We start from the raw sequence: 45,183 nt of genomic DNA on the forward strand, positions 1-45,183 counted from the left end.
GACGCCGGCCAACCCGCGATCCGGGCCACCCCTCCAGACGCCGGCCAACCCGCGATCCGGGCCACCCCTCCAGACGCCGGTGGATCTCCGGCCTGAGCCGACACCGCGGACGTCGGTGGACCGCCGACCCGCGACGACACTCCAGCTGCCGACGGCCCCCCGACCCGCGACGCCACTCCGGACGTCGGTGGCCCCCCGGCCTGCGCCGGCACCCCGAGCGCCCTGCTCGGCGCCCACCGGCCCCAGGCCCGCTGTGACACTCCGGACGTCAGTGGCCCCCGGGCTCGCGCCGACACCCCGGACGGCGGCCTTTGCCCGGCCCCGCTCGGCACCCCTCCGTCGCCGTCTCACCGGCCCACCGCCTCCTCCGCCGAGGCGACGGCCTCCTCGCGTACGGCGAAGGACAGACCCCGCAGCACCGGCGGCTCCGCCACGACGACCACCCGCACGTACTCGGCGTCCCGGCTGACGGTCACCTTCGCGCCCGGCGGCGCCGCCTCGCGGGTCAGCTTCACGACCGCCCCGGGCGGGTCCTGCCGGGCCGCGGCGCGCGCGCCCGTCCGCGCCGCGTCCACGCACTGGATCTGCGCTGCCACGACCAGCAGCCCCCACACCAGTGCCATCGCGAACATCACCAGAACGGGCAGCACCACGGCCGACTCCGCCGTCACGAACCCCCGGTCCGCGCCCCGCTCACATCCGCGCATTGAGGGCTTCCTTCACGATGCTCTGCAGCTCCGCGCTGACCGGGCCGCTCGTGACGACCTTGTAGAGCACGACCGCGAACGCCACCGCCGCGACGATTCCCATCGCGTACTCGGACGTCACCATCCCCGCGTCCCTCCGCGCCGCACGCATCCCGCACACCAGGGCACGCAGCCGCGCCCGTACCACCTGATACATCTCAACCCCCGTGGGATAGTCCGAACTCCTGTTGCTGACTGCTCATCGCTCACTGCCTCCGGTCGTTCACCGCGTCACCCACCACCCCCTCCGAGCACCCCGCCCGCGAGCCCGATCACCACGGGCAGCACGCCGACCGCGATGAACGCGGGCAGGAAGCACAGTCCGACCGGCGCACTGACCATCACGCCGGCCCGCCGGGCCCGGGCCGTCGCTGCTCGGCCCCAGTCGGCCCGGGCCTCCGCGGCGAGCCGCGCGACCGGTGCCGCGGCGGGCAGTCCGGACACATCGGCGCGTTCCAGCAGCCGGGCCAGGCCTCCGGCGCCCGGGACGGCACCCAACGTCCGCCAGGCCGAGCCCGGTTCGCCGCCCAGTCGCACCTCCGCCGAACCACGGGCGAGTGCATCGCCGGCAGGGCCGCCCAGGGCCTCACCCACCGCCTGCGCGGCGATCACCGGGCCGGCGCCCGCCGCGATGCAGGCCGCCAGCAGGTCGGCGGCCAAGGGCAGTTGACGCGCGGCCTCGGCGAGGTCGGGCGCACCAGGGTCCGCGCCGGACGTCTGCTCTCCGAGCCGCCATCGCCACAGCCCCAGCGCGCCCACCAGTCCTACCGCGGCCCCGGTGAGGCCCCCGGCAAGCACCCATCCGGCGCACGCCACGGCCACAGGGGCCAGCCACGTCCGCGCGACCCCCCGCCATGCCCGCCGTGGGACGGGGACAGCCGGCTCCCGGGCCCCTGGCAGCCCGGCCAGCCGCCGGCGCATCCTCCGGCGGCGTCGCGCCTCCATCACCCACCGCGCCGACCACGCGCAGGCCAGCACGATCCCCATGGCCGCCCCCAGCCTGTGGACAACTTCCGCGCTGCTCATGCCGCCGCCTCCGCGCCCCGCACGATCCGCTGCACCCACCACAGCCCCAGGCCCTCCAACACTCCGCCGGCCGCCAGGCAGCCCAGCCCCGCCCCGGTGTGCAGCAGGACGTGCAAGGGATCGGCCCCGAGGGCGGTGCCGATGAGCAGCCCCAGGGCCGGCAGCCCGGCGAGCATCACCGCCGTGGCCCGGGCGCCCGCCAACTGGGCCCGCAGATCGGCCCGCTGATCCCGCTCCGCGCGCAGAGCGGCGGCCAGCCGGTCGAGTCCGGCGGCGAGCCCGGCGCCCTGGTCCACGGCGACCCGCCAGCACGCCGCCAGTCCCCGCAGACCCTCGGCACCCGGCTGCCCGGCCGCCGTAGCGAGCGCATCCGGCACGTCACCGCCGAACCGCGCCGCCGCCAGCACCGTCGCCTGCGCGCCCGCGAGCCCGCCGCAGTCCCGCGCGGCCCGCAACAGCGCCTCACCCGGCTGACGTCCGGCCCGCACCTCCCCGGCGAGCGTTCCGCACAACGCGACCACCGCGTCGGCTCTGCGCTCCCGGTCCCGCCGCGCCCGGCCGGCCAGCCGGACCCGCCGCAGCAACGGCACCCCGGCCGCGCCCAGGACGGCCGGCAGCACCGACGCCCCGAGCATCGCCAGGACCAGCCCGGCCACCAGTGACCACCACTCGGGCCGCAGCCGCCCGCAGACGTGCCGCAGTTCACCGGCCGGCCGCCGCCACCCGGGCGGCCCACCCCCCGGGCCTTCGCCGCTCGTGAGCAGCAGTCGTGCCCGTCGCGCCGCGTCCTGACGCTCACCCAGCAGCCAGACCGCCACCCCCGCGCACGCCACAGTCGCACCCATCGACATCTCAGGCACCCCCGTCATGACCCACCCCCTCCGCCCGGGCCTCACCCGAGCCGCTCCCACTCGCCCCGCCCCGAAGCAGCCCCCGCAGCCGCTCCCACCCCCGCTCACGCACGAACGCATCCGCTCCCCACCGCAGCGCCGGCACCGTCCGCACCAGGCCCGACGGGTCCCGCTCCAGCACGTGCACCTCGGCGATCCGCCGCCGCCCGGCACGGTCGCGCACCAGGTGCAGCACCACGGAGAGGGCGGCCGCCAACTGGCTGTGCAGCGCGGCCCGGTCGAGCCCGGCGGCCGTGCCAAGCGCCTCCAGCCGGGCCGGTACATCGGCGGCGGCATTGGCGTGCACGGTTCCGCAACCGCCCTCGTGTCCGGTGTTCAACGCGGCCAGCAGATGCACCACTTCGGGCCCGCGCACCTCGCCCACGACCAGCCGGTCCGGCCGCATCCGCAAGGCCTGGCGCACCAGGTCCTCCAGGGTCACGAGGCCCGCGCCCTCCTGGTTCGCGGGTCTGGTCTCCAGCCGCACGACGTGCGGATGGTCGGGCCGCAGTTCCGCCGAGTCCTCGGCGAGGACGATCCGCTCGTCCGGTCCCACCAGCCCCAGCAGGGCACTGAGCAGCGTGGTCTTGCCGGTGCCCGTGCCTCCGCTGACGAGGAAGGACAGCCGGGCGTCGAGCAGGGCGCGCAGCATGCGGTCCCCGCCCGGCGGCACCGTGCCCGCCGCGACCAGCTCGGCGAGCGTGAAGGCACGCGGCCGTACGACCCGCAGCGACAGGCAGGCGCAGCCCACCGCGACCGGCGGCAGCACCGCGTGCAGCCGGGTGCCGTCAGGCAGCCGGGCGTCGGCCCAGGGCCGGGCGTCGTCCAGGCGGCGCCCGGCCACCGCTGCGAGACGCTGGGCGAGCCGTCGTACGGCCGCCGGGTCAGCGAAACGCACCGGCGTCAGCTCCAGTCCTCCGCCCCGGTCCACCCAGACCCGGTCGGGGGCCGACACGAGCACGTCCGTCACCGACGGATCGGCGAGGAGCGGCTCCAGCGGCCCGCTGCCGACCAGCTCGGACCGCAGTTGCGCTGCGGCTCCCAGGACTTCGGCGTCCCCGAGGACCCGCCCCTGCTCCCGCAGAGCCTGCGCCACACGCGCGGGGGTCGGATCGGCCCCGCTCTCGGCCAGCCACCGCCGCACCCCGTCGAGCAGCGCCGCGCCTTCGACTCCGGCCAGGGTGCTCATGCCGTACCCGCCTCGACGAGCGCCCGCTCCCAGAACTCCTTGCAGAAGCGGGCGAGCGGTCCGCGGGGAGCAGCGCCCGGTGGTGCCATGGCGTCGTCCGGGCGCGACAGACCCGGCTCGGCCGGTACCTCGCCGACCAGGGGCAGTCCGAGCAGCCGGGCCACCTCACGGTCGTCGAGCCCCGGTGGGTAGGGCCCGCGGACGGCCACCCGCAGGTCCCGCAGGACCATGCCGACCGCGGAGGCCACCCGGCCCGCCGCCGCGACGGCCCGCAGCTCGGCGGGCACCACCAGCACGCCGACGTCCAGCTGGGTGAGGACCTCGGCGACGCCGTCGTCGATGCGGCGCGGCAGGTCGACCACGACCGCGCCGCCGCGGCGCCGGGCCGCCGCGAGCACCGCCCGCACCGCCTGCGGCGGGACCGCGATCCGGTCGCCGCGGTCCCAGCTGAGCACGCGCAGCGCATGCAGTTCGGGCAGTGACTCCTCCAGAGCGCCCCCTCCGACCCGGCCGCGAGAGGAGGCGAACGCGGGCCAGCGCAGCCCTTCGGCCGTCTCGCCGCCGAGGAGTACATCGAGTCCGCCACCCAGCGGATCGGCGTCCACGAGGAGGGTGCGCAGCCCCTCCCGCGCGGACGTGACGGCGAGGGCACACGCGAGCGTGGACGCTCCGGCCCCGCCCCGGCCGCCGATGACGCCCACGGTGAGGGCCGGCCGGCCGACGCCCTCGGCCACGTCGGCGATCCGGTCGACCAGCCACTGCTCGCCGTCGGGCAGCATCAGAACGTGCTCGGCGCCGATCTCGACGGCCCGGCGCCACACCCCGGAGTCGTCCTGGTCCCGGCCGACGAGCACCACACCCCTTCTGCGTACGGCTCCGCGCACCCGCCGCGCCGCGTCGTCGCCGACCAGGACGAGTGGTGCGGCCTCCCAGGTGCCCCTGCGCTCCGGCACCCCGTGGTGCACCTCGGGCGTGGCGCCCGCCGCCGCGCACAGGCGCAGCAGGTCGTCGAGGAGTTCGGTGTCCTCGGTGACGATGAGCGGTCCGCCCTGCCGCCCTCCGGCGCCCGGCGGCGGGTCGTGTGTGACGATTCCGGCCACGGTTTCCATCCCCCTTCGCTGCATGGCTCGCGCGGCCCCTGCGGTCCCGCGATTCCCAAACGTGGGAAGAACCGGCAAGCGGCCTCCCTGTGAACGGCCGACAGAAACCGGCCAAACGCCCCCGGGCACTCGGAACCGGCCATGAACTCGCCGCGAGCGGGGCGCGCTGGAATCACGGTGCAGCGATCCCGGAAATCGTGTGGATCTTGGTGGATAACTGTGGAGGACCGGGGGGTTGTGAATATCGCCGTCACCCATACCGGTGAGCCGCTCCGGCTCTCGGCGCGGCTCCCACAGAGCAGCATGACGGCTACCCTGAGTAATGAGTCATGGGCATGCCAAACTGCCTCGGAAGTCGCACCGGCGCGTCATTCAGGCTGCGAGAAGAGGGAGAAAACCCATCCGGACATGCGACGACCCCCGCCGGGGGGGAGAGCGGGGGTCGTCCCCACGGCCGACTCGGGGGGGGAGGAGTCGGGCCGGGTTAGCACGGTCGCGAACGATCCGTGACTTCCATGGTGTACCCGAGAGCCTTCTCAGGCAAACCCACGCGCCCCACCTTACGCCGAATGGGCTGCCCCTATGCTCTGGGGCGTGGAAAACCACTCGATGCCCCGCACAGCCGCCTTCTTTGACCTGGACAAGACGGTCATTGCGAAGTCGAGCACGCTCACGTTCAGCAAGTCGTTCTACCAAGGCGGTCTGATCAACCGCAGGGCCGTCTTGCGTACCGCATATGCCCAGTTCGTCTTCCTGGCCGGCGGCGCCGACCACGACCAGATGGAGCGCATGCGCGCATATCTGTCCGCCCTGTGCCGCGGCTGGAACGTGGAACAGGTCAAGGAGATCGTCGCCGAGACGCTGCACGACCTGATCGACCCGATCATCTACGACGAGGCCGCCTCCCTCATCGAGGAGCACCACACCGCCGGCCGCGACGTCGTGATCGTCTCCACGTCCGGCGCGGAGGTGGTCGAGCCGATCGGCGAGCTGCTGGGGGCGGACCGCGTGGTCGCCACCCGCATGGTCGTGGGCGAGGACGGCTGCTTCACCGGTGAGGTGGAGTACTACGCGTACGGCCCCACCAAGGCCGAGGCCGTGAGGGAACTGGCCGAGTCCGAGGGCTACGACCTCAGCCGCTGCTACGCCTACAGCGACTCGGCGACCGATGTGCCGATGCTGGAGTCCGTCGGCAACCCGCATGCAGTGAACCCGGACAGGGCACTGCGCCGCGAGGCCCTCGCGCGCGGGTGGCCGATCCTGGACTTCCACCGGCCGGTCCGGCTCAAGCAGCGCATCCCCGCGTTCTCCGTGCCACCACGCCCGGCGCTCGTCGCGGTCGCCGCCATAGGCGCCGCTGCGGCCACCGCGGGACTCGTCTGGTACGCGAACAGGCGCCGGACGACGGTGGCTTGACCTGCGGCGACGGGCCGCCCCGCGTGAACCCGAAAGTAAAGAAGTGCAGCCTGGACTTCCGCTTGCTCCGGGGCAGGAGTACAAAGGACTCAACGGCCCGCGAGACCAAGGACATCCGAGAGGATCACCTTTTAACGCATTTGGCCCCACGGACCGAGCATGAACACCGGGCACCCACGCGACGTCGACCCGTCGAATACGGGCCAGCCGCACCAGGTCACGGGCAAAGCTCCCGGCCTGATGGGCACATATCGAGGACGCTTGGTAACCCGATGCTCATGCCAGCGGCGGTACGAGAAATCGTGCCGCCGCATCATTTTTCCGGCCGGGTGATGTCACGCCGCTCCGCGCTGCAGCGCCTCGCACACGGCCATCGACTCGCGGGCTCCCAGTTCGACCGCCCTGCCGCAGTGGGCGATCCAGGCGGCGACACCGTCCGGGGTACCGGAGACGTATCCGCCGAGCGCTTCCAGGTATGCGTCGCGTCCCAGCTCGGCGTGGCCGACCTCGGCCGCACAGACCGACTTCGGGTCCAGGCCACTGCCGACCAGGACGATGCGTTCGGCCGTGCGGGCGACCAGGCCGTTGTGGGAGGTGAAGGGGCGCAGCGCCAGAAGTTCGCCGTGCACGACGGCGGCCGTCACCAGCGCCGGCGCGGTTCCGCCCGCGATGATCAGGCCGGCCAGTCCGTCCAGCCTGCCGTGCGCCTCGGAGGCACTCGGCAGCGGCAGTCCCACGAGCGGTTCGTCGACCTGTTCGCCCTCCTTGCGGCGCCGCCCCACCTGGTCGCCCTGGTCCGCGGCCGCCACCAGGTGCAGCCGGGCCAGCACCCGCAGGGGCGACTGCCGCCAGATCGACAGCAGCTGGCCCGCCTCCGCGGTGAGCCGCAGGGCGGCGCCCACGGCGCGGGCCTCGTCGTCGCCGCTGAAGTCCGTACGACGGCGCACCTCCTCCAGGGCCCAGTCGGCGCCGGACAGCGCGGCCGAGGCGCGGGCGCCGCGCAGGGCCGCCTCCGAGGTGATCGCGTTGCTGCGCCGCCGCATGACCCGGTGCCCGTAGACCCGGTCCACGGCCTTGCGTACGGACTCCACGGAATCGGCCACTCCGGGCAGCGCCCCCAGGGCCGCGAGGGGGTCGGCGGTCGCGCCTGCTGTACTCATGAGTACGACCCTACGCATCCCTGGGCCCGGACCCACGGCGGAGTGGCCTTCTTCACGCGCGCGTGCGCCTGACGGCGTCACTCCCGAGAGCTACCCCTTGGCCGCCGGAGGCCCCGGGACGCCCTTGGGAGCAGGGGCGGGCCGGCCCGACAGGAAGGACGCCCAGCCCTCCTTGGGCGCCTGGCCGACCTGCAGGGTGCGCAGCTTCTCCAGCGTCTTCGGATCCTGCGCGTCCAGCCAGTCCACGAGCTGCCGGAACGAGACGCAGCGCACCTCCTCCTTCGTGCACACCGACTCGATGACCTCCTCGACGGCCCGCATGTAGGTGCCGCCGTTCCAGGACTCGAAGTGATTGCCGATGATCAGGGGCGCGCGGTTGCCGTGGTAGGCCCGTGAGAAGCCCTTGAGCAGGCCGTCGCGCATCTGGTCGCCCCAGAAGTCGTGCATGGCGGGGTTGCCCTGGGTCTTGGTGCCCGACTGGTTGACCATGAAGTTGTAGTCCATGGTGAGCTGCTCGAAGGAGTGGCCGGGGAACGGCACGAGCTGCATGGACACGTCCCACAGACCCTGCTTCTTCTTCGGCCAGACCTGGTCGTTCACGCCGCTGGTGTCATAGCGGAAGCCCAGGTCGCGGGCCGCCCTCATGAAGTTGCGCTGGCCTTCGAGACAGGGTGTGCGGGCGCCGATGAGTTCCTTGTCGTAGTCGAAGGGCAGCGGGGACGCGTCCTTCAGGCCGGTGTTGGTCTTCCAGGTCTTCACGAACTGCTTGGCCTGGGAGATCTCGTCCTTCCAGTCCTCGACCGACCACTCGCCCACCCCGCCGCCGCTGCCGCAGAAGTGGCCGTTGAAGTGGGTGCCGATCTCATTGCCCTCCAGCCACGCCAGGCGCAGCTGCTTCGCGGTGGCGGCGATGCCACGGCGGTCGTTGAAGCCGATGTCGGAGCGCCCCGGGGAGTGCTGCGGCGGCCGGTACCGGTCGCGCTTGTCCTCGGGCAGCATGTACACGCCGCTCAGGAAGTACGTCATGGTCGCGTTGTTGTCCCTGGCGACCTTACGGAAGTGGGAGAACAGCTTCTGGCTGTCCTCGCCCGCGCCGTCCCAGGAGAAGACGACGAACTGCGGGGGCTTCTGGCCGGGTCGCAGGCGTTCGGGCCGGGGCAGGTGCGGCTGGGCGCCGGTGTAGGCGGTGGAGCCGTCCCCGATCAGCCGGACCGCGCTTTTGGGCGCCTGCGCCGGCGTCGCCTTCTGCGGGTCGGGGGTCTTCTGCCGGGGTGTGCCGGTCGCGCAACCGGCGAGCGATGCGGCGCAGACCGCGGCGATCACGGAACTCGCGGCGATCCTGTGGGTGGCGGCCATGTTCCGCCCACCTTCTTCCTTCTCTCGGGTGCGGACAGCGCCGCCAAATTCGCACGAGATCGAGAAGGAATTAGTACGACAAGCCGATCACATAGCCACTTCACTCTTCAGAGTGATCTATTCGCCCATTTGCCCGTTAAGTCTATGCTCGCCCTTTACTCTGCATTACGATCCGTTTACCGAGCGTTGATTCATCCCGCCGATTTACGCCGTGACCGCCGCGACCGAACCCCGCCCCGAGCGGGACCCCACAGTTACGCGACCGCGCAGCCCCGGAGGAGACGGGAAACCATGTCAGCCTGCGTCCCCACACGCGCCACCGACCCGAACCGAACCGAACGCACCCATCCGCCCCACAGTCCGCCGCCGCCCGGGCCCCGCCGATTCCGGATCGCGGGTGCCGACGTGTCGGCCTCGATCGCGGTCTTCCTGATCGCCCTGCCCCTGTCCCTGGGCATCGCCCTCGCCACCGGCGCCCCCCTCCAGGCCGGCCTCGTCGCCGCGGCCGTGGGCGGGCTGGTCGCCGGGCGGCTCGGCGGCTCCCCGCTCCAGGTGAGCGGACCAGCCGCCGGACTCACCGTCGTCACCGCCGACCTCATCCAGCGCTACGGCTGGCGGACGACCTGCGCCATCACCGTCCTCGCCGGCCTCGCCCAACTGGGCCTGGGCTGCCTGCGCGTGGCCCGGGGCGCTCTCGCCGTCAGCCCCGCCATCGTGCACGGCATGCTCGCCGGGATCGGCGTCACCATCGCCGTCGCCCAGCTGCACATCGTGCTCGGCGGCACACCGCAGAGCTCCGTCCCGGACAACCTCCGCGCACTGCCCGCGCAGCTGGCGGACATGCGGCTCGCGTCGGTGTCCGTGAGCGTGCTGACCCTGGCGTTGCTGCTGCTCTGGCCGAGGCTGCCCGGCCGGACCGGACGCCTCCTGCGCAAGGTGCCGGCCGCGCTTGTCGCCGTCGCCGGAGCCACCGCGGCCGCCGCCCTCGCCGGGCTCCGCCTGCCCAAGGTCGACCTGCCGTCCTGGAGCAACCACGCCCTGGCCGGCCTGCCCGAGGGCCCCGTGCTCGGTCTGGTCGCCGCCGTGCTCACCACCACGCTGGTGTGCAGCGTGCAGTCACTGCTCGGTGCGGTCGCCGTCGACAAGCTGGTGGCCGCCCGCCCGGGCGGCCTGTCCGCACGGGTCGGGCGCTCCCGCCTCGACCGCGAACTGCTCGGGCAGGGCGCCGCCAACATCGTCTCCGGCTCGCTCGGCGGACTGCCCATCGCCGGTGTGGCCGTGCGGAGTTCGGCGAATGTGCACGCGGGTGCCGTCAGCCGGAACTCCACGATGCTGCACGGCGTTCTCGTAGTGATCGCCGCGCTGCTGATGGTCCCGATCCTGGAGCTCATCCCGCTCGCCTCGCTCGCCGCCCTGGTGATGGCCGTCGGCATCCAGATGGTCTCCCTGAACCACATCCGCACGGTGACCCGCCACCGGGAAGTCTGGGTCTACGCCGTCACCACCCTCGGCGTGGTCTCCCTCGGCGTCCTGGAGGGCGTGGCGCTGGGCATCGCCATGGCCGTCGGCGTCGCCCTGCACCGCCTCACCCGCACCCGCATCACACACGAGGAGAAGGAAGGAGTCCACCACGTACACGTCAGAGGGCAGTTGACGTTCCTCGCCGTGCCACGGCTCAGCCGGACCCTGCATCTCGTGCCCCACGGTTCCGACACCGTCGTCGAGCTGGACGGGTCGTTCATGGACCACGCGGCCTACGAGACGTTGCAGGACTGGCAGAAGACGCACACCGCGCAGGGCGGCTCGGTCGAGATCACCGGCCGGCATCCCGGCACCCGCATCTCCGAGCCCCAGTCCGGCAGCGACTGCCGTTGCCGCCCCTGGACGCCCTGGCGCAACCACCAGTGCGACGGTCCCCACTCCACACCCCCCGCCGAGAAGAACCCGGACGGGTCGGACCGCTCCGAGCCGGATCCGACGGGCCCCGGTGGAGCCAGCGGGCACGAACTGGCGCGAGGCATCAGCGCGTTCCAGCGGAACACCGCGCCCCTGGTGCGCAGCGAGCTGGCCCGGCTGGCGCGTGAGGGGCAGCGGCCCTCGCAGCTCTTCCTGACCTGCGCCGACTCCCGGCTGGTCACGTCGATGATCACCTCCAGTGGTCCGGGCGACCTGTTCGTCGTGCGCAACGTGGGGAACCTCGTGCCACGCCCGGGCGAGGAGAGCGGCGACGACTCGGTGGCCGCCGCCATCGAGTACGCCGTGGACGTGCTCCGGGTGCGGTCCATCACGGTGTGCGGGCACTCGGGCTGCGGCGCCATGCAGGCGTTGCTCAATTCCGAGCCCGGCGGCGCCCGGACCCCGCTGAAGCGGTGGCTGAGGCACGGGCTGCCGAGCCTGGAGCGCATGGCCGACGCGAGTCTGCCCTGGGGCAGGCTGGCCGGGCGCTCGCCCGAGGACGCGGTCGAGCAGCTCTGCCTGACGAACGTCGTCCAGCAGCTGGAGCACCTGCGCGCCCACGACTCGGTCGCCCGGGCCCTCGACGAGGGCGCCTTGGAGCTGCACGGGATGTACTTCCACGTGGGCGAGGCCGAGGCGTATCTGCTCACCGAGACGGACGCCGGTGGGGTCTTCGACCGCGTACGGGAGTCGGACCTGACGGCATGAGCCGGATGCCGGGGCGAGGGTCTGCCCCGGCTGGGCACCGGTTTGCGGTGTGCTCCCGGTCGCGGCCGGGAGCACACCCGGTGGCCCGCCGCAGCGGATGGCCCGGGCCGGCGGACCGGGGTCGGTCCGGCGACCGCCTGGCCCACCGGACCACCACCGGTCTGCCGGCCGCCCGCCTCAGCACCCCGTCACCGGATCACTCCGCTCCCCGCCTCACCCGCGCACGCCACGACCTTCCTCCGCTCGGCCGGATTCCCGGTAACCGGCAGCACACGCAGTGAACTTTCCCTGGTCGGCGTCCGTGGGTACGGATGACCCCGGTCCCCGACAGCACCGTCCGACAGGTCTAAACCAATCGGCGGTCGGCCCTTGTCATCGCACCCCCGGGTCTGATGAGCTGTGGCCTGGGACACAACGGACACCCTGGGAAAGGCAGATGCCGTGAGCAACGAAAGCCTGGCCAACCTGCTCAAGGAAGAGCGCAGGTTCGCACCCCCCGCCGACCTGGCCGCGAACGCCAACGTCACGGCGGAGGCGTATGAACAGGCCAAGGCTGACAGGCTCGGCTTCTGGGCCGAGCAGGCCCGTCGGCTGACCTGGGCCAAGGAGCCCACCGAGACGCTCGACTGGTCGAACCCGCCGTTCGCCAAGTGGTTCAAGGACGGCGAACTCAACGTCGCCTACAACTGCGTCGACCGGCACGTCGAGGCCGGACACGGCGACCGGGTCGCCATCCACTTCGAGGGCGAGCCCGGCGACAGCCGCGCCATCACCTACGCCGAGCTCAAGGACGAGGTCTCCAAGGCGGCCAACGCGCTGCTGGAGCTGGGTGTTCAGGCCGGGGACCGGGTCGCCGTCTACATGCCGATGATCCCCGAGACGGCGATCGCGATGCTCGCCTGCGCCCGCATCGGCGCCGCGCACTCGGTCGTCTTCGGCGGCTTCTCCTCGGACGCGCTCGCCACCCGCATCCAGGACGCGGACGCGCGCGTGATCATCACCTCCGACGGCGGCTACCGGCGCGGCAAGCCGTCCGCGCTCAAGCCGGCCGTCGACGAGGCCGTCGAGAAGGCGGGCATCGTCGAGCACGTCCTGGTCGTGCGCCGCACGGGCCAGGAGGTCGCCTTCACCGAGGGCCGCGACGTGTGGTGGCACGACCTGGTGGGGCGGCAGAGCACCGAGCACACCCCGCAGGCGTTCAACGCCGAGCACCCGCTGTTCATCCTCTACACCTCGGGCACCACGGGTAAGCCGAAGGGCATCCTGCACACCTCCGGCGGCTACCTCACGCAGACCGCCTACACGCACCACGCGGTCTTCGACCTCAAGCCGGAGACGGACGTCTACTGGTGCACGGCCGACGTCGGCTGGGTCACCGGCCACTCGTACATCGTCTACGGCCCGCTCGCCAACGGCGCGACGCAGGTCATGTACGAGGGCACGCCCGACACCCCGCACCAGGGCCGCTTCTGGGAGATCGTCCAGAAGTACGGCGTGACGATCCTCTACACCGCGCCGACCGCGATCCGTACGTTCATGAAGTGGGGCGACGACATCCCCGCCAAGTTCGACCTGTCCAGCCTGCGCGTGCTGGGCTCGGTGGGCGAGCCGATCAACCCCGAGGCGTGGGTCTGGTACCGCAAGAACATCGGCGGCGACCGCACCCCGGTCGTCGACACCTGGTGGCAGACCGAGACCGGCTCGATGATGATCACTCCGCTGCCGGGCGTGACCGCTACCAAGCCGGGCTCCGCTCAGACGCCGCTGCCCGGTATCTCCGCGACGGTCGTCGACGACGAGGCGAACGAGGTGCCGAACGGCGGTGGCGGCTACCTGGTGCTGACCGAGCCGTGGCCGTCGATGCTGCGCACCATCTGGGGCGACGACCAGCGGTTCATCGACACGTACTGGTCGCGCTTCGAGGGCAAGTACTTCGCCGGTGACGGCGCCAAGAAGGACGACGACGGCGACATCTGGCTGCTCGGCCGGGTGGACGACGTCATGCTCGTCTCCGGTCACAACATCTCCACCACCGAGGTCGAGTCCGCCCTGGTCTCCCACCCCGCGGTCGCCGAGGCGGCCGTGGTCGGCGCGGCGGACGAGACCACCGGGCAGGCGATCGTCGCCTTCGTCATCCTGCGCGGGACGGCCTCGGAGACCGAGGACCTGGTCGCCGAGCTGCGCACGCACGTCGGCAACACCCTCGGCCCGATCGCCAAGCCCAAGCGGGTCCTGCCGGTGGCCGAGCTGCCCAAGACCCGCTCCGGCAAGATCATGCGCCGTCTGCTGCGGGACGTCGCCGAGAACCGGCAGCTGGGTGACGTCACTACGCTGACCGACTCCACGGTCATGGACCTCATCCAGTCCAAACTGCCCGCCGCGCCCAGCGAGGACTGACCGCGGCACCGGCATGACGGAGCCGACGGAGGGCACCCGATCACCGGGTGCCCTCCGTGAGCGCGCCCCGGCGGCGGCGACCACCGGATGCGCGCGGCCGTACATTTACCTAGACTAAGCAAAGCAAGTGTTCCAAGGTGCGCCGGGAAGTCTGGTCGGCAGGTGTTCCGCCCTGCCCGTCTACCGGAGGTCTTCCCCGTGACCGCGCCCCGCCCCACCACCCCCCGCAAGGTCTTCGGACGTCTGTCCCTGCCCGAGCGGACCTATGTGGCCGACGCGCTGCGCACCGAGACCGTCGGCGGGGTACTGCTGCTCGCCGCCGCGGTCACCGCGCTGCTCTGGGCGAACATCCCCGCGCTGCGCGACAGCTACGAGAGCGTCTCCCACTTCCACATCGGCCCCGCCGCCCTCGGCCTCGACCTGTCCGTCGCGCACTGGGCCGCCGACGGACTGCTGGCGATCTTCTTCTTCGTCGCCGGCATCGAGCTCAAGCGCGAACTCGTCGCGGGCGATCTGCGTGACCCGAAGGCCGCCGCGCTGCCGGTCGTCGCGGCCCTGTGCGGCATGGCCGTACCGGCGCTCGTCTACACCGTCACCGCGGTCGCCGGCGGCGGCTCCCTGGACGGCTGGGCCGTGCCGACCGCCACCGACATCGCCTTCGCGCTCGCCGTGCTCGCGGTCATCGGCACCTCCCTGCCGAGCGCACTGCGGGCCTTCCTGCTCACGCTCGCCGTCGTCGACGACCTCTTCGCGATCCTGATCATCGCCGTCTTCTTCACCGCCGACCTGAACTTCGCCGCGCTCGGCGGCTCCGTCGCCGGGCTGCTGCTCTTCTGGGTGCTGCTGCGCGCGGGCGTCCGTGGCTGGTACGTGTACGTGCCGCTCGCCCTCGTCATCTGGGCGCTGATGTACAACAGCGGCATTCACGCCACCGTCGCCGGGGTCGCGATGGGCCTGATGCTGCGCTGCCACCGCCGCGAGGGGGAGGACCGCTCCCCCGGCGAGCGCATCGAGCACCTCGTGCGGCCGCTGTCGGCGGGGCTGGCGGTGCCGTTGTTCGCGTTGTTCAGCGCGGGTGTCGTGGTGTCCGGCGGAGCGCTCGCCGACGTGTTCACCCAGCCGGAGACCCTGGGCGTCGTCCTCGGGCTCGTCGTCGGCAAGGCGGTCGGCATCTTCGGCGGGACGTGGCTGACGGCCCGTTTCACCCGCGCCTCGCTCAGCGACGACCTGGCCTGGGCGGACGTGTTCGCGGTGGCCAGTCTCGCCGGCATCGGCTTCACCGTGTCGCTGCTCATCGGCGAACTCGCCTTCGCCGATGACGGGACGATGACGGACCAGGTCAAGGCCGCCGTCCTGCTGGGCTCGCTGATCGCCGCGACACTCGCGACCGTGCTGCTGAAGATCCGCAACGCCAAGTACCGTCGCCTGTGGGCGGACGAGGAGCGCGACGAGGACGCCGACGGCGTCCCGGACGTCTACGAGGAGGACGATCCCGCCTACCACGTGCGGCTCGCCACCCTCTACGAGCGCAAGGCCGCCGAGCACCGCCGGATCGCCCGGGAGAAGGCAGCCGCGCGCCACGGGCTTGCCGATGTACCGGACGGGGCAGGCGAGGGCCACCACCGTCCGGCATGATCTGACGAGACGGTACAAAAGACGGGACCGTACGCAGTCGGACCGTGCCCGGCCGGACGACTGGGGCGGGTCAGGAACAAGACGCGGACAACGGACCGTACGCAGAAAAGGGAGACCGCGATGAGCGCACCCGACGGCAGCCCGGTCGGCGCCGAACGCAGCATCGGCCAGCTGTTCGCCTCGGCGACAGCGGAAATGTCGGCGCTGGTGCACGACGAGATCGCGCTGGCCAAGGCGCAGCTCAGGCAGGACGTGAAGCGGGGCGCGACCAGCGGCGGCGCCTTCTCGGCGGCCGGCGCGGTGCTGATCTTCTCCCTGCCGATGCTGAACTTCGCGCTGGCGTACGGCATCCGCACGTGGAGCGACTGGAACCTCGCGGTCTGCTTCCTGCTGTCGTTCGCGGCGAACGTGCTGATCGCCGGGGTGCTCGCGCTGATCGGCGTGACCTTCGCGAAGAAGGCCAAGAAGAGCAAGGGCCCGCAGAAGGTCGCCGCGTCGATGAAGGAGAGTGCGGTCGTGCTGCAGAAGGCCAAGCCGCACCCGCGCCCGGAGCTGCCGCAGGACCGGGCTCCGGAGGCCATCGAGGCTGTGGCACGCTCGTCCTCATGACGGACCCCGACACACCCTCTGCACCATCTGCACCACCGGCTCCGGCCGTCCTGCTCGACGTCCCCGGCGGGAGGAAGGTGAGCCACCGCGACGTCGCCGCCAACGGCGCCCGCTTCCACATCGCCGAGCTGGGCGACGGGCCGCTGGTGCTGCTGCTGCACGGCTTTCCGCAGTTCTGGTGGACGTGGCGGCACCAGCTGGTGGCGCTCGCCGACGCGGGGTTCCGGGCCGTCGCCATGGACCTGCGGGGTGTCGGCGGCAGCGACCGCACGCCGCGCGGCTACGACCCCGCCAACCTCGCGCTCGACGTCACCGGCGTCATCCGCTCCCTCGGCGAGCCGGATGCCGCGCTGGTCGGCCACGACCTGGGCGGCTACCTCGCGTGGACGGCGGCGGCAATGCGCCCCAAGCTGGTGCGGCGGCTGGCGGTCTCGTCCATGCCGCACCCGCGACGCTGGCGCTCGGCCATGCTGAGAGACGTCAAGCAGAGCCGTGCCGGTTCACACATCTGGGGGTTCCAGCGGCCCTGGATCCCAGAGCGGCAGCTCACCGCCGACGACGGGGCGCTCGTGGCGAAGCTGATCCAGGAGTGGTCCGGGCCGCGCCCGCCCGAGGACGAGGCGCTTCAGGCGTACCGCCGCGCCATGTGCATCCCCTCCGCGGCGCACTGCGCGGTCGAGCCGTACCGCTGGATGGTGCGCTCCCTGGCCCGCCCGGACGGCATCCAGTTCAACCGGCGGATGAAGCGGCCGGTGCACGTGCCGACCCTCCATCTGCACGGCTCGCTCGACCCCGTGATGCGCACCCGCAGCGCGGCCGGGTCCGGCGAGTACGTCGAAGCCCCCTACCGCTGGCGTCTGTTCGACGGCCTCGGTCACTTCCCGCACGAGGAGGACCCGGTCGCGTTCTCCTCGGAACTCATCAACTGGCTGCGGGACCCCGAACCCGACCGGTGACCGGTCGGCACCGCCCCGTCACCGGCACGTGAACGTTTGTCTGACGAACGGCCAATTGCCCGGCGCATAGGCCAATTGGACGCTCCGGGCGCGGTTATCGACCATGGGGCGGGGGCACACGTCGGGGTATGGGCTGGACGCACGACTACAGTGACGCAACCCGCAATCGCCGCTCGGCGAGCGGTACGAACCCCCACCAGCGAAGCGGCGCACCGCAGATGGTGACCGCGGATCCCAGGGTGGGGATCCCGCGCATCCTCCGCCGCCGGGCCCGCTGGGTCTCCGTACGTCTGCGTCACACACGCGACTGAGGCGTCACCCGCGCGAGTGACGCCCCGACACCTGCCGCCCCGACGCCCGTCTCCTCGGCACCGCGCCTAGAGCGCGCAGCTGTCGCTGCCCACCTGCTGGTTGGCGGTGCGGCCCTTGGTGATGTCGTCCTGGATCTCGTCCACGGTCAGCGCGTACCCGGTCTTGGCGTCGTCGAGGGACTTGGCGAACACCACGCCGTAGACCTTGCCGTCGGGGGTGAGCAGCGGGCCGCCGGAGTTGCCCTGGCGGACGTTGGCGAACAGGGAGTAGACGTCGCGGCGGACCGTGCCGCGGTGGTAGATGTCCGGGCCGTTGGCCGAGATGCGGCCCCGCACGCGTGCCGCCCGCACGTCGTACGCCCCGTTCTCCGGGAAGCCCGCGACGATCGCGCCGTCGCCGCTGCCCGCGTCCTTGTCGGTGAACCGCAGTACGGGCGCCTTGAGATCAGGCACGTCGAGGACGGCGATGTCGCGCCGCCAGTCGTAGAGCACGACCTTGGCGTCGTACTTCCTGCCCTCGCCGCCTATCTGCACGGTCGGCTCGTCGACTCCGCCCACCACGTGCGCGTTGGTCATGACGCGGCGGTCGGAGAAGACGAAGCCGGTGCCCTCCAGGACCTTGCCGCAGCTCGGGGCCGTGCCCATGACCTTGACGATGGAACGCTGGGCGCGGGTCGCCACCGGGCTGTTCGCCAGGGCCGGGTCGGGCGGCTGGACGTCGGTGATCGGCTCGTTCGCGAACGGGCTGAAGACCTGGGGGAAGCCGTTCTGCGCGAGGACGGAGGAGAAGTCCGCGAACCAGGTGGCCGCTTGGTCCGGCAGGGCCTGCGAGACGCCCAGCAGCACTTTGGAGTTGCGGACCTCCTTGCCGAGGGTGGGCAGCGTCGTGCCCGCGAGGGCCGAGCCGATCAGCCAGGCGACCAGGAGCATCGCCACGACGTTGACGAGGGCACCGCCCGTGGCGTCCAGGGCCCGGGCCGGGGACCAGGTGATGTGCCGGCGCAGCTTGTTGCCGAGGTGGGTGGTGAGGGCCTGTCCGACGGAGGCGCAGACGATGACGACGACGACCGCGACGACGGCGGCGGTCGTGCTCACCTCCGCGTTGTCCGTCAGGGCGTCCCAGATGACGGGCAGCACGTACACCGCGACGAGGCCGCCGCCCAGGAAGCCGATCACCGACAGGATGCCGACGACGAACCCCTGGCGGTACCCCACGACCGCGAACCACACGGCGGCGACCAGCAACAAGATGTCCAGCACGTTCACGGAGGCCACCCTGTCATGCGCGCCAGTCGAGCGGGACCTGCTTGTCGTGGTCCCAGGGCCGCTCCCAGCCCGCGAAGTGCAGCAGCCGGTCGATGATTCCGGCCGTGAAACCCCAGACAAGGGCTGATTCGACCAGAAATGCCGGACCTCGGTGGCCGCTGGGGTGGACGGTGGTCGCCCGGTTCGCGGGATCCGTGAGATCCACCACGGGGACGGTGAAGACCCTGGCGGTCTCGTTCGGATCGACGACCCCGACCGGGCTCGGCTCCCGCCACCAGCCCAGAACCGGAGTGACGACGAAACCGCTGACCGGGATGTAGAGCCGGGGCAGGACGCCGAAGAGCTGCACGCCGGAGGGATCGAGGCCGGTCTCCTCCTCCGCCTCGCGCAGGGCGGCCCGCAGCGGGCCGTCACCGGACGGGTCGCCGTCCTCCGGGTCGAGGGCGCCGCCCGGGAAGGAGGGCTGACCGGCGTGCGAGCGCAGGGAGCTCGCGCGCTCCATGAGCAGCAGCTCCGGCCCCCGCGTGCCCTCACCGAACAGGACCAGCACGGCGGACTGCCGCCCGGCGCCGTCCTCCGGCGGCAGGAAGCGGCTCAGCTGCGCCGGCCGAACGGTCTCCACGGCGTGCACCACAGGGTCCAGCCAGCCGGGCAGCCCGTCCTTGCTCAGCACTACCGGGCCGTCCTGTGTGTCGCTCGCGCGCGTCATCGCCACCCCCGTCGTCCTGACGCATCCAACGCGCGACGGTCCCGAGATCGTTCCGCGAGTGCCCGGGATCCCCTGAACGGGCGGCGCGTCAGGCTCTCGGGGAGGCGCGCCTGACCGCTCGGGCGGCGGGCCGCATGTGCCGGGCGGCTCATCCGGCCCCCAGGGGCGGCGCCGGTGTGCCGCCCGCGTCCAGGTAGGCCTGCGGCGGCTTCAGACGCTGGCCGGGGAAGCCGCCCTTCTCGTACTTGAGGAGCTTCTTCGCCTTCTCCGGGTCGGTCTCGCCCTCGCCGTACGCCGGGCAGAGCGGGGCGATCGGGCAGGCGCCGCAGGCGGGCTTGCGGGCGTGGCAGATGCGGCGTCCGTGCCAGATCACGTGGTGCGAGAGGTCCGTCCAGTCGCTCTTCGGGAAGAGCGCGCCGACGGCGGCCTCGATCTTGTCCGGATCGGTCTCGGCGGTCCACCGCCAGCGGCGCACCAGGCGCTGGAAGTGCGTGTCGACGGTGATGCCGGGGCGGCCGAAGGCGTTGCCCAGCACGACGAACGCGGTCTTGCGGCCGACTCCGGGCAGCTTGACCAGGTCCTCGAGACGGCCGGGCACCTCCCCGCCGAACTCCTCCACCAGTGCCTTCGACAGCCCTATGACCGACTTCGTCTTGGCCCGGAAGAAGCCGCACGGGCGGAGGATCTCCTCCACCTCCTCGGGGTTGGCGGCGGCCAGGTCCTCCGGGGTCGGGTACTTCGCGAAGAGGGAGGGTGTCGTCTGGTTGACGCGCAGGTCGGTCGTCTGGGCGGACAGGACCGTGGCGACGACCAGTTGGAACGGGTTCTCGAAGTCCAGCTCGGGGTGCGCGTACGGAAAGACCTCGGCGAGCTCGCGGTTGATACGGCGGGCCCGGCGGACCAGGGCGGTGGGCGACTCGTCGCCCTGCGGGTGGACGACGGCCTTGGCGGGGGCAGTGCCCTTGAGGCGGGCGGTGGCCTTCTTGGGCGCGACCGCGACCTTCTTGGCCGCGGGCGCCTTCTTCACGGCAGCGCCCTTCGCGGCCTTCTCGGCAGCGGACGCCTTCGCGGCACTCGCCTTCGAACCACTCGCCTTCGAGGCGGACGTCTTCGAACCACTCGCCTTCGAGGCGGTCGACTTCGAAGCACCCGCCTTGGAAGCAGCCTTCTTCGCGGACGCGGCCTTCTTCGCGGACGCGGCCTTCTTCGCTGACGCGGCCTTCTTCACCGGCTCCGTCTTGTTCTGTTTCGCCGTTTTCCTACCGCCATCGGGGCCCTGTTCGCCCACAGCGGAATCGCGACGTACAACCACCCGCGCAGCCCCCTCGGCCTGTGCTCTCACCGGCGATTTGGACACCCGGCCAGCCTAAGGCCCGGCACCGACATCCGCCCCGGCCCCTGAAGATCGGCGCCCAATTGGACCCCTGCCGCGTACCCCGGGACACGTGTGCGGCATCCTTGTGACAGATCACACTGTTTGGACCGCCCGACAAAATGGGCACCACGGTCCCTCGGTACACGGGGGAGCAAGATCCCCTGAGCAGGTCGACAAGGAGAGAACTCGTGGACGACGTTCTGCGGCGCAATCCGCTCTTCGCGGCGCTCGATGACGAGCAGGCCGCGGAGCTCCGCGCCTCCATGAGTGAGGTGACCCTCGCCCGCGGTGACTCGCTGTTCCATGAGGGCGACCCCGGAGACCGCCTGTACGTGGTCACGGAGGGCAAGGTGAAGCTCCACCGCACGTCCCCCGACGGCCGCGAGAACATGCTGGCCGTGGTCGGCCCCAGCGAGCTCATCGGCGAGCTGTCGCTGTTCGACCCGGGCCCGCGCACCGCGACCGCCACGGCACTGACCGAGGTCAAGCTGCTCGGTCTCGGGCACGGCGACCTCCAGCCCTGGCTGAACGCCCGGCCCGAGGTGGCCACGGCGCTCCTGCGGGCCGTCGCGCGCCGGCTGCGCAAGACCAACGACGCCATGTCCGACCTCGTCTTCTCGGACGTCCCGGGCCGCGTCGCCCGCGCCCTGCTCGACCTGTCGCGCCGGTTCGGCGTGCAGTCCGAGGAGGGCATCCACGTCGTGCACGACCTCACGCAGGAAGAGCTGGCCCAGCTGGTCGGCGCGTCCCGCGAGACGGTCAACAAGGCCCTCGCGGACTTCGCCCAGCGCGGCTGGCTGCGCCTGGAGGCCCGTGCGGTGATCCTCCTGGACGTGGAACGCCTCGCCAAGCGCTCACGCTGACCGCACACCCGACCGCACACCTGGCCGTACGTCATCGGGCCTCGTCTCCTCACGAGACGGGGCCCGGCGTCGTCAAGGAACCCGGCCAAGGAACCCGCCGTCGCCAAGGAACAACGTCGCCAAGGAACCCGACGTCGCCAAGGAAGTCGTCAAGGAAGCGGAAAACGCGCCATAGGCGGTGCCGCGCGCGGCACCGTGGGCGCATGACCGGTGACGCCGTCCGCCGCCCTGGGCTCGACGCACGGGGCTTCCTCGCCCGGGAGGGCTCCCTCGCGCGCGTGCCCCCGGCCTTCCGTCCGGTGGTCACCGCGACACGCGACCGGCTGACCGACGTGTTCGGGCACCGGCTGCACAGCGCATACCTCTACGGGTCGATACCGCGCGGCACCGCGCGCGTGGGCCGCAGCGACCTCGACCTGCTGCTCGCCCTGCACCAGGAACCGACCGGGGCCGACCGGGACGCCGCCCGGGCGCTCGGCGCGGCCCTGGACGAGGAGTTCGGGCAGATCGACGGGCACGGCACCCTGCTGTTCAGCCGGGCGCGGCTGCTGAGCGACCTGGAGAGGTACGACCTGGGGTGGTTCGTCGCCTGCCTGTGCACACCGCTGCTGGGCGAGGACCTGGCCGCGTACCTGCCGCGCTACCGCCCCGACTCCCTGCTGGCCCGCGAGACCAACGGCGATCTGGCCCGGCTCCTGCCGCACTGGCGCCGGCGGATCGCCGAGGCGGACGACACGGAGGAGGCCCGCCGGCCCCTCGTGCGCTTCATGTCCCGGCACCTGGTCCGTACGGGCTTCACACTCGTCATGCCCCGCTGGCACGGCTGGACCAGCGATCTGCACGAGATGGCCGAGGCCTTCGCCGGGTTCTACCCCGAGCGCGCCGCACAGCTGCGGGCCGCGGCCGTCCTGGGGCGGGAACCGGCCGGGGACGCCGCCGTGCTCGCGGCGTACGCAGGCGATCTCGGACCCTGGCTCGCCGCGGAGTACGCGCGCGTGCACGGCGTCAAAGCCCCGCGCCCCTGAGGACACGGGCTCCCGGTACGGCGACCGTGCGGGGCCCTAGATGAGCCCGTGTTCCTCCAGATAGTCCATCTGCGCCCGCACCGACAGTTCCGCGGCCGGCCACAGGGAGCGGTCCACGTCCGCGTAGACGTGGGCCACGACCATGGGCGGAGTGCGGTAGCCGTCCTCCACGGCCGTCTCCACCTGGGCGAGGCGGGTGGCGCGGTGGGCGAGGTAGTACTCGACGACACCCTGGGCGTCGTCGAGGACGGGGCCGTGGCCCGGCAGGACCGTGTGGACGCCGTCGTCGACCGTGAGGGAACGCAGGCGGCGCAGGGAGTCCAGGTAGTCGCCGAGACGTCCGTCGGGGTGGGCCACGACCGTCGTGCCGCGGCCGAGGACCGTGTCGCCGGTGAGGACCGCCCGGTCGGCCGGGAGGTGGAAACAGAGGGAGTCGGAGGTGTGGCCGGGGGTCGGTACGACGCGCAGTTCCAGTCCGCCGGTGGTGATGACGTCACCGGCGGCCAGGCCCTCCTCCCCCAGCCGCAGTGCCGGGTCCAGGGCACGCACGCGCGTGCCGGTCAGTTCCGCGAACCGGGCGGCGCCCTCCGCGTGGTCGGGGTGGCCGTGGGTCAGCAGGGTCAGCGCGACGCGCTTGCCGGCCTGCTCGGCCGTGGCGACGACCCGGCGCAGGTGCCCGTCGTCCAGCGGACCCGGGTCGACCACCACGGCCAGGTCCGAGCCGGGCTCGGAGAGGATCCAGGTGTTCGTGCCGTCCAGGGTCATCGCCGAGGCGTTGGGGGCCAGCACGTTCACGGCCCGCGCGGTGGCGGGCCCGGAGAGGACCCCGCCGCGGGGCTGGCCGGGAAGGGCGGCTGCGTCCGTCATGCGGTGGCTCCACCGGTCGCGATGTGCTTGGTGAACTCGTCGTGGCCCGGCCAGGAGAGCACGATCTCCCCGTCCACCAGGCGGGCGGTGGCCAGGACGGGCGTGAGGTCACGCCCCGGGGCGGCTTCGAGTGCCCCGGCGGCCGTCCCGTACGCCGTCAGCTGGCGCAGGGTCGCGATCGTCGGCGGCATCATCAGCAGCTCGCCCCTGTCGTACCCGGCCGCCGCCTCGCTCGGGGCGATCCACACCGTGCGGTCGGCCTCCGTGGAGGCGTTGCGGGTGCGCTGCCCCTCGGGGAGCGCGGCCACGAAGAACCAGGTGTCGTAGCGGCGGGACTCGAACTCCGGGGTGATCCAGCGGGTCCAGGCACCGAGCAGGTCGGAGCGCAGGACCAGGCCGCGGCGGTCCAGGAACTCCGCGAAGGACAGGTCCCGGGCGACCAGGGCGGCCCGGTCGGCCTCCCAGTCGGCACCCGTGGTGTCACCGACGACCGCATCGGCGGCCGGCCCGGCGAGCAGCACGCCCGCCTCCTCGTACGTCTCGCGTACGGCCGCGCACACGATCGCCTGGGCCGCCGTCTCGTCGACGCCGAGCCGGTCCGCCCACCACGCGCGCGTGGGGCCCGCCCAGCGGACGTGGTGGTCGTCGTCGCGCGGATCGACACCGCCGCCCGGATACGCGTACGCGCCTCCGGCGAAGGCCATGGAGGCGCGTCTGCGCAGCATGTGGACGGCCGTGCCGCTGCCGGTGTCCTTCAGGAGCATGACGGTGGCCGCGCGCTTCGGGGCCACCGGGGTGAGGGTGCCGGCCGCGAGTGCGCGGATGCGGTCCGGCCACTCCGGGGGGTACCACTGACCGTTCGCCATGGGCGCGAGGCTATCCCGTGGCGGGCGGATGTTCGAGTGGCCCCCGGGGAGGGATTCCGCAGCTGGGGCCACCGAAGAGGGTGCTACGCGAGCTCCACCTGGATCTCGACCTCGACCGGCGCGTCCAGCGGCAGCACCGCCACGCCCACCGCGCTGCGCGCGTGCACGCCCTTGTCGCCGAGGACCTCGCCGAGCAGCTCGCTCGCGCCGTTCAGCACCGCGGGCTGGCCCGTGAAGTCCGAGGCCGAGGCCACGAAGCCGACGACCTTCACCACGCGCACGATGCGGTCCAGGTCACCGGCGACGGACTTCACGGCGGCCAGGGCGTTCAGCGCACACGTGCGGGCCAGCTCCTTGGCCTCCTCCGGGGTGACCTCGGCGCCGACCTTGCCGGTGACCGGAAGCTTGCCGTCCACCATCGGGAGCTGCCCGGCGGTGTAGACGTACGGCCCGGACTGCACGGCCGGCTGGTACGCGGCGAGCGGCGGGACCACGTCGGGCAGGCTCAGGCCGAGCTCGGCCAGCTTCGCCTCGACGGCGCCCACTACTGCTTCTCCCGCTTCAGGTAGGCGACGAGCTGCTCGGGGTTGTTCGGCCCGGGCACGACCTGGACGAGCTCCCAGCCGTCCTCGCCCCAGGTGTCCAGAATCTGCTTCGTGGCGTGGACGAGCAGCGGCACGGTTGCGTATTCCCACTTGGTCATGCGGCCGACTCTAGCCGCTGGCGAAGGGGGTCACGCGGCCGGCCGCACCCCGGTCGTCCACAGGGCGCGGCCCACGTTGTCCACAGCCTCCCGCGTAGCCCGGGCACGAACTGGTTAGGCTCGAATACGTGAGCAGGCTCCAGGTCGTCAGCGGCAAGGGCGGTACCGGCAAGACCACGGTGGCCGCGGCCCTAGCGCTGGCCCTGGCCACGGAGGGGAAGCGGACGCTTCTCGTCGAGGTCGAGGGCCGTCAGGGCATCGCGCAGCTCTTCGAAACGGAAGCGCTGCCTTACGAGGAACGGAAAATCGCGGTAGCACCCGGGGGCGGGGAGGTGTATGCCCTCGCCATCGACCCCGAACTGGCCCTTCTGGACTACCTCCAGATGTTCTACAAGCTGGGCAGCGCAGGGCGGGCCCTGAAGAAGCTCGGCGCGATCGACTTCGCCACCACCATCGCGCCCGGCCTCAGGGACGTCCTCCTGACCGGCAAGGCGTGCGAGGCCGTGCGCCGCAAGGAGCGCAGCGGTCGGTTCGCCTACGACTACGTCGTCATGGACGCCCCGCCGACCGGGCGGATCACGCGCTTCCTGAACGTGAACGACGAGGTCGCGGGCCTCGCCAAGATCGGCCCGATACACAATCAGGCGCAGGCCGTGATGCGGGTGCTGAAGTCGCCCCAGACGGCCGTGCACCTGGTGACGCTGCTGGAGGAGATGCCCGTCCAGGAGACCGTGGACGGCATCGCCGAGCTGCGGTCGGCCCGGCTGCCGGTGGGGCGGATCATCGTGAACATGGTCCGGCCGGAGGTGTTGGACGAGACCGACCTGGAACTCCTGCGGGCGGTTCCGCGTTCCACTGTCGCGCGGTCCCTGTCGTCCGCGGGGCTCGGCGGGGCGCGGCGCGGCGGGCACGCCGAGCGGCTGGTGGACCCGCTGCTCGCGCAGGCCGAGGAGTACGCCGAGCGGTACACGCTGGAGCACGAGCAGCGCGCGGTCCTGGCCGAGCTGGGCCTGCCGCTGCACGAACTGCCGCTGTTCGCCGAGGGCATGGATCTGGCGGGGCTGTACGAGCTGGCCCGTGAGCTGCGTGAGCAGGGCGTGTCATGAGCCAGGACGGACAGGCAAGGCCCGCAAGGCGGGTCATGATGAGTCGGAAGCAGGGGATGTCATGAGTCGTCCGGACCCGGCCCACCACCATCTGTCGCCGGCGCGTCTGCTCGACGTCGATCCGCTGCTGGAGGATCCGAGGACCAGGATCATCGTCTGCTGCGGCTCCGGCGGGGTCGGCAAGACGACGACCGCGGCGGCTCTGGGCCTGCGCGCCGCCGAGCGGGGCCGCAAGGTGGTCGTCCTGACCATCGACCCGGCTCGCCGGCTCGCCCAGTCCATGGGCATCGACTCACTGGACAACACCCCGCGCCGGGTGAAGGGCATCGACGACTCCGCGGGCGGCGAGCTGCACGCGATGATGCTCGACATGAAGCGCACCTTCGACGAGATCGTCGAGGCGCACGCGGACCGCGAGCGGGCGGCCGCCATCCTGGGCAACCCCTTCTACCAGTCGCTCTCGGCGGGCTTCGCGGGCACGCAGGAGTACATGGCGATGGAGAAGCTCGGGCAGCTGCGCGCCCGGGACGAGTGGGACCTGATCGTCGTGGACACCCCGCCGTCCCGCTCGGCGCTGGACTTCCTGGACGCGCCCAAGCGGCTGGGCTCGTTCCTGGACGGCCGGCTGATCCGGCTGCTGACGGCACCCGCGAAGCTGGGCGGCCGGGCCGGGATGAAGTTCCTGAACGTCGGGATGTCGATGATGACCGGCACCCTCGGCAAGCTGCTCGGCGGTCAGCTCCTCAAGGACGTCCAGACGTTCGTGTCCGCGATGGACACGACCTTCGGCGGCTTCCGCACCCGCGCCGACGCGACGTACAAGCTGCTCCAGGCGCCCGGTACGGCGTTCCTCGTGGTCGCGGCGCCGGAGCGGGACGCGCTGCGCGAGGCCGCGTACTTCGTGGAACGCCTGGCGGCGGAGGACATGCCGCTCGCCGGCCTGGTGCTCAACCGGGTGCACGGCAGCGGCGCCGGCCTGCTGTCGGCCGAGCGGGCGCTCGCCGCCGCGGAAAATCTTGAAGAGCCCCGCATTGTGGATCAGGAGGGCGGGAAAGCAGTACTTCGTAACTCCCCCGACGCACACGACAGTTCCGACTCTCCCACGCCCGGAACCCCAGCCGGGGCTCCGGCATCGGCTCCCGAGGGTGGCTCCCCCACCGAAGACGCCGAGAACACCGAGCACGCCGAGCACGCCGAGGACCCCGAACGGTCCGTCGACCAGCTCACGGCAGGCCTGCTGAGGTTGCACGCCGATCGCATGCAACTGCTCTCCCGTGAGCAGCGCACGCGTGACCGCTTCACCGCGCTGCACCCGGAGGTGGCCGTGACGGAAGTGGCCGCGCTGCCCGGCGACGTGCACGACCTCGCGGGACTGCGCACCATCGGCGACCGGCTCGCGGCCGACGAGCGCGAGCTGCCCGACCCCGCCGACCAGCCGGAACCGCCCGAGGCTACTGCCTGAGGCAACCCGGCGAGGGCGCAGGACGCCTGAGCCGCGGCCAAAGACCAAGCCGACCAGGCCCAAGGGCTCGCAGGTGATGGCGAAGGTGATGGCGAAGGGCCCGGTCAGGGCCCTCAGACCTGGACCTGGGAGTTCCCGAGCGGGACTCCTCAGCTCACCGCCGCGTAGTTCTCGTAGATCTCGTCGTCGTCCAGGGGCAGCACACCGCACCCCCGCTCGTACTCCGTGCGCGCCGTCTCCAGCAGCCGGCGCCAGGAGGTCACCGTGGGACGCCTGCGCAGCAGTGCGCGGCGCTCCCGCTCCGTCATGCCTCCCCACACACCGAACTCGACGCGGTTGTCGAGCGCGTCGGCCAGGCACTCCGTGCGCACCGGGCATCCGGTGCACACCGCCTTGGCCCTGTTCTGCGCTGCTCCTTGAACGAACAGTTCATCCGGATCGGTAGTGCGGCAGGCCGCCTGCGCACTCCAGTCGACTACCCAGCCCATACCGGCGCCGTCCTCTCCCGAATCGAGGCTCCCCCACGGCGGCAGCGGCATATTCACCGCCGCCAGTTGAGGACGTTACGGAAGGTGGGCACAGCGCAACACCCCCTTCGGGCCCAATCTTGAATGGCCCGAACGGACTATGGGTAAGCGGCAGATCACCCGGGGGAGTGAGCTGGCGGCATACGTAACTTTCCCGGCAAACCGGGACAGTTCAGCTGCGTCACAACGGACGCCGTATGACACACAAGGCGGATTCGGACACGGCCCCATCAAAAAAGTTGGGGAACACCCAGAACGATTCGGGGTCGTCGGACGTATTGATACGTGACCTCACTGCTGTGACAGTTGAGAGCAGCTTAGGCCAAGGCCTATACGCCTGTCCGGCGAATGAGAACGTAGGCTGCCCTCATGCCAAACAAGCGCTCGGGCGGTGGTCTGTCTCCCACGCAGCAGGCCGCCAAGTTCCTCGGTGTCAGTGTCCTCGCGGGAGCCGTCCTGGCCGGCATCGCGCTCCCGGCGGTGGGCGCGCTGGGACTTGCGGCCAAGGGGTCGGTCGAGAGCTTCGACGAGCTCCCGGCCAACATGAAGACTCCACCGCTGAGTCAGCGCACCACGATCCTCGACGCCGACGGCGGTCAGATCGCCACGGTCTACTCGCGCGACCGCACGGTGGTCCCCCTCAAGGACATCTCGCCGTACATGCAGAAGGCGATCGTCGCGATCGAGGACTCGCGCTTCTACCAGCACGGCGCGGTCGACCTGAAGGGCGTCCTGCGCGCCCTCAACAAGAACGCGCAGACCGGCGGGGTCTCCGAGGGCGCCTCCACCCTGACGCAGCAGTACGTGAAGAACGTCTTCGTCGAGGAGGCGGGCAACGACCCGACCAAGGTCGCGCAGGCCACCCAGCAGACCATCGGCCGCAAGATCCGCGAGCTCAAGTACGCGATCCAGGTCGAGGAGGAGCTGGGCAAGAAGAAGATCCTCGAGAACTACCTGAACATCACGTTCTTCGGCCAGCAGGCCTACGGCGTCGAGGCCGCGGCCCAGCGCTACTTCTCCACGTCCGCCAAGGACCTCGGCCTGGAGCAGGCGGCCCTGCTCGCCGGCATCGTCCAGTCGCCCAGCCGGTACGACCCGGTCAACGACGAAACGGAGGCCACCAAGCGCCGCAACACCGTGTTGCAGCGCATGGCGGCCGTCGGTGACATCTCCCGGGCACAGGCCGCCGACGCGATGAAGGCACCGCTCGGCCTGAAGGTCAGCAAGCCCAAGAACGGCTGCATCACGGCGGTCAAGGGCGCGGGCTTCTTCTGTGACTACGTGCGCGAGGTCTTCCTGACCGACCCGGTCTTCGGCAAGACCAAGGAGCAGCGCGCGAAGATCTGGAACCAGGGCGGTCTCACCATCCGCACGACCTTGGACCCGCAGGCCCAGAACGCGGCGCAGCGGTCCATCAAGGAGCACGTCTACAAGAGCGACGAGGTCGCCACGGCCGTCTCCCTCGTCCAGCCGGGCACCGGCAAGGTCCTCGCCATGGGCCAGTCGCGTCCGTACGGCGTCGACATCAAGGAGGGCGAGACGACCCTCAACCTGTCCGTCGACGGCGACATGGGCGGCGGCATGGGCTACCAGCCCGGTTCGACGTTCAAGCCGATCGTGGCCGCCGCTGCCCTCGAAGACGGCATGCCGGCGAACAAGGTGTACTCCTCGCCGTACCAGATGGCCTACCCGAGCCCGGTTTCGGCCTGTGGCGGCAAGCGGTGGGTGAACGACCGCAGCGATCCGGCCAAGCTGGAGAACGAGAACTCCTCCGAGGTCGGCCCGTACGACATGCGGGAGGCGACCGCCAAGTCGGTCAACACCTACTACGTGCAGATGATCAGCGACATCGGCATCTGCCCGGTGACGACGATGGCGAAGAAGATGGGCGTCGTGCGGGCCGACGGCGACAAGATGCCCCAGGTGCCCTCCATCGCCCTCGGCACCCAGGAGATGTCCCCGCTGACCATGGCGAACGCGTACGCGACCTTCGCCTCGCGCGGCATGTACTGCACGCCGGTCGCCATCGAGTCGGTCAGCCGGCGCGTCGGTGACAAGACGTCGTCGCTGGAGGTGCCGAAGTCGACCTGCTCGCGCGCGATGTCGGAGAACACCGCGGACACCATCAACACGCTGCTGAAGGGCGTGGTCGAGGACGGCACGGGCAAGAAGGCCGGCCTCGGCAGCCGCCCCAGTGCCGGTAAGACCGGTACGACCGACGAGCGCTACGCGGCCTGGTTCGTGGGCTACACGCCGAACATGGCCGGCGCGGTCTGGGTCGGCGACCCCACGCACAAGCGGAAGATGGTCGGCATCACCATCGGCGGCCGGTCGTACGGCAAGGTCTTCGGTGGCGAGGTCCCCGGCCCGATCTGGGGCGACATGATGTCCGGCGCGCTGGAGGGCAAGCCCGTCGAGGACTTCAACACCGTCCACATCCCCGACAGCAAGCCGCGGGACCGCGGTGACGGGGACGGGGACGGTGGCGGCGGCCGTGACGACGGTGGCAACGGAGACGACGGCTTCATCGGCGGCCTGGTCGGCGGCAACAACAACGGCGGAGGCGGCGGCGAGCCGTTCCCGACGCCCTCGTTCTCCATCCCGGAGGGCTTCTTCCGGGGCCAGAGCAACGGCGGCGGCAACGGCAACGGCGGCCGGTTCGGCTGATCCGGCCCGACACCGCACAGTGCGGGCGCGGGCCGGTGGGGTGAAGCCCGGCACCGGTCCGCCTCCTCGCTTGAGGGCCCTCGGACCCGGTCCGCACTTCGGCACCTTGGCCGGGCCACCAGATCGTCCCTGGCGTAATTACGACAATCCGCGTCGAGCACCCCGTTGTCTCATGTGGTGATGACGACGATGGTCGGCATGACTGGCGATCTTGCCCACCGACTGGTCACCGACGAGCTGTGGGCCCTGACGGAGCCGCTGCTGCCACCGTTCACGCCGCGTCGGCAGGGAGGGGGCACTGCGCCCGCCGACGAGCGCATGGTGTTCACCGCAGTGGTGTACGTGCTGACCAGCGGTTGTCCCTGGCGAATGCTGCCGCCCTGGCTCGAGGTCTCACCGGCGACCGCGCACCGCCGCTTCACCGCCTGGACGGAGGCCGGCGTGTGGCGACGGCTGCACCAAGTCGCGGTGTGTGACGGGCTCGCCGGCCCGGGCGAGTCCGGGTGGGCCGCCGTGATCGTGAAGGCCGCGGGGTGGCGGGCCGGGAAGGTGCCCCCCACGGCCCGCCGAAGGGCACCACGCGAGACGGCCACGAAGGCACAGAATCATTCAGCAATGACCCAATCCGGGCAAAACCGGAACCCTTGACTCCCCAATTGAACTGGTGTTCCTTTGATCATCAGGCGCATGAGGGGGGAGTGGATTCATGAGGTTCCAGAACACCTCCGAGCGGCGAGTACGCAGCTTCTTGACAGGTGCCGCAGCCGCTCTGACAGTTCTGGCCGGTATCACTGCGTGCAGCTCGGGCGCAGCCGACGAAAAACGCGGAGAGCCGGTTGCAGCACAGGGTGAAACCGCATCAACCGCCCACCCGGCCGAGGGCCCCCTCGATGTCGTCCTGAAAGAAAAAGCGGACGAGGGCAAAGGATTCTCGCTCCGTGATGCGACACGCCTGAACCGGTACGTCAGTCCGGCCCACGCGGAGAAATTCAAGGTCTGCTTCGAGAAGGAAAAACCGAACCTCAGCGCGGTGGTCCTCTTCACGGTCCGGAGTTCCGAGACATGCCCGTCGAAGGTCGGCGCCGAACGGAAGGCCGACACGACGCCGGACGTCGTGGGCATGGACCTCCGCAAGGCCACCGACCGGCTCGTGCTGACGGGATACACACCGCAGCGCATACACGTCGACGCCACCGGCGGAACCGTGACCAAGGAACGTAGCTGGTCATACAAGGTCTGCCGGCAGAGCCCCGCGGTCGGCACCCCCTTCTCGGCGGACCTTGAGCCGCGGCTCGTGATCGCGGCCTCCTGCCACAAGGACTGACGACAAACCGACGCATCCACTCGAGACAAAGAAGAGGTAATCCCATGCGCAAGCTCGCACGTGCCGCGGCCGTCCTTCCGATCTTCGCGGCGCTCACCGTCGGCATGACGGCCACCGCCCATGCCGAGACGAACTGCACCGACTACTCCGACAACGGCGGCGCCAAGGCCACGTTCAAGGCGTCCGGCGAACATCTCCTGGTCGACGACGTCTTCGCCGACGGGCACTCCGCCATCGGAGGCATCGAAATCTACGGCGACGGTCACTACTTCTACTGGAACAGGAACGGCGCGGACGGCGCTGTCCGCGACGTCAACCTCGACATCAAGGAGGGAACAAGCGTCGTCATCAACGCCTTCCTCGGGAACTGGGACGGCACCGTCACGGGCGGCATCGATTTCGGTTCCAATGTGGTGACGAATTGCCACGGTGTGGCCTGACCCACCGCGTCCGCACCTGAGGACCAGAAAGGGAGTGTGACCGACGCATGCGCAGATTCCTCGCAACCGCGGCGGCCCTCGGGCTGTCGATCACCGGCCTCAGCGTGGCCACCGCCCCCGGCGCCTTCGCCGTCGGCGAGAGTGCCGCTGAGTACGGTTGCCCCGGGAGCCTCATCGACACGTACAACACACCCGCGTCGGGCGAGGTGTGGGGGCAGTTGCGCCTGTACTACTCGTCGGCGAACGGCGGGACCAACTGTGCCGTGCTGCTGGCGAAGAAGTACTACGGGACGACCCACTACATGGAAGTGGGCATCAACATATCCGGCAGCAGCAACACCAAGCTCGACTCCGGTGCATACAGCCGTTACGCCGGACCCGTCACCGTGACGCGGACCAACGGACACTGCATCGACCTCGGTGGTGGCGAGGACATCGGGGGCCTGTGGGCCGGCAGGAGCCTCAACCGCGTCCACTGCGGGTGAACGTGCCTCGCTGAAGCCCTTCGAACCGCTTTCCTCTCGGCCCTCCCGAGGAGACTCGAGAGGAAAGCGGCATACCCCGACAGCGCTTCCCGCCCGTGCCGTCCCTTACCCCGTGCGGCCGGCCTCCCTGCGATCTTGTGCATGCAGGTCGGCAGCGCTCGTCTCGGTTCCGCCAGGTGAATTCGCTGACTGGTTGATGCCGAAGATGAGCCCGAGCTCCTGCGCCTTCGCCCCCAGGGCGAAACGGCCGCTCACTCCGAGATCCGCCATGATCCTCTGCACGCGACGCTGCACGGTCCGGTGACTGACCCCGAGCCGTCGGGCAACGGTCGCGTCGTCGAGCCCTTGGTAAAGCAGCCTCAGCACGTCGCGATACCCTCCGTCCCTCCGTTTGGCCGCTTCCATCGGCCCCCTTTCGCCCCGCCAGTCATACCGGATCGGCTCAACCCGCAGCCTTTTCCGTCGGACCGTCACTGATCAAGGCATCCGGTCAAAATGGCTTAATTCCGACTGCCGGCTTTTGAAGCCGCAAAGCCTCGCCCCGTACTGGCCTGCTCGACGGCCGGTCAGCCGGCCAGCAGCTTCTTCACCGCGGCGGCGACCCGGCCGCCCTCCGCCTGCCCCGCCACCTTCGGGTTCACGATCTTCATGACCGCGCCCATGGCCCGCGGCCCCTCGGCACCGGCCGCCTTCGCCTCCTCGACGGCCTGGGCGACGATCTCATGGAGCTGCTCGTCCGACAGCTGCTGCGGCAGATACGTGGCGAGGACCTCGCCCTCCGCCTTCTCCCGCTCGGCCTGCTCGGCACGGCCGCCCTGCGCGAAGGCGTCGGCCGCCTCACGCCGCTTCTTGGCCTCCCGGGTGATCACCTTCTGCACCTCGTCGTCGGAGAGCACGCGCTTCTCCTTGCCCGCGACCTCCTCCTTGGTGATCGCGGCGAGCGTCAGCCGGAGCGTCGAGGAGCGCAGCTCGTCGCGCTCCTTGATCGCAGCGTTGAGGTCATCCTGCAGCTTCGACTTGAGCGTGGTCATGGGGTCGATTGTCGCAGGTGCGAAAGGAGGAGCGCCCCTCCATTTCGAGGGGCACGTAGCGGGGCACGGCCGAAGGGCCGGTGCGGTCAGGGGATTTCGGGCGCCGCCCGGGCACGGGCAGTTGCCGGGGTCTGACACGATGGTCGTATGCGCGCGCGATACGGAGTCCCCCTGGGAATCGCGGCGGCTGGCGCCGCCGGTCTGTTGTACGCGGCGGGCTTCGAGGCCCGCTCGTTCCGCCTGCGCCGGGTCACCGTCCCGGTGCTGCCCCCGGGAATGCGTCCCCTGCGCGTGCTCCAGGTCTCCGACATCCACATGGTCGGCGGCCAGCGCAAGAAGCAGCGCTGGCTGCGGTCCCTGGCCGGTCTGCGCCCCGACTTCGTGATCAACACGGGCGACAACCTCTCCGACCCGGAGGGCGTGCCCGAGGTCCTGGACGCGCTCGGCCCCCTGATGGAGTTCCCGGGCGCGTACGTCTTCGGCTCCAACGACTACTACGGCCCCAAGCTGCGCAACCCCGCCCGCTACCTGCTGGAGAAGGCCCAGGGCCGCCACGGGCTGAACGGCAACGCGCCGGCCGAGGGCGTGGTGCACAACCCGTGGGAGGACCTGCGGGACGGCTTCGACGCGGCGGGCTGGCTCAACCTGACCAACTCGCGCGGCGAACTCAAGCTGGAGGGCGCCTCGGTGGAGCTCACGGGCCTGGACGACCCGCACATCAAGCGGGACCGTTACGCACAGGTGGCCGGCGGCCCGTCCGAGGCGGCGGACTTCTCCATGGGCGTCGTACACGCCCCCTACCTGCGGACCCTGGACGCCTTCACGGCCGACGCCTACCCCCTGATTCTGGCCGGCCACACCCACGGCGGCCAGCTGTGCATCCCCTTCTACGGCGCCCTGGTCACCAACTGCGACCTGGACACGGACCGGGTGAAGGGCCTGTCCCGGCACAGGGCGGAGGGCAACACGTCGTACCTGCACGTGTCGGCGGGCTGCGGCACGAACCGCTACACCCCGGTACGGTTCGCGTGCCCGCCCGAGGCCACGTTGCTGACGCTGGTCGGGCGCGACGAGGACCCGCGGAGGTAGCGCAGAGGGGCGGGCGGCACCGGCCGGAGCCGGTCGGTACTGAGGCTGGGGGCTGACTGGGGCCGGGTAACCCACACAGCCCCGCCCGCATCGCCCCCTATGTCCACTTCTGCCAGCGTGGGGGCATGACCGCCCCGATACCCCGGGACATCCCGGACCTCCCCGCGATCCCGTCCCCGCCGGCACCGAAGCCGTCCCCGGTGCCCGCCACGGCCGTCGTCACCCCGGTCCGCCGCCCCGCGGCCGCGGCCATCCGCCTGCTGATCGCCCTCGCGGCGGCCGGGGGCGTGACGCTCGAACTGCTCCTCGGCGACCCGTCCCGGGTCCTGAGCCACTTCACGATCCAGAGCAACATGCTGCTTGCCCTGGTCATGGCCTTCTCGGCCCGCCGCGCGTGGACGACCGGCCGGCCCCTGCCGGGCGCCGTCCTGGGAGCGACGCTGCTCTACGTCGTCATCGCGGCCCTGGTGCACCACCTGCTCCTGATGAGCGCGGCGAGCCCCTTCTCCCTCACGGGCGAGGCCGCCGCCCCGACGGGCGGGCAGACCCTCTCCCACGCGGTGCTGCACACCGTGACGCCGATCGCGGCGGTACTGGACTGGCTCCTGCTCACGTCCCCCGGCCGCATGCACCTCCGCCAGGCCAGCACCTGGCTCCTCTACCCCATGGCCTACCTGGCCTTCTGCCTCACCCGGGGCGAGCTGCTCCTCCCGGGCACGCCCGACCGCTACCTCTACCCCTTCCTGGACGTCGGCCAGGACGGCTTCAGGCGCGTCCTCGGCAACGCCCTCCTCCTGGGCCTGTCCTTCTACGCCCTGGCGGTGCTCCTCGTGGCCCTCGACCACGCCCGCCCGAACCCGCTCCGCCACCGCGGCAAAACCGGATTTCGTCTCTAGCCACCGGTGGGCTAAAGTAAACGTCGTCGCCGCGACAGCAGCGACATCGGGGTGTAGCGCAGCTTGGCAGCGCGCTTCGTTCGGGACGAAGAGGTCGTGGGTTCAAATCCCGCCACCCCGACAGTGAAATACGAGGTCAGGGTCACTTCCGAAATTTCGGAGGTGACCCTGACTCGTTGTGCGTGTCTATCTGCGTGACTACCGCTTTGGATCCCGCGCGAAGATGCCGTCCATGACCACCGCGCCGGTCTGGATCACGGGCCGGATCTGCTTCCGGTAGACCTCCTCGGTCACGGCCGTGCCAGAGTGCCCGACGAGACGGGAAATCTCCTCCAGCGGGACGCCTCGGTCGGACAGCAGGGACACGAAGCTGTGGCGGAGCTCCCTCGGAGTCCACTCGTCGGCGTCGATCCCCTCGGCGTCCTTGAGCGCCTGGCGGAAGGCACGCCGGACGTTGGTCGCGTCGAGCGGCTTGCCCACGGCCGAGGAGAAGACCAACCCGTGTTCCTCCCAGCTGTCGTCAGCGGCGAGCCGCTCCCATCCCTGGTCTTCGAACTGCTGCCACAGGGCCTCGACGCAACGCGCCGGCAGAGCGAGCGTGCGCCGAGACTTCCGGGTCTTCGTGTCCCCGCCGCGCCGGACCGAGCGCCACACAGCGATATGCGGAGGCTGCGGCGGATCAGCGTCCGGCCTTCCCTTCAGGAAGACGTGGTCCCAGGTCAGCGCCCGCAGCTCCTCGGTGCGGGCACCGGTCAGCAGGGCAACGACGATGTACGCGTGCATCGAGGTCCCCTCTGCCGCCTTCAGCACCGCCTCAGCCTGAGCGAAGCTGAGCGCCTTGGACGGCCGCCCGGCCTGGCCCTGGGGCACTGAGCACAGCTCGACGACGTTGCGCTTCACCTTGTCCCGGGCCATGGCCCGCTTGACCGAACGGTTCAGGCAGGAATGGACGGCCTGAAGCGTGCGGGTGCTGAGGGTCTTGGCCTTGGCAGCCAGCCAGCGGTCGACGTCTTCCGCGCTGAGGTCGCGGAGCTTTCGGGCGCCCAGAGCTGGGATCACGTGGTTCTGGCTCAGGATAGTGAGGTTCTCGACAGTGCCCGGGTCACGACCTGCCAGGCCGTAGGTAAGCCAGTCGTTCACGGCGTCGGCGACGGTGTAGCCGGTGGGCGCGATCGCAAGACCATCCTCGTGGTCCCGCAACACCTCCTTGAGCTTGGTCTTCGCCTCTGTCTTGGTCTTGCCACTCCCCCGCTTCACAATCCGCTTGCCGCTCGGATCGAAGCCGAGGTTCGCCGTGGCGATCCAACGCTGTCGCTTCTCGTCCCAGTGGAGCCCACCGTCACCGCGGCTGCGTCGCTTGGTCATCAGGCAGCCGCCTCCAGCTGGTGCTGGATGAAGTCGTGCACGGCCTCGGCAGGTATCCGACGAGCACCATCGATCTTGATGGAGGCCAGCCGGTGCGTACGGATCAGGTCGTAGACCTTGGAGCGTCCGACCTTGAGCCGCGTCATGACGTCCGACACCGTCAGCAGTTCGGGGGTGGCAGCGGTCATGCTGCGGCTCCTTCCAGAGCGAGTTGATCGCGTAGGGCTTCGCGGGCGGTTTCGCGGTTGAGTTGGAGATCCCGGGCGATGGTGGCGGCGAGGGCGGATTCGCCGGGGGTGTGGCCGTGTCCGGCGTACTGCCAGTCGGCCAGGACCAGGACGGTGTCGGGCTCGCGGTCGTCCAGGCCGAGGGCGGCGTGCTCCTGGGCGGCGCGGTAGTCGGCGCGGGTCTGTCGGAGGGCCCCGAGGGTGGTGGAGTAGCGGCGGGACTTGGAGGAGAAGTGGCCGCGGAAGCCGAGCATGTGAGCCCAGGCCCACAGGCGCCGGTCGGGGTAGAGCGGGTCGAGCTGCTTGCAGGCCTCAATGAGGCGGCGGGTGTGGTCGGGGACCTGATGGCGGTCGAGTTCGGCGAGTTCGCCGATGCGGCGGTCCAGGGTGCCGGTCGACTCGGCGGCCTTGGTGGCGTACTTGGCCACGTACGAGGCGACTGCCTGTTCGGTGATGTCGGAGCCGTCACCGAACGCCTTGACTGGCCGGACGTCGAGCTGCGTGCCCCAGCGGAAGGTACGGGCCGGTTGGTCCTCGGCGGCCGGGACGGAGACCGACGTGTAGGAGTGCACGGCAGCTGCACGGATGCCGTCGGCGAGGAGGTCGACCGTCGCCCAGGATGGCGGCGGGGTTTCCGGTCCGTCGGGGCCGTCGATGCGGATCACGGCGTGGAAGTGCAGGGCGCCGCGCTTCTGGAACTCGGCAACCTTGCCGTAGGAGAGCCGGGCACATTCCTTCAGCTCCCGCTGAGTGATGCCGGCGCGGGCGGCGATCTCGCGGCGGAGCCGGTTGGTGAAGCGCTGCCAGAGCTGTCCGGCGTGGTTGTTGAACAGTACGGCGCCTGCGTAGTCGTACGTTCGCGGGTCCAGGGCTGTGCCGAGGGCGGGGTCGTCGGCGGCGTGGTGGGTGCCGCAGCGGCAGGCGCCTCGGTCGGGCCGGTTGTGGACCGGGCCGAAGGAGGGGGCGGTGAGGGTGGCGAAGACGCGGGGGTGGTCGCGGACGGTGGCGGGAATGTCGCGTCGGTCGTCTCCGGCGAGTCCGGCGCGGATGAGGTGGTAGGTGTCGCCCGCATAGGTCCAGGCGCAGGAGGGGCAGCGGGAGGCGCGGCGGTTGCCGCAGGCGACGCGGAGGCGTCCGCCCGGCTCGTTGGCGGTGGAGTAGTGGTGCAGGGTCTCGCCGGTGGTCTTGTCCTTGGCGAGGGTCCAGCCGGTGAGGTGGATGGGGTCGGCGCAGCCGCCGGTGCGGCGGATCTGCTCGTGCCAGCGGTGGTAGTCAGAGGCCGAAGCCACCCTCAGCAGGTCGCCGAGGGTGGTCGGGTCGAGCAGCATGTCAGGCACGCGCACCCTCCCGGACGCGGCGGGCGGGAACGGTGCCCAGGCCGTCGCAGGCCCGGCAATCGACGGTGAGCGTGTGCAGGTGGCCGCAAGCGTCGCGACTGCCGGTGGTGATGGCGGCGGAGGCGAAGCCGTCGCAGTTCGGGCAGATGCGGGGCGCGGGTGTGGTGCGGTCGGTCATGCTGGGGGTTCCTTCCGGTTCGTTGGATCGGACAGGGGCGGCGCCCGGGCGGCGGATGCTTGGCGGTATCGGAGCCGCCCGGGGGCCGGTCAGCGCCGCTTTGCCTCCGAGGAGAGCAGCGAGCGCAGGACGACGGCGCAGACGGCGACGGAGGCGCCGGTGATGGCGACCGCCAGAAGCATGGAGACCAGGACGGCGCCGACGACCAGGACTACGGCGGTGCCGCCGCCGACGAGGGCGAGCGCGGTGCCGGGGGTGAGCTGCACGGTCGGCCGGGACGGCGTGGGGGCCGGGGCCGCCGGGGCGGGCGGCGGGGTCTGGGCGACCGGGACGATGGTGGTCGGCTCGATCACGACAGGCGGCACCTGACCGGTCGGGGTGGGCATGGTCGGGATCTTCGGACGGAACATCGTGAACTCCCTTCCTGGAATGGTCACTTGACGAAGGTGTCGATGGCGGGGGCCAGGACGCTGTCGGCGAGGAGGAAGCCGCCGAGCAGCAGGACGGCGATGAGCCAGGCGGGCGGGCGGATGAGCTTGACGCCGAGATAGCCGACGACGAGCAGGGCGAGCCAGAGCGGTACTTCCATGGCGGAGGCCTCCTAGCGGACGCGGCAGCGGTGGGTGCGGGCGGCGAGCTGGGCGGCGGACTGGCTGCCGTAGTCGGAGGACCAGCCGCAGCGGTCGGCGGTGCACACGGCGGCGTACTTGGTGCGGCCGTTGCGGTCGCGGTGGGTGCCGATCTGGACCGGGCCGATGCGCATCACGGAGTGGAAGTGGTCGCGGGCGGGCATGTCAGTCGGTCTCCTCTCGGGACGGGGCGGGGGCGGGGGCGGGGAAGGCGGCGCGGATACCGGCGGCGGTGGCCGGGTCGGTGGTGCGGCGGGCGGCTTCCTCGGCGAGCAGGTGAGCGAGGAACGGCCGGTTGGCGGCGGCCATTTCGCGGGCGGCGTCGAGGTGGTCGGCGGCGGTCAGGTCGGCCGGGTCACTGGTCATGGCGTGTCTTTCTTCGAGGTCAGGTGAGTTGGGCGGCGATGGCGTCGGCGAGTTGGGGCGGGACGCCGAGACGGGCGCGCAGGGTGTCGGTGTCGATCGGCGTACCGGTGCGGGCGTGGTGGTCGTCGGCGACTTTGCGGGCGTGGTCGACCAGCGCGGCCGGGACCGGCGAGGCCGGGGCGGGCTTGGGAGCCGGGAGGGCCGGAATGTCCTCGACCGCCGGGACCGGATCAGGCTGAGGCTCCGGTTCGGTCTCGGTGACCGGCTCAGGGTTCGGCTCGATGACCGGGGCTGCGGGTGCCGGCGGTTCCGGCACCTGCTCTGTGGGTGAGTGGGCAAGGAGCGTTCCGCCCATGAAGGCCAGTGCGGGCCAGGCGGCGACGAGGATGCGCAGCCAGGCCGGGACGTCGGTCAGGTCGAGGAGTCCAGCGGTGGCGACGTTGGCGCCGAGCGAGGCGACCAGGGCGATCACGAACCAGCACCAGGCCAGCCGGGACGGCCCATCCGAGCGCAGCCGCCGCCAGGCAGCGACCAGGAGCAGGTCCACGCTGATCGGGTAGGCCCAGGCCTTCCAGCCGTCCTGTCCGGCAGCGGCGGCGAGGTCGTGGAGGTGGGCGAAGGACAGCGCCCCGGCGATGACGGCCTGGACCAGGACGGCGTCGACGCGGAGAGCGGGGCGAGTCATCACGGCTCCTTCCTGTCTTGAGGCATGGCGGAGGTAGGGACCTGGCGCGAAGCGGTCACGCCGACCGGTGAAGCAGGGGAGGTCAGGCGGTGGCGGGGGCTGTCTTGGACAGCGGCACCCGGGCCGAAGACGGCGCGGCGACCGCGGGCCGGTAGGCCGCCAGGGCGGGCACGTCGGGCGTGCGGTCGGCGTACTTGTTGCAGGTGTTCACGGCCTGGCGCAGCGAGGTGTGCGGGGCGCGGATGCGGTGCCAGCCACCGGTGGAGTCACCGGCGATGGCCAGCCCGCGTGTCTCGGCGGGTATCTGGATGGCGGCCAGGACGGCGTCCGGGGAGATGTCGCCGAAGGCCATATTGGCGCTCGTTTCGTCGTTGACGCGGTGTGCGGTGCGGCCGGTGAGCTGGGCGCGGAGCATGGTGATGCCCTTGCCGAGTTCGGAGCCGAAGCGCTGTCCGCAGATCTCCAGGTAGATCCCGGCGGCGCGGCCGAGCTGGGCGAGGCGGACCAGGGCGGTGATGATCCGGTCCCGGCGCTTCTCCTCGTCCTTGCTGGCGTACAGGGCGAGTTCGGCGACCTCGTCGACCAGGATCACGACCGGGACGGGGCGGATGTCGTCGGGCAGGTCCCAGATGTCGGCGGCTATCTCCGCATCCGGCACCGCGACACTGATGCGCTGCTCGGCCCGGATGAGCTGATACACCTCCTCCATGTGGGACACCAGCGCTTCAAGCAGTTCCAGAGCGGTGTCGGGGTTGTCAGCCAGGGCGGAGAACCGGCGTGCGAGCGGAAACAGTTCGACGCCTTGCTTGCAGTCGATGCCGACCAGGGCGACGTCCATCGGGGCAAGCCCGGCGACCAGGTTGCGCTGGTAGACGGACTTGCCGGACTCCGTGGCCCCGAGGGTCAGGCCGTGGGGGACGGCGCGGTAGTCGCGGAAGTGCACCGAACCGTCCTCCCGCAGTGCGACCGGGACCCGCATCGGGCGCGTGTCGATCTTGGCGGGCATCTGGACCTGCTTGAGCACGTCATAGCCGGTCATCCGCACCTCGACGACGCCGGAGCGCACCTCGCGGGAGGTCACGCCGTACATCCCGAAGGAGTGCCGCAGCCGGTCGGTGGAGGCCGACACGTCGAAGGCGTCCTGTCCGGGCCGGAGCTTGAGCCGCAGGACGAGACCGGTCCGGGTGGGCCGAAGCCGCAGGATGCGCGGCGCGCGGGACTCCGGCACTGGCCGGTTGGCCATCCGTGCCAGCGCCAGCCGCCAGCGCGAAGGCGGGACCGTCAGGCCGCAGGCCTCCATGACCGAGGCGTACCGGACCAGGACCCGCACCGTGGCAACGAGGACCCCGAAGGTCAGCCAGTACCAGGCGGGGCGCCGCCACCGCAGGAGACCCGCAGCGGCGACGACCACAACTACAGCGATCATGAACCAGGTCATGATCAGGCCGCCTCGGATGCCGAGCCGGTGGCGGCCAGCGAGGTGACGGCGACCGCGCGGAAGGCGATGCCGTGCCGCTTCTGGCCGTTGAACTCGTTTTCCCACGGCCGGGCGATCAGACCCGTCAGGGCGACCGGGGTGCCCATGGCCAGGTCGCTGGAGATACCGGGCTCCGGGACGGCGACGGAGAGGATCTCGACTTCGTCGTTGGCGGCGAACATCACGTCGACGGTCATCAGCTTGACGCCGTCGGCGTCGGTGGCGATCTCGCCGGTACGACGGTCACGCACCTTGGGCTGCGGAGCCTTAGCGACCATCACAGTCGCGGTGGACGTGTCTACGGGAATCTGACGCATGATGGAACTCCCTTGAGAGGGGCGGGAGCGGCGTACTTGCTTGGCGGTGGGTCGCCGCTCCTGTGAACGTGGATGGAATGCCGCAGCAAAGCTGCGGAGTGCTTCGCGCCACCAACTGGTGCGCACCAGAAGGTTGCATCTGGTGCGCACCAGATGTCAAGCGCTGTCCCGAGCCCGGCGCCTCAACTCGCCTGGCTGCGACGGTTCCAGGAAAGCGCGCCAGACAACGCCCCGGTAGACAACAGGGGTTAACACCCGACCGGTTAACCCCTCCCTACCTGCGCCGATGTGAGGCATCCTGCTGTTACGGCTCAACAACCCCAGGAGGAACGGCAGTAGCGCATGAGTGGACTCAGGGCAGCACGAACGGCACGGACCTGGTCACAAGAGCATCTGGTGCGGGAGATCGAGCGCCACGCGCGTCAGCACATGCTCACCGTCGCCTCAACCGCGAGTTTGCGAGTGTACGTCTCGGAGTGGGAGAACGGCCGCCGAACGATCTCCAGCTACTACGCCAAGATCCTCCGGGCCCTCCTCGGCATCACTGACGCCGAACTCGGGGGCGGAGCACAGCCGCCGGCACCCGCAACGGCAGACGGCTACGACGAGCTGATAGACCGGATCGACGAGGCAAGGAACGTCAGCCTGACCATGGTGAAGACGTTCATGGACCAGACTGAACTGCTCCGGACCATCGACCGCCAGATGGGCGCCGCAAGCCTGGTCGACCAGATGACCGCCCACCTGACGCGGCTGGAGGACGCCCTTACCTTCGCCGTGCTCCCGGAGACCCGACGCCCGGTCGCTCTGGCCCTGACCGGTGCGGCGACCCTCGCGGCCTGGCAGGCGCTTGACGTCGGAGCCGTCGAACGAGCCTGGCGTCACTACGAGCTGGGCAAGCGAGCCGCCCAGGAGGCCGAGGAACCGATGTACCTCGCCCACGCCACCGCCGAGCAGGCCTACGTGCTCTGCGACGCCGGGCGCCCGGAAATGGCGGTGCACCTGGTTCGAGAAGCGCAGCGTCTCGGAGGACCGGGCATATCTCCGCGCCTCAAGGCGTGGCTGCACGCAGCCGAAGCGGAGATCTGCGCCCGCGCTGGACTCCAAGAGGACTGCCGACGGGCCCTCGACCTTGCGATGCGTCACCTTCCCGCCGGAGATGAAGCCCGCGATCCGGACATGCTGAGCATCTTCCTGAACGAAGGCCACCTCACCAGGTGGCGCGGGAACGCACTCGCCCTGATAGGCGATGGCGAAGCCGTGGACAACCTGTACGCCGCACTGGAGACGACCGACCCCACGTTCGTCAGAGCATCGGCCGGGCTCCACTGCGACTTGGCCCAAGCCCACCTGGCCCGCGGAGAGCACGACCAAGCCCGAAAGCACCTGCGGCAAGCCCGACTCATGGCGAGCCGGACCAAGTCAGTACGTCACAGGCGCCGGATAGAGCAGCTCACGCAGCGCTTGTAGGCGACGCGCCGGACCCTCGTGAAGCGAGCACATGGAGGAGGGCGACCAACGTGCCGGACCCCATCAGCTCACCACGAGCCATCAGGCCCGGAATGTCAGACAGCGGAACCCACGCGATATGCCCCGCCTCTTCCAGATCGGTCGGCTCCCCAACGAGCTTCGCTCCCTCACCGACGAAGATGTCGTGAGGCGAGTCGACCATGCCGACCATGGGCTGGTAAGTGACCACGTGCTCCAGGGCGTTCGGCCGCCACCCGGTCTCTTCCTCAACCTCACGCAGTGCAGTCTGAAGAGGGGCTTCCCCCTTGTCGACGATGCCGCCCGGCAGCTCCCAGCCGAAGGCATCAGGGACGAAGCGATACCGCCACATCATGAGCACGCGGTCTTGGTCGTCGATGACGGCAGCGATGGCCACATGGTGAAGCTTGACCACATGGTGCTCGAAGCGATCGACGCCGGGCGGCTCGACATCGACGAGGCTCAGCTTCACCCACCGGTTGTCATACAGCGTCCGCTCACCATGGATCTGCCACGGCTCGACATCCGCCGGCGCTTCCGTGGTCACGGATCGATCCGGCACCCGGTACGAGCTACGGCCGTGCACCTCGACGACACCCTCAGCAACCAGCTTGGCCAGCACCTGACGCAGGGCCGTACGGCCGATCTCCAGGTCCTCCGACAGAGTCCGCTCGGACGGAAGCTTGGAACCCGGCGAGTACCTGCCCTCAGCGATCCACTCACGAATCGTGCGGTAGACCCGCTCCGACTTCGGTCCCATCCGGCGAGCACGCTCCTGTCGTCCTGCTATGTCGGCCAGCACAACTGTAGCCGGGACCTACTCACGTGAGTAGGTGAGCGTCAGCGCCCATGATCAGTACTGATCGGTCCAGCGCGGTAAGAGTTTCCCTACGTTCATCAAGTGCCCGCGCACGGCGCGGGCGCGCGCCGCCTCTGCGGCGCGGCCTGCCTCCTGTCT

Annotated in this window: 49 protein-coding genes and 1 tRNA gene; 20 read left to right on the forward strand and 30 right to left on the reverse strand. The window is 71.0% G+C overall.

Annotated elements, in window-relative coordinates; genetic code table 11:
* Positions 1-347 precede the first annotated feature (347 nt).
* The 6 genes from GTY56_RS05220 to ssd form a co-directional block, all read right to left on the reverse strand.
* Complete coding sequence (locus GTY56_RS05220; protein ID WP_161362943.1) at positions 348-707, reverse strand: TadE family type IV pilus minor pilin; 360 nt, start codon at positions 705-707, stop codon at positions 348-350.
* Positions 694-903: a DUF4244 domain-containing protein gene (locus GTY56_RS05225; RefSeq protein WP_161362945.1), complete on the reverse strand. Its 210-nt coding sequence runs from the start codon at positions 901-903 to the stop codon at positions 694-696. Before GTY56_RS05225 ends, GTY56_RS05220 begins: the two co-directional genes overlap by 14 nt.
* A 74-nt stretch (positions 904-977) precedes the next feature.
* Positions 978-1,772: a type II secretion system F family protein gene (locus tag GTY56_RS05230; protein WP_161362947.1), complete on the reverse strand. Its 795-nt coding sequence runs from the start codon at positions 1,770-1,772 to the stop codon at positions 978-980.
* A complete protein-coding gene (locus GTY56_RS05235) occupies positions 1,769-2,641 on the reverse strand; it encodes a type II secretion system F family protein (protein WP_161362949.1) in 873 nt (290 codons plus the stop codon). Before GTY56_RS05235 ends, GTY56_RS05230 begins: the two co-directional genes overlap by 4 nt.
* On the reverse strand, positions 2,625-3,851 hold the full coding sequence (locus GTY56_RS05240; RefSeq protein ID WP_161362951.1) for a TadA family conjugal transfer-associated ATPase: 1,227 nt from the start codon (positions 3,849-3,851) through the stop codon (positions 2,625-2,627). The genes GTY56_RS05235 and GTY56_RS05240 overlap by 17 nt, the downstream gene beginning before the upstream one ends.
* Entirely contained in the window at positions 3,848-4,960 is a 1,113-nt protein-coding gene (ssd, locus tag GTY56_RS05245; protein ID WP_161362953.1) for a septum site-determining protein Ssd, read from the reverse strand. The genes GTY56_RS05240 and ssd overlap by 4 nt, the downstream gene beginning before the upstream one ends.
* 573 nt (positions 4,961-5,533) lie before the next feature.
* Here ssd and GTY56_RS05250 point away from each other — a divergent pair.
* A complete protein-coding gene (locus tag GTY56_RS05250) occupies positions 5,534-6,367 on the forward strand; it encodes an HAD family hydrolase (protein ID WP_161362955.1) in 834 nt (277 codons plus the stop codon).
* Between the two features lie 335 nt (positions 6,368-6,702).
* On the opposite strand, the gene GTY56_RS05255 is transcribed toward GTY56_RS05250, so the two are convergent.
* Complete coding sequence (locus GTY56_RS05255; RefSeq protein WP_161362957.1) at positions 6,703-7,527, reverse strand: Fic family protein; 825 nt, start codon at positions 7,525-7,527, stop codon at positions 6,703-6,705.
* Between the two features lie 90 nt (positions 7,528-7,617).
* Positions 7,618-8,883, reverse strand: a complete 1,266-nt coding sequence (locus GTY56_RS05260; RefSeq protein WP_161362959.1) for a polysaccharide deacetylase family protein — start codon at positions 8,881-8,883, stop codon at positions 7,618-7,620.
* 291 nt (positions 8,884-9,174) lie between these two features.
* Between GTY56_RS05260 and GTY56_RS05265 the strand changes: the two genes are divergently transcribed.
* The 6 genes from GTY56_RS05265 to GTY56_RS40330 all read left to right on the forward strand — a co-directional run bounded on the left by GTY56_RS05265 (position 9,175) and on the right by GTY56_RS40330 (position 17,455).
* Positions 9,175-11,547, forward strand: coding sequence for a bifunctional SulP family inorganic anion transporter/carbonic anhydrase (locus GTY56_RS05265; protein ID WP_161362961.1), 2,373 nt, complete (start codon positions 9,175-9,177; stop codon positions 11,545-11,547).
* Positions 11,548-11,988: 441 nt separating this feature from the next.
* Complete coding sequence (gene acs, locus GTY56_RS05270; protein WP_161362963.1) at positions 11,989-13,944, forward strand: acetate--CoA ligase; 1,956 nt, start codon at positions 11,989-11,991, stop codon at positions 13,942-13,944.
* A gap of 198 nt (positions 13,945-14,142) precedes the next feature.
* Positions 14,143-15,579, forward strand: coding sequence for a Na+/H+ antiporter NhaA (gene nhaA / locus GTY56_RS05275; protein ID WP_161362965.1), 1,437 nt, complete (start codon positions 14,143-14,145; stop codon positions 15,577-15,579).
* Between the two features lie 120 nt (positions 15,580-15,699).
* On the forward strand, positions 15,700-16,188 hold the full coding sequence (locus GTY56_RS05280) for a phage holin family protein (protein WP_161362968.1): 489 nt from the start codon (positions 15,700-15,702) through the stop codon (positions 16,186-16,188).
* Positions 16,185-17,144, forward strand: a complete 960-nt coding sequence (locus GTY56_RS05285; protein WP_161362970.1) for an alpha/beta fold hydrolase — start codon at positions 16,185-16,187, stop codon at positions 17,142-17,144. Before GTY56_RS05280 ends, GTY56_RS05285 begins: the two co-directional genes overlap by 4 nt.
* 128 nt (positions 17,145-17,272) lie before the next feature.
* Positions 17,273-17,455 (forward strand): hypothetical protein, encoded by a 183-nt coding sequence (locus tag GTY56_RS40330; protein WP_079129072.1) that lies wholly within the window; start codon positions 17,273-17,275, stop codon positions 17,453-17,455.
* Between the two features lie 66 nt (positions 17,456-17,521).
* On the opposite strand, the gene GTY56_RS05295 is transcribed toward GTY56_RS40330, so the two are convergent.
* The 3 genes from GTY56_RS05295 to nth all read right to left on the reverse strand — a co-directional run bounded on the left by GTY56_RS05295 (position 17,522) and on the right by nth (position 20,658).
* On the reverse strand, positions 17,522-18,721 hold the full coding sequence (locus GTY56_RS05295; RefSeq protein WP_161362972.1) for a MarP family serine protease: 1,200 nt from the start codon (positions 18,719-18,721) through the stop codon (positions 17,522-17,524).
* Positions 18,722-18,734: 13 nt separating this feature from the next.
* Positions 18,735-19,430 (reverse strand): NUDIX hydrolase, encoded by a 696-nt coding sequence (locus GTY56_RS05300; RefSeq protein ID WP_161362975.1) that lies wholly within the window; start codon positions 19,428-19,430, stop codon positions 18,735-18,737.
* A 148-nt stretch (positions 19,431-19,578) separates the two neighbouring features.
* Positions 19,579-20,658 carry an endonuclease III gene (nth, locus tag GTY56_RS05305; RefSeq protein ID WP_161362977.1) on the reverse strand — a complete coding sequence of 360 codons (1,080 nt, stop codon included), beginning with the start codon at positions 20,656-20,658 and terminating at the stop codon, positions 19,579-19,581.
* 335 nt (positions 20,659-20,993) lie between these two features.
* Between nth and GTY56_RS05310 the strand changes: the two genes are divergently transcribed.
* A complete protein-coding gene (locus GTY56_RS05310; protein WP_020129286.1) occupies positions 20,994-21,668 on the forward strand; it encodes a Crp/Fnr family transcriptional regulator in 675 nt (224 codons plus the stop codon).
* A 203-nt stretch (positions 21,669-21,871) separates the two neighbouring features.
* Positions 21,872-22,693 carry a nucleotidyltransferase domain-containing protein gene (locus GTY56_RS05315; RefSeq protein ID WP_161362978.1) on the forward strand — a complete coding sequence of 274 codons (822 nt, stop codon included), beginning with the start codon at positions 21,872-21,874 and terminating at the stop codon, positions 22,691-22,693.
* Positions 22,694-22,729: 36 nt separating this feature from the next.
* Here GTY56_RS05315 and GTY56_RS05320 read toward each other — a convergent pair whose 3' ends face one another.
* The 4 genes from GTY56_RS05320 to sp36 all read right to left on the reverse strand — a co-directional run bounded on the left by GTY56_RS05320 (position 22,730) and on the right by sp36 (position 25,129).
* Complete coding sequence (locus GTY56_RS05320; RefSeq protein ID WP_161362980.1) at positions 22,730-23,560, reverse strand: MBL fold metallo-hydrolase; 831 nt, start codon at positions 23,558-23,560, stop codon at positions 22,730-22,732.
* Entirely contained in the window at positions 23,557-24,426 is an 870-nt protein-coding gene (locus tag GTY56_RS05325) for an NUDIX hydrolase (protein ID WP_161362982.1), read from the reverse strand. Before GTY56_RS05325 ends, GTY56_RS05320 begins: the two co-directional genes overlap by 4 nt.
* A gap of 83 nt (positions 24,427-24,509) precedes the next feature.
* Positions 24,510-24,971 carry an Atu1372/SO_1960 family protein gene (locus GTY56_RS05330; RefSeq protein WP_161362984.1) on the reverse strand — a complete coding sequence of 154 codons (462 nt, stop codon included), beginning with the start codon at positions 24,969-24,971 and terminating at the stop codon, positions 24,510-24,512.
* A complete protein-coding gene (sp36, locus tag GTY56_RS05335) occupies positions 24,971-25,129 on the reverse strand; it encodes a Sp36 family protein (RefSeq protein ID WP_003991873.1) in 159 nt (52 codons plus the stop codon). Before sp36 ends, GTY56_RS05330 begins: the two co-directional genes overlap by 1 nt.
* Before the next feature lie 128 nt (positions 25,130-25,257).
* On the opposite strand from sp36, the gene bagA reads away from it, so the two are divergent.
* Positions 25,258-26,235 carry an ATPase BagA gene (bagA, locus tag GTY56_RS05340; protein ID WP_161362986.1) on the forward strand — a complete coding sequence of 326 codons (978 nt, stop codon included), beginning with the start codon at positions 25,258-25,260 and terminating at the stop codon, positions 26,233-26,235.
* A gap of 61 nt (positions 26,236-26,296) precedes the next feature.
* Positions 26,297-27,697, forward strand: coding sequence for an ATPase BagB (gene bagB, locus GTY56_RS05345; protein ID WP_161362988.1), 1,401 nt, complete (start codon positions 26,297-26,299; stop codon positions 27,695-27,697).
* Positions 27,698-27,846: 149 nt separating this feature from the next.
* On the opposite strand, the gene wblA is transcribed toward bagB, so the two are convergent.
* Positions 27,847-28,185, reverse strand: a complete 339-nt coding sequence (gene wblA / locus GTY56_RS05350) for a transcriptional regulator WblA (protein WP_030846174.1) — start codon at positions 28,183-28,185, stop codon at positions 27,847-27,849.
* A gap of 408 nt (positions 28,186-28,593) precedes the next feature.
* Here wblA and GTY56_RS05360 point away from each other — a divergent pair, with 408 nt between their 5' ends.
* The 5 genes from GTY56_RS05360 (at position 28,594) to GTY56_RS05380 (ending at position 33,140) form a co-directional block, all read left to right on the forward strand.
* A complete protein-coding gene (locus GTY56_RS05360) occupies positions 28,594-30,891 on the forward strand; it encodes a transglycosylase domain-containing protein (protein WP_161362989.1) in 2,298 nt (765 codons plus the stop codon).
* A gap of 180 nt (positions 30,892-31,071) precedes the next feature.
* The gene (locus tag GTY56_RS05365) at positions 31,072-31,539 is read left to right on the forward strand and encodes a transposase (protein ID WP_161362991.1); all 468 of its coding nucleotides are present in this window, start codon (positions 31,072-31,074) and stop codon (positions 31,537-31,539) included.
* A 58-nt stretch (positions 31,540-31,597) separates the two neighbouring features.
* Complete coding sequence (locus GTY56_RS05370; protein WP_161362993.1) at positions 31,598-32,215, forward strand: PASTA domain-containing protein; 618 nt, start codon at positions 31,598-31,600, stop codon at positions 32,213-32,215.
* A gap of 44 nt (positions 32,216-32,259) precedes the next feature.
* On the forward strand, positions 32,260-32,655 hold the full coding sequence (locus tag GTY56_RS05375) for a hypothetical protein (RefSeq protein ID WP_161362995.1): 396 nt from the start codon (positions 32,260-32,262) through the stop codon (positions 32,653-32,655).
* A gap of 47 nt (positions 32,656-32,702) precedes the next feature.
* A complete protein-coding gene (locus GTY56_RS05380; protein ID WP_161362997.1) occupies positions 32,703-33,140 on the forward strand; it encodes a hypothetical protein in 438 nt (145 codons plus the stop codon).
* A 105-nt stretch (positions 33,141-33,245) separates the two neighbouring features.
* Here GTY56_RS05380 and GTY56_RS05385 read toward each other — a convergent pair whose 3' ends face one another.
* Positions 33,246-33,506 (reverse strand): response regulator transcription factor, encoded by a 261-nt coding sequence (locus tag GTY56_RS05385; RefSeq protein WP_346345421.1) that lies wholly within the window; start codon positions 33,504-33,506, stop codon positions 33,246-33,248.
* A 200-nt stretch (positions 33,507-33,706) separates the two neighbouring features.
* Positions 33,707-34,171, reverse strand: a complete 465-nt coding sequence (locus GTY56_RS05390) for a GatB/YqeY domain-containing protein (RefSeq protein WP_161363001.1) — start codon at positions 34,169-34,171, stop codon at positions 33,707-33,709.
* Between the two features lie 147 nt (positions 34,172-34,318).
* Here GTY56_RS05390 and GTY56_RS05395 point away from each other — a divergent pair, with 147 nt between their 5' ends.
* From GTY56_RS05395 to GTY56_RS05405, 3 genes are all read left to right on the forward strand, one after another.
* The gene (locus GTY56_RS05395; RefSeq protein ID WP_161363003.1) at positions 34,319-35,260 is read left to right on the forward strand and encodes a metallophosphoesterase; all 942 of its coding nucleotides are present in this window, start codon (positions 34,319-34,321) and stop codon (positions 35,258-35,260) included.
* Positions 35,261-35,385: 125 nt separating this feature from the next.
* Positions 35,386-36,156 carry a Pr6Pr family membrane protein gene (locus GTY56_RS05400; protein WP_161363005.1) on the forward strand — a complete coding sequence of 257 codons (771 nt, stop codon included), beginning with the start codon at positions 35,386-35,388 and terminating at the stop codon, positions 36,154-36,156.
* Between the two features lie 47 nt (positions 36,157-36,203).
* A tRNA-Pro gene (locus tag GTY56_RS05405) sits at positions 36,204-36,277 on the forward strand.
* 77 nt (positions 36,278-36,354) lie between these two features.
* Here GTY56_RS05405 and GTY56_RS05410 read toward each other — a convergent pair.
* From GTY56_RS05410 to GTY56_RS05450, 11 genes are all read right to left on the reverse strand, one after another.
* A complete protein-coding gene (locus GTY56_RS05410; RefSeq protein WP_161363007.1) occupies positions 36,355-37,521 on the reverse strand; it encodes a site-specific integrase in 1,167 nt (388 codons plus the stop codon).
* On the reverse strand, positions 37,521-37,709 hold the full coding sequence (locus GTY56_RS05415) for a helix-turn-helix domain-containing protein (RefSeq protein ID WP_161363009.1): 189 nt from the start codon (positions 37,707-37,709) through the stop codon (positions 37,521-37,523). Before GTY56_RS05415 ends, GTY56_RS05410 begins: the two co-directional genes overlap by 1 nt.
* Complete coding sequence (repSA, locus tag GTY56_RS05420) at positions 37,706-39,085, reverse strand: replication initiator protein RepSA (RefSeq protein WP_161363011.1); 1,380 nt, start codon at positions 39,083-39,085, stop codon at positions 37,706-37,708. The genes GTY56_RS05415 and repSA overlap by 4 nt, the downstream gene beginning before the upstream one ends.
* A complete protein-coding gene (locus GTY56_RS05425) occupies positions 39,078-39,263 on the reverse strand; it encodes a hypothetical protein (RefSeq protein ID WP_161363013.1) in 186 nt (61 codons plus the stop codon). Before GTY56_RS05425 ends, repSA begins: the two co-directional genes overlap by 8 nt.
* An 89-nt stretch (positions 39,264-39,352) precedes the next feature.
* The gene (locus GTY56_RS05430; protein ID WP_161363015.1) at positions 39,353-39,673 is read right to left on the reverse strand and encodes a SpdD-like protein; all 321 of its coding nucleotides are present in this window, start codon (positions 39,671-39,673) and stop codon (positions 39,353-39,355) included.
* A gap of 23 nt (positions 39,674-39,696) precedes the next feature.
* Positions 39,697-39,852, reverse strand: coding sequence for a hypothetical protein (locus tag GTY56_RS39785; RefSeq protein ID WP_020270385.1), 156 nt, complete (start codon positions 39,850-39,852; stop codon positions 39,697-39,699).
* Positions 39,853-39,864: 12 nt separating this feature from the next.
* Positions 39,865-40,056, reverse strand: coding sequence for a mobile element transfer protein (locus GTY56_RS05435; protein WP_033314175.1), 192 nt, complete (start codon positions 40,054-40,056; stop codon positions 39,865-39,867).
* Position 40,057: 1 nt separating this feature from the next.
* The gene (locus GTY56_RS39790; protein WP_202509760.1) at positions 40,058-40,258 is read right to left on the reverse strand and encodes a hypothetical protein; all 201 of its coding nucleotides are present in this window, start codon (positions 40,256-40,258) and stop codon (positions 40,058-40,060) included.
* 19 nt (positions 40,259-40,277) lie between these two features.
* Positions 40,278-40,943 (reverse strand): DUF2637 domain-containing protein, encoded by a 666-nt coding sequence (locus GTY56_RS05440; protein WP_161363017.1) that lies wholly within the window; start codon positions 40,941-40,943, stop codon positions 40,278-40,280.
* A gap of 82 nt (positions 40,944-41,025) precedes the next feature.
* Positions 41,026-42,381, reverse strand: a complete 1,356-nt coding sequence (locus GTY56_RS05445) for an FtsK/SpoIIIE domain-containing protein (protein WP_161363019.1) — start codon at positions 42,379-42,381, stop codon at positions 41,026-41,028.
* Positions 42,382-42,383: 2 nt separating this feature from the next.
* Positions 42,384-42,737 carry an SCO3933 family regulatory protein gene (locus tag GTY56_RS05450; RefSeq protein ID WP_033314179.1) on the reverse strand — a complete coding sequence of 118 codons (354 nt, stop codon included), beginning with the start codon at positions 42,735-42,737 and terminating at the stop codon, positions 42,384-42,386.
* A gap of 429 nt (positions 42,738-43,166) precedes the next feature.
* Here GTY56_RS05450 and GTY56_RS05455 point away from each other — a divergent pair, with 429 nt between their 5' ends.
* Positions 43,167-44,207 carry an NsdA family TPR-like regulatory protein gene (locus GTY56_RS05455; protein ID WP_202509766.1) on the forward strand — a complete coding sequence of 347 codons (1,041 nt, stop codon included), beginning with the start codon at positions 43,167-43,169 and terminating at the stop codon, positions 44,205-44,207.
* On the opposite strand, the gene GTY56_RS05460 is transcribed toward GTY56_RS05455, so the two are convergent.
* Positions 44,191-44,985, reverse strand: a complete 795-nt coding sequence (locus tag GTY56_RS05460) for a GntR family transcriptional regulator (RefSeq protein WP_161363022.1) — start codon at positions 44,983-44,985, stop codon at positions 44,191-44,193. The two genes, GTY56_RS05455 and GTY56_RS05460, sit on opposite strands and share 17 nt — an antisense overlap.
* Positions 44,986-45,183: the final 198 nt, after the last annotated feature.

Source organism: Streptomyces sp. SID5643 (genome assembly GCF_009872555.1).
Lineage (GTDB): Bacteria > Actinomycetota > Actinomycetes > Streptomycetales > Streptomycetaceae > Streptomyces > Streptomyces iakyrus.

Bases quoted from the DNA above. Each gene is read 5' to 3' on its own strand.
- GTY56_RS05220 (WP_161362943.1), bottom strand. From the start codon at position 707: ATGCGCGGATGTGAGCGGGGCGCGGACCGGGGGTTCGTGACGGCGGAG.
- GTY56_RS05225 (WP_161362945.1), bottom strand. From the start codon at position 903: ATGTATCAGGTGGTACGGGCGCGGCTGCGTGCCCTGGTGTGCGGGATG.
- GTY56_RS05230 (WP_161362947.1), bottom strand. From the start codon at position 1,772: ATGAGCAGCGCGGAAGTTGTCCACAGGCTGGGGGCGGCCATGGGGATC.
- GTY56_RS05235 (WP_161362949.1), bottom strand. From the start codon at position 2,641: ATGACGGGGGTGCCTGAGATGTCGATGGGTGCGACTGTGGCGTGCGCG.
- GTY56_RS05240 (WP_161362951.1), bottom strand. From the start codon at position 3,851: ATGAGCACCCTGGCCGGAGTCGAAGGCGCGGCGCTGCTCGACGGGGTG.
- ssd (WP_161362953.1), bottom strand. From the start codon at position 4,960: ATGGAAACCGTGGCCGGAATCGTCACACACGACCCGCCGCCGGGCGCC.
- GTY56_RS05250 (WP_161362955.1), top strand. From the start codon at position 5,534: ATGCTCTGGGGCGTGGAAAACCACTCGATGCCCCGCACAGCCGCCTTC.
- GTY56_RS05255 (WP_161362957.1), bottom strand. From the start codon at position 7,527: ATGAGTACAGCAGGCGCGACCGCCGACCCCCTCGCGGCCCTGGGGGCG.
- GTY56_RS05260 (WP_161362959.1), bottom strand. From the start codon at position 8,883: ATGGCCGCCACCCACAGGATCGCCGCGAGTTCCGTGATCGCCGCGGTC.
- GTY56_RS05265 (WP_161362961.1), top strand. From the start codon at position 9,175: ATGTCAGCCTGCGTCCCCACACGCGCCACCGACCCGAACCGAACCGAA.
- GTY56_RS05280 (WP_161362968.1), top strand. From the start codon at position 15,700: ATGAGCGCACCCGACGGCAGCCCGGTCGGCGCCGAACGCAGCATCGGC.
- GTY56_RS05285 (WP_161362970.1), top strand. From the start codon at position 16,185: ATGACGGACCCCGACACACCCTCTGCACCATCTGCACCACCGGCTCCG.
- GTY56_RS40330 (WP_079129072.1), top strand. From the start codon at position 17,273: ATGGGCTGGACGCACGACTACAGTGACGCAACCCGCAATCGCCGCTCG.
- GTY56_RS05300 (WP_161362975.1), bottom strand. From the start codon at position 19,430: ATGACGCGCGCGAGCGACACACAGGACGGCCCGGTAGTGCTGAGCAAG.
- GTY56_RS05315 (WP_161362978.1), top strand. From the start codon at position 21,872: ATGACCGGTGACGCCGTCCGCCGCCCTGGGCTCGACGCACGGGGCTTC.
- GTY56_RS05320 (WP_161362980.1), bottom strand. From the start codon at position 23,560: ATGACGGACGCAGCCGCCCTTCCCGGCCAGCCCCGCGGCGGGGTCCTC.
- GTY56_RS05325 (WP_161362982.1), bottom strand. From the start codon at position 24,426: ATGGCGAACGGTCAGTGGTACCCCCCGGAGTGGCCGGACCGCATCCGC.
- sp36 (WP_003991873.1), bottom strand. From the start codon at position 25,129: ATGACCAAGTGGGAATACGCAACCGTGCCGCTGCTCGTCCACGCCACG.
- bagB (WP_161362988.1), top strand. From the start codon at position 26,297: ATGAGTCGTCCGGACCCGGCCCACCACCATCTGTCGCCGGCGCGTCTG.
- wblA (WP_030846174.1), bottom strand. From the start codon at position 28,185: ATGGGCTGGGTAGTCGACTGGAGTGCGCAGGCGGCCTGCCGCACTACC.
- GTY56_RS05360 (WP_161362989.1), top strand. From the start codon at position 28,594: ATGCCAAACAAGCGCTCGGGCGGTGGTCTGTCTCCCACGCAGCAGGCC.
- GTY56_RS05365 (WP_161362991.1), top strand. From the start codon at position 31,072: ATGACGACGATGGTCGGCATGACTGGCGATCTTGCCCACCGACTGGTC.
- GTY56_RS05370 (WP_161362993.1), top strand. From the start codon at position 31,598: ATGAGGTTCCAGAACACCTCCGAGCGGCGAGTACGCAGCTTCTTGACA.
- GTY56_RS05375 (WP_161362995.1), top strand. From the start codon at position 32,260: ATGCGCAAGCTCGCACGTGCCGCGGCCGTCCTTCCGATCTTCGCGGCG.
- GTY56_RS05380 (WP_161362997.1), top strand. From the start codon at position 32,703: ATGCGCAGATTCCTCGCAACCGCGGCGGCCCTCGGGCTGTCGATCACC.
- GTY56_RS05390 (WP_161363001.1), bottom strand. From the start codon at position 34,171: ATGACCACGCTCAAGTCGAAGCTGCAGGATGACCTCAACGCTGCGATC.
- GTY56_RS05395 (WP_161363003.1), top strand. From the start codon at position 34,319: ATGCGCGCGCGATACGGAGTCCCCCTGGGAATCGCGGCGGCTGGCGCC.
- GTY56_RS05400 (WP_161363005.1), top strand. From the start codon at position 35,386: ATGACCGCCCCGATACCCCGGGACATCCCGGACCTCCCCGCGATCCCG.
- GTY56_RS05410 (WP_161363007.1), bottom strand. From the start codon at position 37,521: ATGACCAAGCGACGCAGCCGCGGTGACGGTGGGCTCCACTGGGACGAG.
- GTY56_RS05415 (WP_161363009.1), bottom strand. From the start codon at position 37,709: ATGACCGCTGCCACCCCCGAACTGCTGACGGTGTCGGACGTCATGACG.
- GTY56_RS05425 (WP_161363013.1), bottom strand. From the start codon at position 39,263: ATGACCGACCGCACCACACCCGCGCCCCGCATCTGCCCGAACTGCGAC.
- GTY56_RS05430 (WP_161363015.1), bottom strand. From the start codon at position 39,673: ATGTTCCGTCCGAAGATCCCGACCATGCCCACCCCGACCGGTCAGGTG.
- GTY56_RS39785 (WP_020270385.1), bottom strand. From the start codon at position 39,852: ATGGAAGTACCGCTCTGGCTCGCCCTGCTCGTCGTCGGCTATCTCGGC.
- GTY56_RS05435 (WP_033314175.1), bottom strand. From the start codon at position 40,056: ATGCCCGCCCGCGACCACTTCCACTCCGTGATGCGCATCGGCCCGGTC.
- GTY56_RS39790 (WP_202509760.1), bottom strand. From the start codon at position 40,258: ATGACCAGTGACCCGGCCGACCTGACCGCCGCCGACCACCTCGACGCC.
- GTY56_RS05440 (WP_161363017.1), bottom strand. From the start codon at position 40,943: ATGACTCGCCCCGCTCTCCGCGTCGACGCCGTCCTGGTCCAGGCCGTC.
- GTY56_RS05445 (WP_161363019.1), bottom strand. From the start codon at position 42,381: ATGACCTGGTTCATGATCGCTGTAGTTGTGGTCGTCGCCGCTGCGGGT.
- GTY56_RS05450 (WP_033314179.1), bottom strand. From the start codon at position 42,737: ATGCGTCAGATTCCCGTAGACACGTCCACCGCGACTGTGATGGTCGCT.
- GTY56_RS05455 (WP_202509766.1), top strand. From the start codon at position 43,167: ATGCTCACCGTCGCCTCAACCGCGAGTTTGCGAGTGTACGTCTCGGAG.
- GTY56_RS05460 (WP_161363022.1), bottom strand. From the start codon at position 44,985: ATGGGACCGAAGTCGGAGCGGGTCTACCGCACGATTCGTGAGTGGATC.